The organism is Lysinibacillus sp. NPDC096212, assembly GCF_044763105.1.
Taxonomy (GTDB): Bacteria; Bacillota; Bacilli; order Bacillales_A; family Planococcaceae; genus Lysinibacillus.
In genome coordinates, this window is the sequence record NZ_JBIWFQ010000007.1 from 1 (window position 1) to 57,671 (window position 57,671).

50 protein-coding genes and 1 pseudogene (1 of these 51 running past the window's edge) are annotated in these 57,671 nt (G+C 37.2%); 36 read left to right on the top strand and 15 right to left on the bottom strand.

Annotated elements, in window-relative coordinates:
• Positions 1 to 581: 581 nt before the first annotated feature.
• From ACIQ7T_RS08930 to dnaA, 7 genes are all read right to left on the bottom strand, one after another.
• A complete protein-coding gene (locus ACIQ7T_RS08930; protein ID WP_402869868.1) occupies positions 582 to 1,664 on the bottom strand; it encodes an HD-GYP domain-containing protein in 1,083 nt (360 codons plus the stop codon).
• 146 nt (positions 1,665 to 1,810) lie between these two features.
• Entirely contained in the window at positions 1,811 to 4,324 is a 2,514-nt protein-coding gene (gene gyrA, locus ACIQ7T_RS08935) for a DNA gyrase subunit A (protein WP_402869870.1), read from the bottom strand.
• A gap of 25 nt (positions 4,325 to 4,349) precedes the next feature.
• Entirely contained in the window at positions 4,350 to 6,284 is a 1,935-nt protein-coding gene (gene gyrB / locus ACIQ7T_RS08940) for a DNA topoisomerase (ATP-hydrolyzing) subunit B (protein ID WP_370077959.1), read from the bottom strand.
• 91 nt (positions 6,285 to 6,375) lie between these two features.
• Entirely contained in the window at positions 6,376 to 7,491 is a 1,116-nt protein-coding gene (gene recF / locus ACIQ7T_RS08945; RefSeq protein WP_402869872.1) for a DNA replication/repair protein RecF, read from the bottom strand.
• A 3-nt stretch (positions 7,492 to 7,494) separates the two neighbouring features.
• A complete protein-coding gene (gene yaaA, locus ACIQ7T_RS08950) occupies positions 7,495 to 7,719 on the bottom strand; it encodes a S4 domain-containing protein YaaA (protein ID WP_370077955.1) in 225 nt (74 codons plus the stop codon).
• Positions 7,720 to 7,931: 212 nt separating this feature from the next.
• Entirely contained in the window at positions 7,932 to 9,068 is a 1,137-nt protein-coding gene (dnaN, locus tag ACIQ7T_RS08955; protein ID WP_370077953.1) for a DNA polymerase III subunit beta, read from the bottom strand.
• A gap of 169 nt (positions 9,069 to 9,237) precedes the next feature.
• Positions 9,238 to 10,587, bottom strand: coding sequence for a chromosomal replication initiator protein DnaA (gene dnaA / locus ACIQ7T_RS08960; protein ID WP_142510017.1), 1,350 nt, complete (start codon positions 10,585 to 10,587; stop codon positions 9,238 to 9,240).
• A 555-nt stretch (positions 10,588 to 11,142) separates the two neighbouring features.
• On the opposite strand from dnaA, the gene rpmH reads away from it, so the two are divergent.
• The 11 genes from rpmH to ACIQ7T_RS09015 all read left to right on the top strand — a co-directional run bounded on the left by rpmH (position 11,143) and on the right by ACIQ7T_RS09015 (position 23,056).
• Entirely contained in the window at positions 11,143 to 11,277 is a 135-nt protein-coding gene (gene rpmH / locus ACIQ7T_RS08965) for a 50S ribosomal protein L34 (protein ID WP_004233310.1), read from the top strand.
• A 101-nt stretch (positions 11,278 to 11,378) separates the two neighbouring features.
• Positions 11,379 to 11,723, top strand: a complete 345-nt coding sequence (gene rnpA, locus ACIQ7T_RS08970; protein WP_370077951.1) for a ribonuclease P protein component — start codon at positions 11,379 to 11,381, stop codon at positions 11,721 to 11,723.
• 295 nt (positions 11,724 to 12,018) lie between these two features.
• Positions 12,019 to 12,789 carry a membrane protein insertase YidC gene (gene yidC, locus ACIQ7T_RS08975; protein ID WP_402869875.1) on the top strand — a complete coding sequence of 257 codons (771 nt, stop codon included), beginning with the start codon at positions 12,019 to 12,021 and terminating at the stop codon, positions 12,787 to 12,789.
• A complete protein-coding gene (gene jag / locus ACIQ7T_RS08980) occupies positions 12,786 to 13,595 on the top strand; it encodes an RNA-binding cell elongation regulator Jag/EloR (RefSeq protein ID WP_402869877.1) in 810 nt (269 codons plus the stop codon). The genes yidC and jag overlap by 4 nt, the downstream gene beginning before the upstream one ends.
• A 796-nt stretch (positions 13,596 to 14,391) precedes the next feature.
• The gene (gene mnmE / locus ACIQ7T_RS08985; protein WP_370077945.1) at positions 14,392 to 15,777 is read left to right on the top strand and encodes a tRNA uridine-5-carboxymethylaminomethyl(34) synthesis GTPase MnmE; all 1,386 of its coding nucleotides are present in this window, start codon (positions 14,392 to 14,394) and stop codon (positions 15,775 to 15,777) included.
• A gap of 28 nt (positions 15,778 to 15,805) precedes the next feature.
• Positions 15,806 to 17,701 carry a tRNA uridine-5-carboxymethylaminomethyl(34) synthesis enzyme MnmG gene (gene mnmG, locus ACIQ7T_RS08990; protein WP_370077943.1) on the top strand — a complete coding sequence of 632 codons (1,896 nt, stop codon included), beginning with the start codon at positions 15,806 to 15,808 and terminating at the stop codon, positions 17,699 to 17,701.
• A gap of 166 nt (positions 17,702 to 17,867) precedes the next feature.
• Positions 17,868 to 18,584, top strand: coding sequence for a 16S rRNA (guanine(527)-N(7))-methyltransferase RsmG (rsmG, locus tag ACIQ7T_RS08995; protein ID WP_402869879.1), 717 nt, complete (start codon positions 17,868 to 17,870; stop codon positions 18,582 to 18,584).
• Positions 18,585 to 18,763: 179 nt separating this feature from the next.
• The gene (gene noc, locus ACIQ7T_RS09000; RefSeq protein ID WP_402869881.1) at positions 18,764 to 19,663 is read left to right on the top strand and encodes a nucleoid occlusion protein; all 900 of its coding nucleotides are present in this window, start codon (positions 18,764 to 18,766) and stop codon (positions 19,661 to 19,663) included.
• A gap of 989 nt (positions 19,664 to 20,652) precedes the next feature.
• Positions 20,653 to 21,414 carry a ParA family protein gene (locus ACIQ7T_RS09005; protein ID WP_142510024.1) on the top strand — a complete coding sequence of 254 codons (762 nt, stop codon included), beginning with the start codon at positions 20,653 to 20,655 and terminating at the stop codon, positions 21,412 to 21,414.
• A complete protein-coding gene (locus ACIQ7T_RS09010) occupies positions 21,407 to 22,261 on the top strand; it encodes a ParB/RepB/Spo0J family partition protein (RefSeq protein ID WP_402869883.1) in 855 nt (284 codons plus the stop codon). The genes ACIQ7T_RS09005 and ACIQ7T_RS09010 overlap by 8 nt, the downstream gene beginning before the upstream one ends.
• Positions 22,262 to 22,339: 78 nt before the next feature.
• The gene (locus ACIQ7T_RS09015; protein ID WP_402869885.1) at positions 22,340 to 23,056 is read left to right on the top strand and encodes a DUF554 domain-containing protein; all 717 of its coding nucleotides are present in this window, start codon (positions 22,340 to 22,342) and stop codon (positions 23,054 to 23,056) included.
• Here the strand turns inward: ACIQ7T_RS09015 and yyaC are convergent.
• Positions 22,973 to 23,605, bottom strand: a complete 633-nt coding sequence (yyaC, locus tag ACIQ7T_RS09020; RefSeq protein ID WP_370077931.1) for a spore protease YyaC — start codon at positions 23,603 to 23,605, stop codon at positions 22,973 to 22,975. The two genes, ACIQ7T_RS09015 and yyaC, sit on opposite strands and share 84 nt — an antisense overlap.
• A gap of 93 nt (positions 23,606 to 23,698) precedes the next feature.
• Between yyaC and ACIQ7T_RS09025 the strand changes: the two genes are divergently transcribed.
• The 4 genes from ACIQ7T_RS09025 to ACIQ7T_RS09040 all read left to right on the top strand — a co-directional run bounded on the left by ACIQ7T_RS09025 (position 23,699) and on the right by ACIQ7T_RS09040 (position 27,239).
• A complete protein-coding gene (locus tag ACIQ7T_RS09025) occupies positions 23,699 to 24,583 on the top strand; it encodes a mechanosensitive ion channel family protein (protein WP_370077929.1) in 885 nt (294 codons plus the stop codon).
• A gap of 1 nt (position 24,584) precedes the next feature.
• Positions 24,585 to 24,785 (top strand): DUF951 domain-containing protein, encoded by a 201-nt coding sequence (locus ACIQ7T_RS09030; RefSeq protein WP_370077973.1) that lies wholly within the window; start codon positions 24,585 to 24,587, stop codon positions 24,783 to 24,785.
• Positions 24,786 to 25,013: 228 nt separating this feature from the next.
• Positions 25,014 to 26,114, top strand: coding sequence for a redox-regulated ATPase YchF (gene ychF, locus ACIQ7T_RS09035; RefSeq protein WP_402869887.1), 1,101 nt, complete (start codon positions 25,014 to 25,016; stop codon positions 26,112 to 26,114).
• 84 nt (positions 26,115 to 26,198) lie between these two features.
• Positions 26,199 to 27,239 carry an acyl-CoA dehydrogenase family protein gene (locus ACIQ7T_RS09040; protein WP_402869888.1) on the top strand — a complete coding sequence of 347 codons (1,041 nt, stop codon included), beginning with the start codon at positions 26,199 to 26,201 and terminating at the stop codon, positions 27,237 to 27,239.
• Positions 27,240 to 27,304: 65 nt separating this feature from the next.
• On the opposite strand, the gene ACIQ7T_RS09045 is transcribed toward ACIQ7T_RS09040, so the two are convergent.
• Positions 27,305 to 27,865 carry a DUF3267 domain-containing protein gene (locus ACIQ7T_RS09045; RefSeq protein WP_402869890.1) on the bottom strand — a complete coding sequence of 187 codons (561 nt, stop codon included), beginning with the start codon at positions 27,863 to 27,865 and terminating at the stop codon, positions 27,305 to 27,307.
• 172 nt (positions 27,866 to 28,037) lie between these two features.
• On the opposite strand from ACIQ7T_RS09045, the gene rpsF reads away from it, so the two are divergent.
• The 9 genes from rpsF to ACIQ7T_RS09090 all read left to right on the top strand — a co-directional run bounded on the left by rpsF (position 28,038) and on the right by ACIQ7T_RS09090 (position 36,823).
• Positions 28,038 to 28,325: a 30S ribosomal protein S6 gene (gene rpsF / locus ACIQ7T_RS09050; protein WP_053482932.1), complete on the top strand. Its 288-nt coding sequence runs from the start codon at positions 28,038 to 28,040 to the stop codon at positions 28,323 to 28,325.
• A 40-nt stretch (positions 28,326 to 28,365) separates the two neighbouring features.
• The gene (gene ssb / locus ACIQ7T_RS09055; protein ID WP_079563368.1) at positions 28,366 to 28,938 is read left to right on the top strand and encodes a single-stranded DNA-binding protein; all 573 of its coding nucleotides are present in this window, start codon (positions 28,366 to 28,368) and stop codon (positions 28,936 to 28,938) included.
• Positions 28,939 to 28,976: 38 nt separating this feature from the next.
• Positions 28,977 to 29,213, top strand: coding sequence for a 30S ribosomal protein S18 (gene rpsR, locus ACIQ7T_RS09060; RefSeq protein WP_004233359.1), 237 nt, complete (start codon positions 28,977 to 28,979; stop codon positions 29,211 to 29,213).
• Between the two features lie 903 nt (positions 29,214 to 30,116).
• Positions 30,117 to 31,058, top strand: coding sequence for a YybS family protein (locus tag ACIQ7T_RS09065; RefSeq protein ID WP_370077920.1), 942 nt, complete (start codon positions 30,117 to 30,119; stop codon positions 31,056 to 31,058).
• Between the two features lie 12 nt (positions 31,059 to 31,070).
• Complete coding sequence (locus tag ACIQ7T_RS09070; RefSeq protein ID WP_402869893.1) at positions 31,071 to 33,044, top strand: DHH family phosphoesterase; 1,974 nt, start codon at positions 31,071 to 31,073, stop codon at positions 33,042 to 33,044.
• On the top strand, positions 33,041 to 33,487 hold the full coding sequence (gene rplI / locus ACIQ7T_RS09075) for a 50S ribosomal protein L9 (RefSeq protein WP_053482928.1): 447 nt from the start codon (positions 33,041 to 33,043) through the stop codon (positions 33,485 to 33,487). The genes ACIQ7T_RS09070 and rplI overlap by 4 nt, the downstream gene beginning before the upstream one ends.
• A gap of 13 nt (positions 33,488 to 33,500) precedes the next feature.
• The gene (gene dnaB / locus ACIQ7T_RS09080) at positions 33,501 to 34,862 is read left to right on the top strand and encodes a replicative DNA helicase (protein WP_370077916.1); all 1,362 of its coding nucleotides are present in this window, start codon (positions 33,501 to 33,503) and stop codon (positions 34,860 to 34,862) included.
• Positions 34,863 to 35,113: 251 nt separating this feature from the next.
• Positions 35,114 to 36,406: an adenylosuccinate synthase gene (locus tag ACIQ7T_RS09085; RefSeq protein WP_402869895.1), complete on the top strand. Its 1,293-nt coding sequence runs from the start codon at positions 35,114 to 35,116 to the stop codon at positions 36,404 to 36,406.
• A 222-nt stretch (positions 36,407 to 36,628) separates the two neighbouring features.
• Positions 36,629 to 36,823 carry a hypothetical protein gene (locus ACIQ7T_RS09090; RefSeq protein WP_402869897.1) on the top strand — a complete coding sequence of 65 codons (195 nt, stop codon included), beginning with the start codon at positions 36,629 to 36,631 and terminating at the stop codon, positions 36,821 to 36,823.
• A gap of 120 nt (positions 36,824 to 36,943) precedes the next feature.
• Here ACIQ7T_RS09090 and ACIQ7T_RS09095 read toward each other — a convergent pair whose 3' ends face one another.
• Positions 36,944 to 37,756, bottom strand: a complete 813-nt coding sequence (locus ACIQ7T_RS09095) for a YitT family protein (protein WP_483308138.1) — start codon at positions 37,754 to 37,756, stop codon at positions 36,944 to 36,946.
• A gap of 1,073 nt (positions 37,757 to 38,829) precedes the next feature.
• Here ACIQ7T_RS09095 and yycF point away from each other — a divergent pair.
• The 8 genes from yycF to rlmH all read left to right on the top strand — a co-directional run bounded on the left by yycF (position 38,830) and on the right by rlmH (position 47,144).
• Positions 38,830 to 39,543, top strand: a complete 714-nt coding sequence (yycF, locus tag ACIQ7T_RS09100; RefSeq protein WP_049662630.1) for a response regulator YycF — start codon at positions 38,830 to 38,832, stop codon at positions 39,541 to 39,543.
• A 6-nt stretch (positions 39,544 to 39,549) separates the two neighbouring features.
• The gene (walK, locus tag ACIQ7T_RS09105; protein WP_370077909.1) at positions 39,550 to 41,415 is read left to right on the top strand and encodes a cell wall metabolism sensor histidine kinase WalK; all 1,866 of its coding nucleotides are present in this window, start codon (positions 39,550 to 39,552) and stop codon (positions 41,413 to 41,415) included.
• Positions 41,412 to 42,731: a YycH family regulatory protein gene (locus ACIQ7T_RS09110; RefSeq protein ID WP_370077907.1), complete on the top strand. Its 1,320-nt coding sequence runs from the start codon at positions 41,412 to 41,414 to the stop codon at positions 42,729 to 42,731. The genes walK and ACIQ7T_RS09110 overlap by 4 nt, the downstream gene beginning before the upstream one ends.
• Positions 42,718 to 43,545: a two-component system regulatory protein YycI gene (locus ACIQ7T_RS09115; protein WP_370077905.1), complete on the top strand. Its 828-nt coding sequence runs from the start codon at positions 42,718 to 42,720 to the stop codon at positions 43,543 to 43,545. Before ACIQ7T_RS09110 ends, ACIQ7T_RS09115 begins: the two co-directional genes overlap by 14 nt.
• Complete coding sequence (locus ACIQ7T_RS09120; RefSeq protein WP_100542654.1) at positions 43,545 to 44,333, top strand: MBL fold metallo-hydrolase; 789 nt, start codon at positions 43,545 to 43,547, stop codon at positions 44,331 to 44,333. The genes ACIQ7T_RS09115 and ACIQ7T_RS09120 overlap by 1 nt, the downstream gene beginning before the upstream one ends.
• Before the next feature lie 177 nt (positions 44,334 to 44,510).
• Entirely contained in the window at positions 44,511 to 45,818 is a 1,308-nt protein-coding gene (locus ACIQ7T_RS09125; RefSeq protein ID WP_370077903.1) for a S1C family serine protease, read from the top strand.
• A gap of 591 nt (positions 45,819 to 46,409) precedes the next feature.
• Positions 46,410 to 46,574, top strand: a complete 165-nt coding sequence (locus tag ACIQ7T_RS09130; protein WP_049662644.1) for a CxxH/CxxC protein — start codon at positions 46,410 to 46,412, stop codon at positions 46,572 to 46,574.
• 90 nt (positions 46,575 to 46,664) lie between these two features.
• Positions 46,665 to 47,144: a 23S rRNA (pseudouridine(1915)-N(3))-methyltransferase RlmH gene (gene rlmH / locus ACIQ7T_RS09135; RefSeq protein ID WP_370077901.1), complete on the top strand. Its 480-nt coding sequence runs from the start codon at positions 46,665 to 46,667 to the stop codon at positions 47,142 to 47,144.
• Positions 47,145 to 47,263: 119 nt separating this feature from the next.
• On the opposite strand, the gene ACIQ7T_RS09140 is transcribed toward rlmH, so the two are convergent.
• On the bottom strand, positions 47,264 to 51,151 hold the full coding sequence (locus ACIQ7T_RS09140; RefSeq protein ID WP_402869900.1) for a S8 family serine peptidase: 3,888 nt from the start codon (positions 51,149 to 51,151) through the stop codon (positions 47,264 to 47,266).
• Between the two features lie 346 nt (positions 51,152 to 51,497).
• Positions 51,498 to 52,820, bottom strand: a complete 1,323-nt coding sequence (locus ACIQ7T_RS09145) for an amidase (protein ID WP_402869901.1) — start codon at positions 52,818 to 52,820, stop codon at positions 51,498 to 51,500.
• 279 nt (positions 52,821 to 53,099) lie between these two features.
• Between ACIQ7T_RS09145 and ACIQ7T_RS09150 the strand changes: the two genes are divergently transcribed.
• From ACIQ7T_RS09150 to ACIQ7T_RS09160, 3 genes and pseudogenes are all read left to right on the top strand, one after another.
• Positions 53,100 to 53,831 carry a response regulator transcription factor gene (locus ACIQ7T_RS09150; RefSeq protein WP_370077895.1) on the top strand — a complete coding sequence of 244 codons (732 nt, stop codon included), beginning with the start codon at positions 53,100 to 53,102 and terminating at the stop codon, positions 53,829 to 53,831.
• Between the two features lie 301 nt (positions 53,832 to 54,132).
• Positions 54,133 to 54,858: a Fic family protein gene (locus ACIQ7T_RS09155; protein ID WP_402869902.1), complete on the top strand. Its 726-nt coding sequence runs from the start codon at positions 54,133 to 54,135 to the stop codon at positions 54,856 to 54,858.
• A gap of 208 nt (positions 54,859 to 55,066) precedes the next feature.
• Positions 55,067 to 55,186 (top strand): annotated as a pseudogene (locus ACIQ7T_RS09160) (LysR family transcriptional regulator); the annotation flags it as partial.
• Between the two features lie 203 nt (positions 55,187 to 55,389).
• Here the strand turns inward: ACIQ7T_RS09160 and ACIQ7T_RS09165 are convergent.
• On the bottom strand, positions 55,390 to 55,812 hold the full coding sequence (locus ACIQ7T_RS09165) for an exosporium protein C (RefSeq protein ID WP_370077891.1): 423 nt from the start codon (positions 55,810 to 55,812) through the stop codon (positions 55,390 to 55,392).
• A gap of 308 nt (positions 55,813 to 56,120) precedes the next feature.
• Entirely contained in the window at positions 56,121 to 56,438 is a 318-nt protein-coding gene (locus tag ACIQ7T_RS09170) for a BRCT domain-containing protein (RefSeq protein WP_370077889.1), read from the bottom strand.
• Positions 56,439 to 57,041: 603 nt separating this feature from the next.
• Here ACIQ7T_RS09170 and ACIQ7T_RS09175 point away from each other — a divergent pair.
• Positions 57,042 to 57,311: a hypothetical protein gene (locus ACIQ7T_RS09175; protein WP_402869903.1), complete on the top strand. Its 270-nt coding sequence runs from the start codon at positions 57,042 to 57,044 to the stop codon at positions 57,309 to 57,311.
• Positions 57,312 to 57,565: 254 nt separating this feature from the next.
• Here the strand turns inward: ACIQ7T_RS09175 and ACIQ7T_RS09180 are convergent, their stop codons facing one another.
• A protein-coding gene (locus ACIQ7T_RS09180) for a hypothetical protein (protein WP_370077885.1) crosses the window boundary here: on the bottom strand, positions 57,566 to 57,671 show its final stretch. Its footprint extends 386 nt past the window's final position; 106 of the gene's 492 nt are visible here — the last part of the coding sequence; its start codon lies beyond the right edge, outside the window — the gene reads right to left on this strand; the stop codon is at positions 57,566 to 57,568.

The window sequence follows — 57,671 nt, forward strand, 5'->3', positions numbered from 1 at the left end:
AGGATCAAACTCTCCATAAAAAGAAATTTGATTAGCTCAAATTGTTTTGCTGGCATCATGTTTGATGTCCAAAATTTTGTTTCGTTCACCAACTCAAGGTTAGCTACTAAAAACTATATTGATTACGTTTTGCTTGTTCAGTTTTCAAGGTTCATTAATCTTTGTTTTAAGTGTCACCTCTTGGCGACTCACTAATAGTATCAAGAATCTAAAACTATGTCAACACTTTCTCGAAAAAAATTAAAAGTCTTTTAAAATCTATTATTCTTCTTCTAAACCACTTTGTTCAGAAGATTAGTTAGCCTTAAATCAGCATTCATCTCACCACCTATAGAGGTAGGAGACTTCTGTAGCTGACGCTTTGCTTTCGCTACAAAAGACACTTGTAGCTGCCGTTTCACTTACCTTACATAAAACATTTGCTGAAAGAAGTGAAATCATTTCAAAGATATCAATTTTCTCGTACTTAGCTAGAGGTTGAAATCTTTGTTGATACTTTGGTTTTATCACCTAAATAATTTATCAATCGAATTAAAAATAAAAAAGGCGAACACCAATGTTAATGGGTTGCCTTTCAACTATTATAAATTTGTTATAATACGTGAAATATAGAAGGTACGATTTTTTCCTAAATCAAATATCTCCCCTGTGTGGCTTAATTTGATAAGTGGTCGAGTTGGTGCAAATTTATTTACAAACATCACTTCGCCTTGTTCCAGATTAGATAGTTCAACTATTGTTCCTAGAGGAAGGTCGGCAACAATATCTATCAGTGCACGAACTACTTTAATATCAAACTTCCCAAATTCAGATTCATTAATCATCTCTATGACTTTAAAGGAAGATTGCTTAGCTCTATACACTCGCTCACAAGTCATTGCATGGAATACATCTGCAACCGCGATAATTTGAGCAAAAGTAGAAATATTAGCGATTTTTTCCCCTTTCGGATAGCCACTACCGTTTAAACGCTCGTGGTGCTGGAAAATAGCCTCTTTCATTGTATCCTTTAAGATTGTTAAATCTTTGACCATATCGTAGCTATAAGTTGGATGCTTATAAATTTCATCAAACTCCTGCTCTGTTAAGGTTGTTTTTTTATCACGGATACGTGGATGAATTTTTGCCATTCCACAATCAGCTAATAACCCTCCAATTGCAACTTGAATTGTAATTCCTTTGTCATAGCCTAATTTTTGTGCAATCACCGAAGAAATCAATGCTGTTGCTACACAATGATGGTACAAATAGTCTTTTGGATTTGAATACTCATTTAATTCAAAAATGATGGTACGATCTTCTAAAACCATTTCTAATAATGGCAAAATAATTTTACGTGCTTTCGTAATATCTACCTTTGCACCAGCTTCCCAATTTTTAAATTCCTTTTTGAATTGCTCAATAGAATTGTCATAAATCTTTTTAAATGTTGGAATAGCCTCTATCGGAACAACTAATTCTGTTTCTTTTATCTCCGATCGAGCCTCTATACCATCTTTATAAACTGGGACTCTCGAAATATTAAAAGCGAAAAAAACTGGTAAATGTTCATGGGAAATTATCGTGTTTTTAAAAATTATTGGATATTGTGTATTAGCAAAAATATCTTCAGAAATTACTTTTCCAACGCGTAACTCTGAAATAGGGATATGTATAGTTTCCACGCAATTAACTCCTCTTCACTATTTCACTTGCTTAAATATAAGGTTAATTTTATTTTATCATGGAATTCAAAATAATTACTTATTTTTCATGATTTATACTAAAAAACCGATGAACGGCAACATTAGCTGTCGTCATCGGTCTTTTATTATTCTTCTACTTGATCATTTTCTTCATTAGATTCTTCGTTAGATTCTTCATTAGATTCTTCATTAGATTCTTCGTTAGATTCTTCTTCTTTTTCAACCTTCGCTACAGTTGCAACAAGCTCTTCATCGCTTAAACGAATTAAACGAACTCCCTGTGTACTACGACCAATTAATGAGATATCATTCACATCCATACGGATTAGCATACCGTTAATTGTGATCAGCATTAAATCTTCCGAGCCATCAACAGTTTTTACAGCTACCATTGGACCGTTTTTATCAGTGATTTGAATTGTTTTTAATCCAACACCACCACGGCTCTGTAAACGATATTCCTCTTCAGAAGTACGTTTACCGTAACCTTTTGCTGTAACAACTAAAATTTCCTGCCCTGGTTCAACGATTTCCATACCAACTACTTCGTCACCATCACGTAGTTTAATACCTCGTACACCACCTGCAGTACGGCCCATTGAACGAATATCATCCTCTTGGAAACGTACAAGCATTCCATCACGAGTACCGATAATCACTTGTTTCTCGCCATCTGTTAAACGAACAGAAATAAGATCATCATCTTCTCGTAAACTTATAGCTATTAAGCCGTTTGTTCGGATATTAGCAAATTGAGATACTGGTGTACGCTTTGTAATACCTGTTTTAGTTGTGAAGATAAAGTATGCATCTTCATCAAATGAACCAACACGGATCATTGCTGTTACTTTCTCACCTTTATCAATATTGAGTAAGTTAACAATCGGTAATCCTTTCGCTGTACGGCCAAATTCCGGAATCTCATAACCTTTTGCTCTAAATACTTTCCCTTTAGAAGTGAAGAACAAAATTGTATCGTGTGTAGATGTATTCATAAGATGCTCTACAAAATCATCTTCATTTGTGCCCATACCTTGTACACCACGACCGCCACGTTTTTGACTGCGATATGTATTCGCAGCTAAACGTTTGACATAACCATTGTGCGTTAAAGTTACAACTGAATTTTCGACTGGGATTAAATCCTCGTCCTCAATCATTTCTAAACCGCCAGAAGTAATTTCAGTACGACGTTTATCGTTAAAGCGTTCTTTTAGTTCTACTATTTCAGTACGAATAATATCAACAATTTTAGCCTCATCCGCTAAAATTGCTTTTAATTCAGCAATTAAAATTTGAAGTTCTTGATATTCTGCTTCAATTTTTTCACGCTCTAATCCACTTAAACGAACTAAACGCATATCTAAAATTGCCTGCGCTTGACGTTCAGATAAATCAAATCGTTCCATTAATTGAGGTTTCGCTTCATCACCACTACGTGAACCACGAATAATAGCAATAATTTCATCGATATGATCAAGGGCAATACGTAAGCCCTCTAAAATATGTGCACGATCTTCCGCTTTTCTTAATTCAAATTCCGTACGACGACGAATAATAACCTTTTGGTGCTCTAAATAATGATACAGCATTTCTTTTAAGCCCATTACTTTAGGTTGACCATTTACTAATGACAGCATATTAATACCGAAGCTCGACTGCATGGCTGTTTGTTTATATAAATTATTTAAAACTACATTAGCATTTGCATCTTTACGAACTTCAATGACTACTCGCATACCACGTCGGTCAGATTCATCACGTAGGTTTGTAATACCATCAATTTTTTTATCGCGTACAAGCTCTGCTATTTTTTCAATAAGCTTAGCTTTATTTACTTGGTATGGTAATTCATGAATAAGAATTGTTTCTCTACCATTTGATTTTTGTTCAATCTCTACCTTTGCGCGAATAATGATCGAGCCACGACCTGTTTCGTAAGCACGGCGAATACCGCTACGACCTAAAATTAATCCACCAGTTGGGAAATCAGGTCCTGGGATGATTTCCATCAATTCTTCTGTTGTGATAGCTGGATTTTCTGAAAGTGCGATCACAGCATCTATCGTTTCACCAAGTTGATGTGGCGGAATATTTGTCGCCATACCAACCGCAATTCCTGCCGCTCCATTTACTAATAAGTTTGGATAGCGACTCGGAAGGACAATAGGTTCCTTTTCTGAACCATCATAGTTATCTGTATAGTCAATTGTGTCTTTATTAATATCACGAAGCATTTCCATCGCTATACGAGACATACGTGATTCCGTATAACGCATCGCTGCCGCTCCGTCGCCATCGACAGATCCGAAGTTACCATGACCATCGACTAGCATGTAACGATAGCTGAAATTTTGCGCCATTCGTACCATTGCATCATAGATGGATGAGTCACCATGTGGGTGGTATTTACCCATTACGTCCCCAACGATACGTGCTGATTTTTTGTACGCTTTATCTGCTGTATTCCCTAGCTCTTGCATGCCATATAAAATACGGCGATGTACAGGCTTTAATCCATCTCGTACGTCTGGTAATGCACGAGAAACGATTACACTCATCGCATAATCGAGGAAGGATGTTTCAATTTCTTTTGTTATATTAACTCCTTTAACACCGGAGCGTTCTTGTTCTGACAAAGTGTAGACCTCCTCTCAAGAAAAATTAAATATCTAAATTAGCGTATACTGCATTTTCTTCGATAAATTGACGACGAGGTTCAACTTCATCGCCCATCAAACGCTCAAATGCTTGGTTTGCTTTAATTGCATCATCTAATTCTACTTGTAACAATGTGCGGTGCTCAGGATCCATTGTAGTTTCCCAAAGCTGCTCTGCATTCATTTCCCCAAGACCTTTGTAGCGTTGCACATTTGGTTTTGGCATTTTTGGTAATCGTTCTAAAATTTCTTTTAATGTTTCTTCATCATAGCAATATTCAACATGCTTACCTTGCTTTACTTGATAAAGAGGTGGCTGTGCAATATAAATATAACCTGCCTCTACGAGTGGTCGAAGGAAACGGAAGAAGAATGTTAGTAGTAATGTGCGAATGTGGGCACCATCGACATCGGCATCTGTCATAATAACAATTTTATGATAACGAGCCTTTTCTAAAGTAAACTCTTCACCAATACCTGTGCCGAATGCTGTAATCATCGCACGAATTTCTGCGTTCGATAAAATTTTATCTAAACGCGCTTTTTCGACGTTTAGTATTTTACCACGTAATGGTAAAATCGCTTGGAAGTGTCGATCACGTCCAGATTTCGCAGATCCTCCGGCAGAGTCACCCTCAACGATATAAATTTCACATTCAGCTGGATTTGTTGATGAACAGTCAGCTAATTTACCTGGTAAACTTGATACTTCAAGTGCACTTTTACGACGTGTAAATTCACGTGCTTTTTTAGCAGCGACACGTGCACGAGCAGCCATTAAACCTTTTTCAACAACTTTACGAGCGACAGTTGGATTTTCTAACATAAATCGTTCAAAACCATCTGAGAATAAGGAGTTAGTAATTTGGCTAACTTCAGAGTTACCAAGCTTTGTTTTTGTTTGTCCTTCAAATTGTGGATCAGGGTGCTTAACTGAAACAATAGCTGTTAACCCTTCACGAACATCCTCACCAGTAAGGTTTGTATCTGATTCTTTTAATAGGCCATTTTTTCGTGCGTAATCATTAATAACACGTGTCAGAGCTGTTTTAAAACCAGACTCATGTGTACCGCCTTCATACGTATTAATGTTATTAGCAAATGAAAAGATATTTGAAGAGAATCCAGCATTATATTGCATAGCAATTTCAACTGAAATACCATCTTTTTCTCCAAGAACATCTATTGGATCATGGATTGGTTCTTTAGATTGATTCAAATGCTCAACATAAGAACGAATACCACCTTCATAATGATACGTAGTAGAACGTTCCTCGCCTTCGCGTTCATCAGCAATTGTAATCTTGATACCACGATTTAAATAAGCTAATTCACGAATACGATGTGCTAAAATATCATATTCATAAACAGTCGTTTCTTTAAATATTTCAGGGTCTGCTTTAAAACGTGTAGTTGTTCCATTATGATCTGAATCACCGATAACCGTTAGCTCTTGCGCAGTTCTCCCACGTTCAAATTTAATTTCATGAATATGACCCTCACGATGAACTTGAACGATCGTCTCAACTGATAGAGCATTTACAACAGATGCACCTACACCATGAAGACCGCCTGATACTTTGTATCCTCCACCGCCGAATTTACCGCCAGCATGGAGCACTGTCATAATAACCTCAACAGCAGGCTTACCCATTTTCTCTTGAATACTTACCGGAATACCACGACCATTGTCTTCTACACGAATCCAATTGTCTTTTTCTATTGTTACTTTTATATCTGTACAAAATCCTGCAAGAGCTTCATCAATACTATTATCAACAATTTCCCATACTAAATGGTGAAGCCCTTTAGAGCTTGTTGAACCGATATACATCCCTGGTCTTTTACGTACAGCTTCTAAACCTTCTAATACCTGTATCTGATCGGCTTCATAAGCTTGATTTTGTAAACCTTCATTCTCTATAGCCACGGCTTTCATCTACTCCTTCATAACATCATTGTGTGTAAATGAATGAACAGTCAACCGAGCTGACTATTACCATTCTTTTGTAATCTAAAAAACTCCCGGGCTAACTTTCTTCAATCGCTCCTTGTTTCACGTGAAACAGCTGTGCATGCTCCATCGTTTCATGGTGAATTCCATCAACACTTGTAGTCGTAACAAAGGTTTGAACTTCACCTTGAATGGTATTTAATAAATGCGATTGGCGATAATCGTCGAGTTCCGACAATACATCATCTAAAAGTAGTATGGGTGTTTCATTTGTTTCTTGTTTAATTAATTCGATTTCAGCAAGTTTTAATGAAAGAGCGGTTGTACGTTGCTGTCCTTGTGAACCATATGTCTGAACATCATAGTCATTTACTAAAAACTGCAAATCATCTCGATGTGGACCAACTAGTGTTACACCTCGATCAAATTCACGCGGCTTAGCTTCTATTAGCTTTTTATGCAAGAAGTTTTCAATTTCACTGGAAGTATGCTCTTTTTCAATACCAGCTACTGTGCGGTATTTAATAGCTAACGTTTCCTTCCCTTGTGAAATACCTGCGTGAATTGGCTCTGCCCACTCCTGCAATAAATCCATAAATTGAAATCTTTTTCGAATAATTTGGGTAGCTGCGTGAATATATTGTTCATTATAAACCTCGTACATCACGTCATCTGGCATAGCTTTACCTTGATTCATCTTTAAAAAGTGGTTACGTTGCTTTAAAACTTTTTGAAAGGTTAATAAATCATGTAAATAGACAGGCGAAATCTGCCCAATCTCCATATCAATAAAACGTCGTCGTATTTGCGGACTTCCCTTTACGACATTTAAATCTTCGGGTGCAAACATCACGACATTCATTTGGCCAATATAATGACTTAGGCGACTTTGTTCTATGTGATTTATCTTACCTTTTTTGCCTTTTTTCGTAATCGTAAGTTCAATTGGTAAAATACCATGCCTTTTTTGAATGGCCCCTTCTATTTTACCATAGTCTGAATCCCAACGTATTAATTCTTTATCGTTCGTTGTGCGGTGGGATTTAGCCATCGCCAATACGTAAATAGATTCCATAACATTAGTTTTCCCTTGAGCATTTTCACCAATGAAAACATTAATTTTTGGAGAGAAGTTTAAAGCTAAGGCATCATAGTTACGATAATTTGTAAGTTTTAATTGCTCTATATGCATAATCTACTGTCCAGCGGCACCAACGATACGAAATCGACCACATCCAGGAATATTTACAATGTCACCGTCACGTAATTTACGACCGCGGCGATCATCTATTTCTCCATTTACATATACATCATTTTCGTGTAAAAACCACTTGGCCATGCCACCAGAGCTAATGGCATCGGTTATTTTTAAAAGTTGTCCTAATGTGACAAACTCTACATCAATTTCAATGTCCTTCATAGCTGAGTTCCCCTCCAAATACAGATCGTCTATCTCTCTATCATACCTAAAAATTCGTCATAAGTAAAAAAAGATAGCCGCAATTAGCGACTATCAGTACATTTTTCAAAGTCCTTTGAGTTTGAAATTATGGAGTTTATTCTCTCCAACAAAAATTGTTTACTTCTTTCAACTGATTCCGGGCACAATTTGCCTTCGGTTTAATTGATTTTTTAATACGTACGTACAGGTAAAATCAATTGTAAAATAGCATCGTCATGAACAGAACGTAAAATAAATGGTCTCATTGCCCCTGTGAATTGAACGACTACCTCTTGACCATCAATTGCTTTTAATGCTTCCATCATGTATTTCGCACTGAAAGAAATTTTTAAGTTCTCCCCTTCTAATGACTCAACAGGAATTTCCTCTTGTACTTTACCGATTTCCGGAGAATTGGAAGAAACTTCAACAGCTTGATTATCTAAAATCTCAAAACGTACAACATTGTTACGATCGCCACGAGCAACAAGAGATGCACGATCGATTGCTTGTAATAATGATTTACCATTAATCGTTAGATTTGTTTGGTACTCTTCTGGAATTAAACGTGATGTATCTGGGTAGTTACCTTCAAGTAAACGAGAGAAGAATAAAACCTCTCCAGTTTTAAACAACACTTGCTGACTTGTTATAACAATTTGTACAAGATTTGTAGAATCCTCTAAAACTTTATTTAACTCATTTAAGCTTTTACCAGGAATTACAACACTATGTTCAACCTCAGGTAAATTTTCCAGTTGAACTTTACGTCTTGCCAAACGGTGGCTATCTGTTGCAACACAGATTAATGTTTCATTTTTTATCTGCCAGTTTACACCTGTCAACACTGGTCTACTTTCTGAAGTGGCAACAGCGAATACTGTTTCACGGATAATTGACTTTAATAGATCTGCAGGAATAGTAAATTTTTGATCCTCTGTTAATTCGGGTAGTAAAGGATATTCAGCAGCATCTGAGCCAATTAAGTGGAATTCAGATTTACCTGAACGAATATGAGTTTGGAAACCAATTGTTACTTGAATTTCAACCTCATTTGTTGGTAACTTACGTACAATTTCATTGAACATACGTGCTTGTACAACTATTGATCCTGTTTCTGTAATATGAATTATTTGTTGGCCATCTTCTTCAACTGGAATAAATGTTTGAATTGTAATATCAGCATCACTACCTGTTAAGCGAATACCCTCATCTGTTACATCAATTTTTATTCCCGTTAAAATCGGAATAGTCGTTTTTGAACTTACGGCTTTCATGACATCATTTAAACCCTCTAATAAACGGTCACGTAAAATATCAAATTTCATTCGTTTTCCCTCACATATTTATATTATTTATTTATATAAAATAAAAAAGATATAGTAATAGGCCCTGTGGATTTGTGGATAAGTACTTTCAAGTGAATAAAATCAGTCTATCCACATGTAGATAGACTGTGTATAAGTTTGTGTTTAAATGTTTGTGTTGTCCACAGCATTATTTTCCTAGCATGCTTCGAATTTGTTTAATATCTTGCTGTAGCTGAACGTCATTTTTCAACATAGAAGATATTTTTTCGTGCGCATGGATAACAGTAGTATGGTCACGTCCACCAAATTCTTCGCCAATTTTCGGCAGCGAAAAATCTGTTAATTCGCGAGATAAAAACATGGCGACTTGACGTGGGAAGGCAATTAACTTTGTACGTTTTTTAGCGACAAAATCCTCTAAACGAATGTTAAAATGCTCTCCTACTGCATTTTGAATGTCTAATATCGTGACAGTCCGTGGCTTTGAATTAGGGATAATATCCTTTAATGCTTCAGCAGCCAAAGTTGCATTAATATCCTTGTTAACAAGTGATGAATAGGCAACGACGCGAATAAGCGCACCTTCAAGCTCCCGAATATTGGAGTCAATCTGGTTCGCAATATAGAGCATGACTTCATTTGGCACTTCTAGGCCATCAGCCTTTGCTTTTTTTCGAAGAATGGCGATACGAGTTTCCAAATCAGGGGGCGCAATATCTGTAATTAGTCCCCATTCGAATCGAGAACGTAAACGATCTTCCAATGTCGGTATTTCCTTAGGAGGACGGTCACTGGAAATAACAATTTGTTTCGATTCTTCATGCAATGTATTAAAAGTATGGAAAAATTCTTCTTGAGTTGATTCTTTTCCAGCTAGAAATTGAATATCATCAATTAGCAGTACATCTACATTGCGATATTTATTGCGGAAATCAAGTGCCTTATTATCTCGAATTGAGTTAATAAATTCATTTGTAAATTTTTCAGATGATAAATATACCACCTTTGCATTTGGATTATGTTCAAGTACATAATGACCAATCGCATGCATTAAGTGTGTTTTGCCAAGCCCTACTCCCCCATAGATAAAAAATGGGTTATAAGCCTTCGCAGGCGCTTCTGCGACAGCTAGCGAGGCAGCATGTGCAAAGCGGTTACCAGAGCCAATAACAAACGTATCAAAAGTATATTTCGGGTTTAACATACCTGGTGAAATATCATGATGATCGTCATTTTTTGCTTGGATAATCGGCGCTGGTAAATCGAAATCGTCCGAATCCTGGTTTTTTTGAACAACAAACTTAATAAGCAAGTCTTCGCCTGTAAGCTCCGTTAATATACCTGTAATCAAATGAATATAATGATTTTCAAGCCAGTCTCGAGCAAACGAATTTGGCGCAGCAATTGTCACAGTAGAACCACTACCATTGTAGGAAAGTAGTTTAGTAGACTTTAGCCACGTTTCGAAGCTTGGTTTAGAAATTTTTTGTTCAACTTGAGCCAGGACATTATTCCATAGTTCTTCTAAATGTTCCAAGCTGCTAATCTCCTTTTCAGTTCAATACAATTAAAAGCGCATTTATAGAAACGGTAAATACGTTCATTTTACAACTAGTCCACAAACTCACAAGTTGTGGATAAAAGTTAACCAAAGGCTGTGATAAAAATTATCCACAGCATATCAACAGTTGTGGATAAAATAAAAGTTCATTTCAGTTTTCAACAAAGTGAAGCACAGATATCGTATCAGAAAAACAAAGCTATTTCAATAGTTTGCGAAACTTATCCACATACCTTCTATTTATGCACTACCTAGTTGTCCACAAGGTCTGCTTATGTGAAAAAGCTGTAGATAAATGTTGTGGATAAAAAAATATGCAAAAAATACTATACACAACTCTGTGTAAAAAAAACAAGTATTCTGTGGATAATTTATTTTTATTCAGTAGAAGATGATCGAAGTGAAATATAGACATAGATTTGCGTAAATATAGAAATTTATAAAATTCATTGACAAAATAACTAGTTACTTTATATAATATTCAAGTCTGTATGTTGAAAAATTCAACTCATCCAGGAGGTGTCTATATAAATGAAACGTACTTACCAACCAAAAAAACGTAAGCACAGCAAAGTTCACGGTTTCCGCGCACGTATGAGCACGAAAAACGGTCGCAAAGTTCTTGCTGCTCGCCGTCGTAAAGGAAGAAAAGTATTATCAGCATAAAATAAGTCCACTGAGACACATCAGTGGTCTTTTTTTTCTTTATTTTTGGTAAACCTAAAAATGAGGATCAAAGGATAATTATCGAGTAGCAGGTGAAAGTAATGAAAAAACGCCAACGAGTGAAGAAAAACGATGATTTTCAAAAGGTGTTTAAAAAGGGTAAATCTTTCGCTAATCGTCAGTTTGTCGTATATTTTTTAGAAAAAGAGGGACAAACGGAATTTCGTATAGGATTATCGGTTAGTAAAAAGCTTGGGAATGCAGTAACACGCAACCAGATCAAACGCTATATTCGACAAAGTATTCATGAATTAAAGGATGAACTAAAGCCGAATATGGACTATGTTATTATCGCCAGACAGCCGGCGGCCACAATGGATTTTCATGAAGTAAAACAAAGTTTGCAGCATGTACTACGAATCGCAAAAGTATTGAAGAAAGCCTAATATGGATGGCAACCAAAGTGGTGAAATAGAATAGTTTAGTTTCTGCGCGAAAGTGAATTCATTGAAAATACGCTTAGGGGTATTTTAGAAATGGATTTTCACTGCAATATATGAATTATTAGTAACATTACTTAGCAAATATGTGCCCATTGTTAGAATATTTAGTAGAGTGAAACGATATATGCATGATAAAATAACTGATAACTTTATTCAGTTGCAGGAAACTGTAAATGTATAAAGAAGAGAATGCATATAGTTTTAGAAAAAGTGAATAGTATTTGTAGGGGGAAAAAGGTTGAAGAAACAACTTTGGGTAATTTTGTCGCTAGCATCAGTAGCATTACTACTATCTGGTTGTACAGAATTTAAAGAACCAATCTCCAAAGAAAGCACAGGCTTCTGGAATGAATTCATTGTTTGGCCTTTAGTGTCAGCGATAAAATACTTTGCTGATTTGCTCGGTTCATATGCATGGGGGATCATTGTTGTAACGATTATTATTCGTTTAGCCGTTCTTCCATTGATGATTAAACAAACAAAGAGCTCTAAAAAAATGCAAGAAATTCAGCCGAAATTGAAGGAATTGCAAAAGAAGTATGCTTCTAAGGATGCACAGACACAGCAACAGTATCAAAAAGAGATGATGCAGCTTATGAGTGAGTCTGGTGTCAATCCAGTTGCTGGATGTTTACCTGTATTCATTCAAATGCCAATTTTAATTGGTTTCTACCATGCGATTAGTCGTATGAATGCTACACCTGCTTTTGATTTAGGGAATTTCTTTATTTTCCCATTAGCAGAAACAGCACCGGCATTAGCAATTACTGCTGGTTTAATGCAATTCCTAGTTTTACGTACGGGCCCAGCGATGGATAACCCTCAAATGAAAATAATGATGTACATTATGCCATTTATGATTATTGCTTTCGGTATGGCATTACCAGCAGCATTATCATTATACTGGGTAGTCGGTAACATTATTTCGATTGCTCAAAACCTGTTTATTTACAAACCTTGGGAGAAAAATAAAACACAACCTGCTCAAAATGGAGGGGCTAAAAAGTGAAACAACTTACGCAAATAGGCGCAACAACACAAAAAGCGATCTCATTGGCGTTACAGAAACTTGGCAAAACCCGTGAACAAGTAGATGTTGAAGTTTTACAAGAAGGTAGAAAAGGATTTTTAGGTTTTGGGGCACGATCTGCAGAAGTTCGTGTAACAGTAAAGGAAGTACAGGTTCGACCGATAATTGAAGATGAAAAAGCTGAACAGCAAAATACGACTCAATTTGTCGAACCAACAGTAATAGATGATGTTGAAACAATAAGTTCACAAGTTTCTGAACAACTAAGTGATATCGAAGCTGTTCAACAAGTCGTAGAGGTACAAAAAGAGGAAGAAGAATCCTCGGTAAACCCAATTGAAGATGCAAAGACTTATTTAGTAAATATTGCTGAACAATTGGATATTCATGATCTTGAAATTGAAACGACACGTGAAGGGAAATATGTCATATTTCAACTGAAAAGCGAGAAAGCTGCACTGCTTATAGGAAAACGTGGTCAAACATTAAATTCTTTGCAGCAATTAATACAACTTGTATTAAATAAAAGTGCCAAGCAGTTCTTAATGGTGAAATTAGACGTAGAAAACTATCGTGAACGTCGTCAAGTAGCTTTGGAGTTACTAGCAGATCGTATGGCGGATAAAGCACTTCGCTTAAATCAGCGTGTGACATTTGAGCCAATGCAGTCGTACGAGAGAAAAATTATTCATAATCAATTGGCAAATCGCCTTGATATTGAAACATACTCAGAAGGAACGGAGCCTAATCGTTATTTAGTCATTGAACCTGTAAAGAACGGCTAAACTTCGTAAAAAACATACAGACAAAAATAAAAAGTCATTTTATCTTCATGATAAAATGACTTTTTTATGTTGTTGAAATAATAAGATGGTCAAGGGAATCATTGTGAATGTTGTGGTTACTTCAGATGAGGGTGATTTCCGTTCCAGGCTACTCGCTTCCTCCGCTGGCGTTGCTGTCGCTTCGCTTTCGCACGGAAAACATCCGCTACATGCAGGGTCTCGCCTGTCTCGCTTTCCCACGGGAGTCGAATAGCCTTCCACTCCAATCAGCGATAGTGTAGAACTTTTATAAGTATCATTCAATTCAAAAGTGAACACTTACCATAAATAGAAAAGAAAAGACTTATAACAGTGACACAATTGTACACCAGTTATTGCTACCACTTCGCTTTCGCACAGACAAAAATAGCTGAAGTTTTTGTTTTATCACTATAAATTTTGAGTGACATGCCAGAAGATATATGCCAAGTAGTTGATTGGAGTGGAGACTGAGCGACTCCTTGGGGCTCATCGGACGCCCCCAGGAAAGCGCTCAGTCGGAACGGAAATCAACCCCCCGTTTGCCGAAGAGCATACTTTATTCATTGGCAAAATAGTTTTTTTATGATCTAGAAAGAACGTTCTAGCATTCGCAGTTTTTGTCGAAATACGTGCTATAATGTAGAGCTTTCTGATTATCCACAATTGGAAATTATCCTTACTTTAGATTTTGCAAAAAATATGTTAGTCTAAGGTGTTAGTAAGTATTGGTCGGTTTTATTTATCCACATGTGGATAACGTTAAGGAGGTCATTAAATGGAGTTCGATACAATTGCTGCGATATCCACACCTATGGGTGAAGGAGCTATTGCTATTGTTCGTTTAAGTGGGGACGAAGCAGTCGCGATTGCAGATAAAATATTCAGATCGCCTGGTGGTAAAAGTTTAGCAACGAAGGCTTCACATACAATTCATTATGGACATTTGGTCGATCCAAAAACAAATGAGGTTGTAGAGGAAGTAATGCTGTCATTAATGCGCGGACCTAAAACATTCACTCGTGAGGATGTAATAGAAATTAACTGTCACGGGGGACTAGTTTCGGTGAACCGTGTATTAAAGCTAGCATTAACAAATGGAGCAAGACTCGCAGAGCCAGGTGAATTTACAAAACGCGCATTCTTAAATGGACGTATCGATTTATCACAGGCTGAGGCAGTCATGGATTTAATAAGAGCAAAAACTGATAGAGCGATGAATGTTGCGTTGGGACAAATGGATGGCAAATTATCGCGTTTAATTGGTGACTTACGCCAAGCATTACTAGAGACATTAGCACAAGTAGAGGTTAATATAGATTATCCGGAGTATGATGATGTAGAAGAGATGACAGTTCCCGTATTAGTAGAAAAATGTACATGGGTACGAAATGAAATTATTAAACTTTTGCAAACATCTTCTCAAGGGAAAATATTACGAGAGGGTCTATCAACTGTTATTTTAGGCCGCCCAAACGTTGGGAAATCTTCTCTTTTAAATAGCTTAGTACAGGAGAATAAGGCTATTGTGACAGATATAGCAGGTACAACTCGTGATATTATAGAAGAGTATGTGAATGTACGTGGTGTTCCGCTTCGTTTAGTCGATACAGCTGGTATTCGAGAGACAGAGGATATCGTCGAACGAATTGGTGTTGAACGTTCACGTGAGGCGTTACGTGGCGCAGATTTAATTTTATTTGTTTTAAACTACGCAGAGGAATTGACTGTCGAAGATGAGCGTCTATTCGAAACAATTCAAGCGATGGATTACATCGTTATTGTCAATAAAACAGATCTACCGCAAAAAATTGATGTAGCTCGTGTCAAAGAGCTAGCAGGCAATCATCGCGTTGTGACAACTTCTCTTTTACAGGAAGAGGGCATCGCAGAGCTAGAGGAAGCGATTGCTGCGCTATTCTTTGAAGGGCAAATTGAAGCGGGCGATTTAACATATGTTTCAAATGCAAGACATATTGCATTACTTCATCAAGCACAAGCAACGGTCGAGGATGCATTAGCTGGAGCACAAGCTGGTGTACCTGTTGATATGGTGCAAATAGATGTTACTAGAACTTGGGAAATACTTGGGGAAATTATTGGCGACACAGTACAAGAAAGCCTAATCAATCAGTTATTTTCACAGTTCTGTTTAGGAAAATAATTTTACTAAAGAAAGGAAGATACGAGCTATGCCAACAAATTATGAGGCAGGCACGTTTGATGTTATCGTAATTGGCGCAGGTCACGCAGGTTCTGAAGCTGCACACGCTGCTGCCAAAATGGGTGCTAACACACTGATGTTAACAATCAATTTAGATATGATTGCATTTATGCCATGCAATCCTTCCATTGGTGGTCCTGCCAAAGGAATTGTAGTACGAGAAATTGACGCATTAGGTGGCGTCATGGGGAAAGTTATTGATAAAACGCATATTCAAATGCGGATGTTAAATACAGGGAAAGGTCCTGCTGTGCGTGCATTACGTGCACAAGCGGACAAAGTTTTATACCAACAAGAAATGAAACGTGTGTTGGAGGAAACTGAGAATTTGACAATTCAGCAAGGAATGGTGGAAGAGCTAATAATTGAAGACGGGGAAGTACAAGGTGTTATTACACAAATTGGTGCTATTTACCGCGCTAAAACAGTTGTTATCACAACAGGTACATTCCTTCGTGGTGAAATCATTATTGGTGACGTAAAATATTCAAGTGGTCCTAATAACCAACAACCGTCAATTCGTTTAGCTGATAACTTAAAAGAGCTTGGTTTTGACCTTGTGCGTTTTAAAACAGGTACACCACCACGAGTGAATAACCGTACGATTGATTATGATAAAACAGAGATTCAACCAGGAGATGATGTTCCACGTGCATTCAGCTTTGAAACAACTGAATTCATCACGGATCAGCTTCCTTGTTGGTTAACTTATACAAGCCTAGAAACACATGAAATTATCGAGGCAAACTTACATCTTTCACCGATGTACTCAGGGATGATTAAAGGTACGGGTCCACGTTATTGCCCTTCTATTGAAGACAAGGTTGTGCGATTTAACGATAAACCGCGCCACCAAATTTTCTTAGAGCCAGAAGGTCGCAATACACGTGAAGTATATGTACAAGGTTTATCGACTAGCTTACCAGAGCATGTACAAACACGTTTACTAAAATCAATTCCAGGCTTAGAAAAAGCAGAAATGATGCGTGCTGGCTATGCTATTGAATACGATGCAATCGTGCCAACACAATTGTGGCCAACTTTAGAAACAAAACGTATTAAAGGGTTGTATACTGCTGGTCAAATCAACGGAACATCAGGTTACGAGGAAGCGGCTGCTCAAGGCTTAATGGCTGGGATAAATGCGGCTGCTAATGTGCTTGAAAAACAAGAATTAATTTTAAGTCGTTCAGATGCTTATATTGGCGTATTAATTGATGATTTAGTAACAAAAGGAACAAATGAACCGTATCGCTTACTAACATCTCGTGCAGAATATCGTTTACTACTTCGTCATGATAACGCTGACTTACGTTTGGTAGAGCTAGGTTATAATATGGGAATGATTACTGAAGAAAGATATGCAACATTCAATGAGAAAAAAGAGCTGATTGAAAACGAAATTGCACGTCTCCGTGAAGTGATTATTAAACCAAATGAAGCAACACAAGCTACTATTCGCTCTGTAGGTGGTAGTGAGCTAAAAGATGGTATCCGTGGAGCAGATTTATTAAAACGTACAGAAATGCATTATGAGTTAGTTTCTTCGTTAATTCCAGCAGACATAGAGTTTTCGGATGAAGTGAAGGAACAAATTGAAATTCAGCTTAAGTATGAAGGTTATATTGAAAAAGCATTGCAACAAGTTGAGAAGCTTCATAAAATGGAAAATAAAAAAATTCCTGAAAATATCGATTATGACGCTATTTCAGGTCTAGCAACAGAAGCTCGACAAAAATTAAAACAAGTTACACCACTTTCCATCGCCCAAGCATCGCGAATCTCTGGTGTAAACCCAGCAGATATTTCAATATTACTTGTTTATATTGAGCAAGGTAAAATTGCCCGCGTCAGCGGCGAATAATGAACAACAGTAAAGTGAATAAGAGGCGGGCATACCTTTGTGCCCGCTTCCTATTTTTAAGGCTAATCTTATTTTTATATAGTAGTTGATTTGTAAATGTGAACGAATACATGCTTACAAATCAATAATAGGGATAGTAAAGCCAGTTAGAAAAAGGAGACTTTACATGAACGAACAACAATTTATCGAGGCTCTGAAGAAAAAGGGCATTGAACTTTCTGAAAAGCAGATTGCTCAATTTAAAAAATACTTTGAGTTACTTGTTGAGTGGAATGAAAAGATGAACTTAACTGCTATTACGGATTTAGAAGGTGTTTATTTAAAGCATTTTTATGATTCGATTAGTGCCTCTTTCTATTTTGATTTTTCAAAAGTGACGACAGTTTGTGATGTTGGAGCAGGTGCTGGTTTTCCAAGTATTCCAATTAAAATCTGTTTCCCACATTTACATGTAACAATTGTCGATTCTTTAAATAAAAGAATTACATTTTTAAATCATTTAAGTGATGAGTTACAATTAGATAATATGAATTTCGTACATGCCCGTGCAGAGGAATTTGCACAAAATGCGAAATATCGTGAACAGTTTGATGTTGTAACAGCTCGTGCAGTAGCCCGATTATCGGTCTTATCGGAGTTATGTGTACCACTAGCAAAGCAAGGTGGCTATTTTGTTGCTTTAAAAGCAGCAGCTGGTGCGGAAGAATTAAAAGATGCAAAAAAAGCATTGGCCACATTAGGGGTTACGCTAAAAGAAGAATTTTCTTTCCTACTACCTGTTGAAGAAAGTGACCGCATGTTATATATCTTTGATAAAATAAAAGGAACACCGAAAAAATACCCGCGTAAACCAGGTGTACCAAATAAAACACCAATTCAATAATTAGTGTTTCATGTGAAACTTCTCAAAGTAGAAAATATTTTTTCTATTTTGAGCATACATACTAGTTATGGATGGTTCACGCAAATGACATCTACGAACTATATACATTTTAAGAAATATAATAAATAATAATAGAATGAAACAGAGCAAGATAGTTACTTAAAGGTGGTGCCACTTGGATGAAAAGTCCTTTTTCACGTTTTTTTGGAGGCGGAAATAAAACTGAGCCTATTGTGAAAAATGAAGTAGAACAAGCAGAGACGGTTCATGCAGCAGAAGAAGTTATAAAGCTGCCTATTGATCAAATTGTGCCTAACCGTTTTCAGCCACGTACTATTTTTGATGATGAAAAAATTGAAGAATTATCAAGAACCATTCATACACATGGTGTAATTCAGCCAATTGTTGTACGTAAAACAGCAGAAAATCAATATGAAATCATTGCTGGTGAGCGTCGCTATCGAGCAATGAAAAAGCTACAATGGACAGAAGTCCCGGCAATTATAAGAAATTTATCTGATAAGGAAACAGCCTCTATCGCGTTAATCGAGAACCTACAGCGTGAGGAGTTAACAGCAATTGAAGAAGCTGTTGCCTATCAAAAATTATTAGAGCTTCATGAGCTGACACAAGAAGCTCTTGCCCAACGACTTGGAAAAGGACAATCCACGGTAGCCAATAAATTACGTTTACTAAAGCTGCCTGAAGAAGTGCAGCAAGCTATTTTGAAGCGTGAAATCTCTGAACGACATGCACGTGCATTAATTGCAATTAAAGATCGGTCGTTACAGCTAGAAGTTTTACAACAAACGATTGGAAATGATTGGAATGTTCGTCAGTTAGAAGAACAAATTTATTCTTTATTACATCCGGAGGCAGAAGTTCAAGAAGAAGCGGAGCCAAAGAAAGTAAAGCCGAAACGTAAGGCCATTAGTAAAGACGTACGCATTGCCTTAAATACGATTAAACAATCGTTATCTATGGTAACAAAGAGCGGTATAACAGTTAAGACTGAAGAAGAAGACACAGAGGAATATTATCAAATTACAGTGAAAATACCTAAAAAGAAAAAGTCTTAAGTCGTAATTGAAATTATATTAGAAAAATAAAGAATTGACTTTCATAACATCATCAAAGTTGAGGATGACATTTGTATAACGTATACCAGGTATATAAGTTGATAGGAGCGGGAGTTGGAAGGCCCAGGAAGCTTTGCTCTACGCGAAAGCAAAGCGACAGCAACAAATGTTTACTGTGCGAAAGCAAAGCGACAGCAACAAATGTTTACTGTGCGAAAGCGAAGCGACAGCAACAAAGCGCCCAGCCGGAACGGAAATCAACGTTACGTTATGATGATGAGCCACTTTTATAGCTCTTTACTATGGAGGCATCTCAGTAATATTTCTGAGATGTCTCCTTTTTTGCATATATTCTTAATATTTTATACAACTATTTTCTGTTTTTTTGATAGAATGAAAGTAAGATAGAGATATTTAACTTCTTTCAGTAAGTGTTTTTTGTAACGAAAGTGAAACGGCAGTTACAAGTGTTTTTTGTACCGAAAGCGTAGCGACAGGTACAGTAGTCTCTCACCTCTATAAGTGGTAATATGAATGCGGGTTTAAGTTACTTTTCAGCGGGTGTCCAAACATCCGCTGAAATAGGGGAACTCAGTCTAAGAACGCCACGTCCTGTGGCAATTTATCTGTGCGAAAGCGAAGCGACAGCAACACGGTTTTATCTGTGCGAAAGCGAAGCGACAGCAACAACACACGACTGAGTAACCAACTTCGTGCTGCTGACGCTACGTTAGCACTACGCTTTCGCGCAAAAAACATCTGTTGGCCTAAAGCCTCCGGCGGCGGATGTCACGGATTCGGAAAGGAGTGCTTAGAGGATGTTAGCCTAAAACCATCGCATCCATGCGATAACGGCTAACTGACCTGCATCGTGCAGGCCTAAGCACAAAGCCGAATCCGGACACAATTATGCCGAGGCATAATTGATCAGTGATTTTACAAATGATTTATCAAAGTGAACTTTGATAGATGAAAGCAGGTGCTTTTAAATGGGTAGAATTATAGCAATCGCCAATCAAAAGGGTGGCGTAGGAAAAACAACGACATCGGTCAATTTGAGCGCTTGTCTAGCATACTTAGGGAAGAAAGTGCTCTTAATCGATACTGATCCACAAGGAAATACAACAAGTGGACTTGGTGTTAATAAAGGAGAACTTCAAGGCTGCATTTATGATGTATTAATTGATGATGAAAACGTTGAAAATGTCATTCAACAAACAAATGTCGAAAACTTAGCAATCGTTCCAGCAACCATTTCACTAGCAGGAGCAGAAATTGAATTAGTTTCAACAATTTCCAGAGAAGTACGTTTAAAGCACGCACTTCAAGATGTAAAAGAAAACTATGATTATATTATTATTGATTGCCCGCCCTCGTTAGGGCTACTAACAATTAATGCTTTAACTGCTTCGGATGCGCTTATTATTCCTGTACAATGCGAATATTACGCATTAGAGGGGTTAAGTCAGTTGTTATCAACTGTCCGTTTAGTGCAAAAACATTTAAATCAGCAATTATACATTGACGGAGTATTGTTGACGATGCTTGATGCTAGAACAAACCTAGGCTTACAAGTTATTGATGAAGTGAAAAAGTATTTCCAGGATAAAGTATACAAAACAATTATTCCTCGTAATGTGCGATTAAGTGAGGCTCCAAGTCATGGGCAGCCGATTATCATTTATGATGCAAAATCAAGAGGTGCAGAAGTGTATTTAGAGATGGCGAGGGAAGTGATTAAAAATGGCTAAAGGTTTAGGAAGAGGCATAGGTGCATTATTTCCTGGAGAGTCTATAGAACAAAGTGGGCAAGTGGAAGAAATACAATTAGAGCTTATCGCCGCGAACCCATTTCAGCCTCGTAAAATTTTTGATGAAGAAACTTTACAAGAATTAGCTGACTCTATACAGGAACATGGTATTTTACAGCCGATTGCTGTACGTAAAAAAGGACGTAAATATGAAATCGTTGCTGGAGAACGCCGTTATAGAGCGACTCAATTAGCAGGTTTAGAGGTTATTCCAGCTATTATAAAAGAGCTATCAGATGCGCAAATGATGGAACTAGCTATTTTAGAAAATTTACAGCGTGAAGATTTGACAGTTATTGAAGAGGCTGAAGCATATCAAAGCTTAATGGAAAGCTTACATTTAACACAAGAGGAGCTATCCAAAAGATTAGGGAAAAGTAGACCGCATATTGCCAATCATGTTCGTTTACTTGCATTACCAGAGGATGTTCGTGAGTTTATGAATGATGGAACACTATCGATGGGGCAAGGACGAGCGTTACTTGGATTGAAAAATAAAAGAAGAATATCAGAAGTGGCAAATAAGGTCATTAAACAAGGGTTAAACGTACGTCAAGTTGAAATGTTAGTACACAATTTGAATGAAGAAGTTTCACGTGAAACAACTCAAATAAAGAAAAAAGATATATTCGTGGCAGCAAAGGAATCACAGTTACGTGATTACTTTGGAACAAATGTACAAATTAGGAAAGCTAATAATAAAGGGAAAATTGAAATTGAATTTTACTCTGAAGATGATTTAGAACGTATTTTAGAAATATTAAATTTACAGGAAGAGGAAGAATAAGAGAAATATCGATAACGTGATCAGAGCGCCGAACTACAAGGCGCTCTCTATTTTTCTAGAGAGAAGGAAGGTTGGGACGTGGTATTACTAGGGGCATTAATTAACGCTTTGCTTATTATGGTAGGTGCATTAGTAGGACGTATCTTCAAAAATATTCCTGAATCGATGAAATCTACTGTATTATCGATTATTGGTTTAGCAGTTGCACTTTTAGGGATTAAAATGGGCTTTGAAAGTGATAATTTTATTATTTTAATGATTAGTTTAGTGGTAGGTACAGTAATTGGTGAGTGGTTAGATTTAGATAAGCAAATGAATAGACTTGGAAAATGGGTAGAATCTTTATTTAGTAAAAATCGCACTGATAATAATCAAATTGGCATAGCAGAAGGTTTTGTAACGGCATCTTTAATATTTGTAGTTGGCTCCATGGGCGTCATTGGTGCACTCGATAGTGGTCTGCGTAGCGATCATAATATACTTATTACGAAAGGATTAATCGATGGATTTATATCGATAATCTTAACATCTACATTAGGTATTGGAGTGCTATTATCTGCAGTACCTGTATTCGTCTATCAAGGATTAATTGCACTTTTTGCAGGTGTTATCAGCTCTTTTATACCAGATGCAGCACTACAAATGTTTATTCAAGAAATGACTGCTGTAGGTGGTGTTATGATTTTTGCCATTGGTTTAAATATAGCAGGCTTAACTAAGATCAAGGCTGCTAACTTGTTGCCAGGTCTCATCATTGTCGGCATTGTGGTTGCTATCTTCTATATTTTTCAGTGAGTAACGATGTGCAGCGAGCAACAGAGCTCTTGAAAGTTTTTCCGCCATTGCATAAGAAATATGAAGTCTTGTATTTTGTAAAACAAGCATTTCCATAAAGCCTCCAACATTGACTATTCCTTTAATGGAAATATCGCCGATGGGAGGTAATTCTTTTTTTACAGCTTTTCCCGGAAAAATAGGTCCATTCTGTACAGAAATATGTCCAACGTTTTGTTCACTTCCAAGACATGCATCAATCGCAATAATGAATGGTTTTATAGTATGATTGTGTAGCTGTTGCATAGTAGTGTCTAAATTAAGAGCATGCAAAGGATTGTCTAAAGAGCCTACAATTTCATATGGAAAACTAACAGACTTTTTTAAGAAGCTACCTGTTAATGGCCCAAGTGTATCACCTGTACAACGGTCACTTCCAATACAACAGAAAATAAGGCGTTCATGATGAAAGGGTATATGTTCTAAAAATAATGTACTCAACTGCCAAACGATATTTTTACTTTCATGATGAAGAGAATAAGGGAGTAACAATTTTGGTATAGTATTCATAAAAAAACTCACTTTCCTTTTTATTTGTAAGAAGTGCTCGATTTTTATGCAGTATACGCAAATTTTTAGCAAGTTATTCAAGAGGTGGTAATAATGGATTGGTTTAACGAAAGGGTAATAAAAAACGGTTGGGACAAGCTGATGTCAGAGGATCTTTGGATAAATATAACAAAAGTTTCGGTTAAGATTACTATTATCTTGATTGCATCGTGGCTAGCTGTACGATTAGGAAAAAAGTTTATTAAAAAAGTGTTTTTAATGCGTATGCGTTCACCTTTAGACCATTCAGAACGTCGACAAACAACAATTTCAAGATTATTACAAAGTGTCATTTCCTATGTTGTTTATTTTTCAGCAATCGTTGCTATTCTCTCTATCTTGGAGATTAAGATAGCGGGGTTATTGGCTGGAGCAGGGATTGTCGGTTTAGCCATTGGTTTTGGTGCGCAAAGTTTAGTGAAGGATGTCATTACTGGATTCTTTATTATTTTTGAAGACCAATTTGGTGTTGGTGATTATATAAAAATAAATTCAGCTGAAGGAACTGTTGTAGAAATCGGTTTACGTACGACAAAGGTTAATGGTTCTACAGGGGAGCAGTTTATTATTCCGAATGGTTCGATTGGTGATGTTGTCAATTACTCTGTCAACAACTCTAAAATTTATATAGATTTACAAATGACGACCGATGCCAAGTTTGAAAAAGCTGAGGCTATTATTAAAAAGTATTTAGATACTTTACCTGAAATTCATAAGGAACTTGTAGCAGTACCTGTCTTTTTAGGTGTACAAAATGTTAAGGGTACAGAGGTAACGATTCGTATAGCCGCAGAAACATTACCACAACAACAATACGGGGTGGCTCGTACTATTCGTCGCGATGTTACAAAACTCTTTGAAGAAAATAATATACCAATGGCTCATCCGAAAATGATGTTCTATGGTGTAAATGGAAATGAAGAGGGGAGAAATGAGTAATATGGAAGCGAAGAAATTTGGTTTAAACGATATTGTTGAAATGAAAAAGCAGCATCCATGTGGCACTAATATGTGGAAAATTATTCGGATGGGTGCGGATGTCCGCATTAAATGTGAAGGCTGTCAGCATAGTGTCATGATTCCGCGCCGCGAATTTGAGAAAAAAATGAAAAAGGTTTTAATTTCCGCTAGTGAAGAATAGTTTGTATCTTTAATCAGTATGTGTTTTGACACCCACTGATTGAAGATAAAACCTATGCAATTACGCCAATGCGAAATTGATGTATATTAGACTTTTTATGAGTGAATCAATATAATAGATAGGGTTATACAGTGATTAATCAGTGAGGACTTCTGTAACCTCACAGTATCCGTTAGTACGGGAGATAAGAGCAAATTTGAACAGATCATAGAAAGGTTGTGTCCATACATGGCATTAACAGCTGGAATCGTTGGTTTACCTAACGTTGGAAAATCAACATTATTTAACGCAATTACAAAAGCGGGCGCATTGGCTGCAAACTATCCATTCGCAACAATCGATCCAAACGTCGGTATTGTTGAAGTACCAGATGCACGTTTAGATAAATTAACAGAATTAGTAATACCTAAAAAAACAGTACCAACAGCATTTGAGTTCACAGATATTGCTGGGATCGTAAAAGGTGCTTCAAAGGGTGAAGGTTTAGGGAACAAATTCCTTGCTCATATTCGTGAAGTAGATGCAATTTGCCAGGTAGTACGTTGCTTTGTAGATGAAAATATTACACACGTATCAGGTGCAGTTGATCCGATTGACGATATTGAAGTTATTAATTTAGAGCTTGCACTTGCAGATTTAGAATCTGTTGATAAGCGATTACAACGTGTTAGCAAAATGGCAAAGCAAAAAGACAAAGAAGCAATGATTGAAGAACCAGTTCTTATGAAAATTAAAGAACAATTAGAAAACGGCCGACCAGCGCGCGCTGCAGAGCTTTCAGAAGACGAGTTAAAGGTTATTAAAGGGCTTCATCTTTTAACAATTAAACCTATGCTTTATGTGGCGAATGTTTCAGAAGATGAAGTAGCTGACGCAGATAATAATGAATACGTGCAAAAGGTACGTGAGTATGCAGCTGCTGAAGGTGCTCAAGTTATCACAATTTGTGCAAAAATCGAGGAAGAAATTTCTGAGCTTGATGATGAAGAAAAAGCAATGTTCTTAGAAGAACTAGGCATTAAAGAATCTGGTTTAGACCAATTAATCCGTACTTCATATGATTTACTAGGACTAGCAACTTATTTCACTGCTGGTGTACAAGAGGTACGTGCATGGACGTTCCGTAAAGGTATGAAGGCACCACAATGTGCAGGAGTCATTCATACAGACTTTGAACGTGGATTTATTCGTGCAGAAACAGTTGCTTTCGATGATTTAGTAGAAGCTGGTTCTCAACCTGCTGCTAAAGAAGCTGGTAAAGTACGTCTTGAAGGTAAAGAATATGTAGTACAAGACGGCGATATTATGTTATTCCGTTTCAATGTGTAAAATACAAACAGGGGCAATCTTTCAATGGATTGCCTTTTTTGTTTATATACTTATCTGAATTTTCAATCCTATGGGAGGTTAGGTATGGACATATTACAAATAAAAGAACGTGGTTTAGAAATTGAACAGCTAGGAAGATTACCAGAAGATATACTAGAGCTTATTTATGAGCATCAATTGTTTAAGCTATTCACTGTAAAGGAATTAGGCGGTAAAGATTTAGATCTACTAGAGGGCATTAAAGTATTCCAGCAGATGTCTACACTTGATGGCAACTTTGGCTGGCTTGTCACAATAGGGACAGGGGGTAACGCGTTTATTCCAGCATTAAATAAAGAAGTTTGTGAAAAAATATTTTCACCAAGAAATGGAGTCGTAGCAGGTAGTGGCTATCCTACGGGTACAGCAGTAAAAATAGATGATGGTTATAGAGTAACAGGTCAATGGAAGTATTGTAGTGGAGCAGATTATGCTACAACTTTTACGATGAATTGCTTTGTCGAGAATGAGGGTATTAGAACAGATGAAATAATTAGTTGTTCAATAAATAGTGATCATGTAGAGGTTCTTGATGATTGGCGAGCAATGGGCTTAAAAGCGACAGCTAGTCATACGATTCGTGTGCAAAATGTTTGGGTACCACAAGAGGAAACATTCCAATTAGGCACAATTAAAAACAAGTATGGAAGTGCGGTACATAGTTTTCCGTTTGGTGCATTTGCAGAAGCCTCTTTTATAAGCGTTTGTCTTGGGATAACAGAAAATTTCTTAGAAGAGGCGTCTATTTTAGTAAAGCAAAGAAAGCATGATCCAAGCGGTACTGAACGTATGGGCGCAATACAATTTCTATTGATGCAGCAACAGAAGAACTTTAGACAGCTTGAAGAGAAATTTTACTCAAGGTTGAATGAACACTGGCAAAAACATAAAGAAGGTCATAAGTTGACTGAAGAAGAACTACAACAATTTTCACGAATAAGTAAAGATACTGCAGCGGCTTGTATAGACATTGCCAATAGCTTAATACGCAGGCTTGGTATGGATGCAATTACGGAGACATCTTCAATTAATCGTATTTGGAGAAATTTATATACAGCTGCCCAGCATGGTTTTTTAACACAATAGCAGTCACAAATAGAATCTACTTATAGCCAAGCAGATTCTATTTGTAACGTGACTTGCATGAAAGTTTATTTCTTTTCCTCAGGCATATATACGTAAAGCTTTGGTAAGTGAGGATCATCCTCTATTAATGCATTTTTTGGATATTTGCGCAGTTCTTTATACATGGAAAAATCACCTACTGCCCCAGCTATTAAAAAAGCTCCGACTAATACTAAAACAGTACTGTTAAAATAAAAACCAGCAATTGTCGGGAGGACGCCAGTTGTCCAAAATGGAAGTAATAAAGCTTTTTTCATTGCATGATTCGGTAACGGTTGTTCAGTTGTTGCGTACGCTACGCCCAGCTCTAAATTCAGGCCATATTTTAATGATTTAAAGGGTACGCCTCCAAAGACCATAAAGCCAATTAAATGAAAGGCTTCATGTAAGACAATGAAAACAATATACAGAATAACGAAAAGGATAGATCCAATCATCATAGTCCAAAATGAAAAATCAAAATCTTTAAAGCAAATATATTGAATAGCTACAAACAATATGACGAGACCACTTGTGACAACAATATTGTCCATCATTAGTTTTTTTATATCCAACTCTATTACGATAGGTTCTTTATCTGGTTGCATGAAGATCCTCCGTTCATTCATGAATTAAGTTCATTATATAGAAAGAATTGTTTGGTTGCGACTTGAAAGACATGTATATATATGTTACAATTCATTGATGTGAGTAATAATTATTACTTGCTCCTTGCTCCCTTTTATAGGAGAGCCTAAGTCCATAAGGAGGTGTAAACAGATGAGAAAATACGAATTAATGTACATCGTACGTCCGAACATTGAAGACGAAGCGAAGAAAGCTTTAGTTGAACGTTTCAACGAAATCTTAACTTCTAACGGTGCAGAAGTCATCGAATCAAAAGAGTGGGGCAAACGCCGCTTAGCTTATGAAATTCAAGACTTCCGCGAAGGTTTCTACCAAATCGTGAAAGTAAACGCTACTTCAGAAGCAATTAACGAATACACACGTCTTGCTAACATTAGCGAAGATATCATTCGTCACATTGCGGTTCGCCAAGAAGCATAATCATTTAACAAAATGCTGAAAAAAGGAGGTTGCATTTCTGATGATAAACCGTGTCGTATTAGTTGGAAGACTAACAAAAGATCCTGAGCTACGCTATACGCCTAATGGTGTTGCGTCTACAAGATTTACAGTTGCTGTAAATCGAACATTCTCAAACCAACAAGGTGACCGCGAAGCTGATTTCATTAGCTGTGTTGCTTGGCGCAAACAGGCCGAAAACCTAGCGAACTTCATGCGAAAAGGAAGTTTAATTGGAGTGGAAGGTCGCATTCAAACAGGCAGTTACGAAGGACAAGATGGTAAGCGAGTATACACAACAGATGTAGTGGCCGATAGCGTACAGTTTTTAGAACCTCGTAATGGTGGTGGTGCTCCTGCATCTCCTCAATACGGTGGTGGACAGACTTACGGTAATAACCAACCGTCATATGGCGGTGGTCAACCACAACAACAGTTTGGTGGTGCTATGCCAGGGCAGGGTTCATTTGGCGGCGATGCTTATCAGCAAAATCAACCACCTGTGAATCAGCCGAATTATACACGTGTAGATGAGGATCCATTTGCTAATAGCAAAGGACCGATAGAAGTATCTGAGGATGACTTACCGTTCTAATACTTCTAAAATAAAAAATGATAAGGAGGAGACATACTATGGCACCACGTCGCGGAGGCCGCAAACGCCGTAAAGTTTGCTACTTCACTTCAAACAATATTACGCACATCGACTACAAAGATGTAGATTTATTAAAAAAATTCATCTCTGAGCGCGGTAAAATTTTACCACGTCGCGTAACTGGCACAAGTGCAAAGTACCAACGTAAATTAACTTCAGCTATCAAAGTATCTCGTATCATGGGATTACTTCCATTCGTAGCAGAAGATAAATAAGATATAAATAAAGGCACAACAAGGTTTAATCGCTTTGATTGTGCTTTTTTTATTTGTGAAAATGGAGTTGCTAATCTTGTAACCGCCAGTATAGAAATTTTAGAAGGTTAACATGTGAATAATCACATAGGGTAGGGAAATCGAGAATGAATATCCCGATTCTGGTAATATCGTTTATTTTATAGCACATCACCAAAAGATGAGGATGGTTAAAATGTATGTCATGTTGATTGGAGTGGAGACCGGGCGACTCCTTGGGGATCAGCGATAGAGGAACGAAGGCTAAAACCATCACATCCTGTGATAACGCCTTCGTGACCAACATCGTGTTGGCCCGAGACCCTGCAGCGAAGCGAAGCGGCTCATCGGACGCCCCCAGGAAGCTTTGCTCTGTGCGAAAGCGTAGCGACAGTAACAACAAAGCGCCCGGTCGGAACGGAAATCAACTCCCACGCTATGGCGACGATCTTAGTTGATCTCAGTAATTGCTCTATATATTACCATTTGCTATTATCATAAGAATTTATTACACTCTTAGTAGACATGAATAAAGAAAAGATGAAATTTTAGAGATTGAGAAACAATCGACTAAGTAACATTTTTTAAAACAAAACGGCTTATAATCATTTCGATTAAAAGCCTTTTTTCATGTATTAGTAACTGTCGTAAGTTGCTTTTTTTATTGTTGAAAAAATTTGAGAAACACATATATATAATCAATGAATGAATTTGTTCTTTTTCGGTAAAAAATCTTCTATATAGCTATGTATTTCACGCTTTAGTCATTGGTTCTACAAAATTAATGGCAAAGCAATCAGTTGTTCTTAGCGTTTTTTGTTCAATAACCTGAAAAAATGGTACAATAAAGGTCAGTAAGTTTAGCTGAAAAAAGGAAGGTTTTCAATGCCGAATAATCAAACGAAGGCGCTTGTACAAGGTGCTGCAATGGTGGCAATTTTCACCTTGATGATGATACTATCTGCGTATATTCCATTTGCTCTCATGTTAGTATTTTTATTTGCACCGCTACCGTTTTCTTGGTATAGCGCAAAATATAAGCGTTCCACATCAATATTTATAGCAATTGTCGGTTGTATCCTAACGTTTTTAACAAGTGGATTAATCATGCTTCCATTCGCGTTTATTTTCGCGATTGTCGGAATAATTATAGGCGATGCAATACGCCGACAAAAAAGTAAATTATATTTATTTATGTCATCAGGACTTGCCATATTGTTATCAACTGCAGTTGTATTTTTAGCATATGTGCGTTTAGCAGGCATTAATATGATTGAGATTGGTATAGAAGAAGCAAGAAAAAATTATGAACAAACTACAGCACTATCTCAAAATATTCCTGGACAATCAGCTGTGACTCCTGAACAGATAGAAGCAGTAACAAAGATGATGGAATCTACTGTTCCATCAACAGTAACTTTGGGCGCATTTTTAGTTGCATTTGTATTAGTGACAGTGAATTTATCTGTATTAAAGAGATTAGGTTTGAATGTACCAAAATTTGCACCGTTCCAACATATGCGTCTACCACGATCTATTTTATGGTATTACATGATTATTTTATGCATTAATTTATTTATGCGTCCAGAATCTGGATCTACATTAGATATTATTATTTTAAATTTTTCTTATATATTATGGGTGTTATTACTCCTGCAGGGGATTTCCTTTATACATTATTTTATTTCTAAAAAGGGAATGCCGAATGTTGTAAAATGGATAGCAACTTTGTTAGCCTTACCACTAGCATCCTTTATGATATTGCTAGGCATCGTAGATTTAGGTTTCGACGTACGTTCACTTGTGAAAGGGAAAACTAAAGAATAAGGGGCTGATGTAATGGGGACTTTTAGAAAACGACCAATCCGCTATCCGCTTTTTGTTCTTTCCATTTTTGGCATTGTGACGTTCATGCTTCTATGTATTTGGAATATCGGGATAGGTATCGGTTATGGAGTAGGTTTTGTTCTATTAATGGCTTATACGTGGAAGGTAGAAAAGATTACCTTTGATGAAACAGAAAAGCATATTGAATCTATCTCTTTCCGCATGAAAAAAGTTGGGGAAGAGGCATTGCTTGAAATGCCAATCGGGATTTTACTTGTCAATGATCAATATGAAATAGAATGGTCGAATCCATATATGCAAGGCGTTTTAAATATGGAGAATTTAGTAGGTGAAGGTATCGTTAATATATCTGACGATATTTACGTGCTAATGAAGAGCGAAGAGACAAACGAAGATACGATTACGCTCCGTGATCGTAAATATCGAGTTTATTATAAAAAAGAAGAGAATTTACTATATTTCTTTGATATCACTGAGCAGATAGCTATTGAAAAGCAATACTATGCAGATCGTACAGTTATTGCGATTTTATTTGTTGATAACTATGACGAAATTACGCAAGCAATGGATGACCAACCACGTAGTTTAACGAATACGATGGTGACATCCATTGTTAATGATTGGGCGGCTGAACAAGGGATATTTGTCAAAAGAATATCATCCGATCGTTTTTTAGCTGTATTAAACGAATCCATTTTAATGGAGCTTGAGAAGAAAAAATTTGCCATTCTAGATACAATTCGAGAAAAAACAGCGCAAAAAAATATGTCATTAACATTAAGTATTGGGGTTGGTGCAGGATCATCTTCATTAGTAGAGCTTGGTGAACTAGCACAATCAAGTTTAGATCTTGTTTTAGGCCGTGGTGGTGATCAGGTTGCTATCAAGCAACCTACAGGAAAACTAAAATTCTATGGCGGGAAAACGAACCCTGTTGAGAAACGTACGCGCGTTAGAGCACGTGTTATTTCCCATGCACTACGTGATTTAATTCAGGATAGTGACCAAGTATTTGTTATGGGACATAAAAACCCTGATATGGACTCTATTGGTGCCTCTGTTGGTGTACGTAAAATGGCACAAATGAATGATGTGAAGGGCTATGTGATCGTAAATTTTGAGGAATTAAACGGAAGTGTAACACGTTTAATGAATGAAATAGAGAGTAAATCGGATTTCTATGAAAGTTTCCTAACGCCAGAGGAAGCTGCATCAAGAATGACAGAGAAATCTTTGCTCGTTATAGTCGATACGCATAAACCGGATTTAGTCATCGAATCACAGCTATTGAAGCTGGCTGAAAAAGTTGTGGTGATTGATCATCATCGTCGAAGTGAGGATTTTATAGAAAATCCAACGCTTGTTTATATGGAGCCATATGCATCATCTACAGCAGAGCTTATAACAGAGTTACTCGAGTATCAACCAAAACGTGCAAAGATTAATATGTTAGAGGCTACGGCATTGCTGGCGGGAATTATTGTTGATACGAAGAGTTTTACATTGCGTACAGGAGCCCGTACGTTCGAAGCGGCTTCTTATTTACGGACAAATGGTGCCGATACAGTGCTAGTACAGCGATTATTAAAAGAAGACGTCGATACGTATATCGAGCGTTCTAAAATAGTGCAAACAGTTAAGTTCGTGAAGCCGGGTATTGCTATTGCTGTAGGTGAGGAAGCGAAAGTGTATGATTCTGTACTAATTGCGCAAACAGCAGACATTTTACTAACAATGAAGGATGTTGGTGCTTCCTTTGTCATTGCGCATCGTTCAGATGGCAAAATCGGCATAAGTGCAAGATCACTTGGTGAGGTAAACGTACAGCTTGTTATGGAAAAGCTAGGCGGCGGCGGACATTTAACAAATGCAGCTTGCCAAGTCGAAGCAAATTCCATTGCTGGAGTAAGAAAATATTTAGAAGAGGCCATAAATGAGGTACTCGAAGGGAGTTCGGAATCATGAAAGTAGTATTTTTAAAAGACGTTAAAGGAAAAGGGAAAAAAGGGGAAGTTAAAAATGTAGCAGACGGCTACGCACAAAACTTCTTAATTAAAAATGGCTATGCTGCTGAAGCAAATGCACAAGCATTAAGCCAATTAGAAGGTCAAAAGAATTTAGAAGCTAAAAATGCTGCTGCAGAATTAGCTGAAGCGAAAGCATTAAAAGAAAAATTAGAAGCTTTAACAGTAGAATTAAAAGCAAAATCAGGTGAAGGAGGTCGCCTATTTGGCTCAGTATCTACAAAGCAAATTGCTGATGCGCTTCAAAAAACGCATGGCATAAAAATTGATAAACGTAAAATGACTTTAAGCGATGGAATTCGTGCGCTAGGCTTTACAAATGTACCTGTAAAACTACATCATGAAGTATCTGCAGCATTAAAAGTTCATGTAACGGAAGAATAAGGGGCGACGATCCATGAACGAACCGATGATGGATCGCGTTCCACCGCATAACCGGGAAGCAGAGCAATCGGTTATCGGTGCAATTTTCCTCGATCCTCAATCGTTAATCACTGCATCTGAAATTTTGCTAGCAGATGATTTTTATCATAATGCACATAAGACAATTTTTGAAACGATGCTACGTTTAAGTGATCAAGGAAAAGCGATAGATGTTGTAACAGTTACAGAAGAATTATCAGCTAAAAAAGAAATTGAGGATGTTGGCGGGCTATCGTATTTACTAGAGCTCGCCAATGCTGTCCCTACGGCTGCTAACGTCGCACACTATGCGAAAATTGTCGAAGAAAAGGCTCTATTACGTCGTTTAATTCGTGTAGCTACTAAAATAGTAGAAGATGGCTATACTCGTGAGGATGAGGTAGAGGCATTACTAGGCGAAGCAGAGAAGAAAATGATGGAGGTAGCCAATCGTAAAAATGCGGGTGACTTTAAGCATGTTAAAGACGTATTGGTGGAAACCTTTGATAACATCGAAAAGATGCAATCACAAAAAGGTGATGTTACAGGTATCCCGACAGGCTTCCGTGATTTAGACCATATAACAGCTGGCTTCCAGCGCAACGATTTAATTATTGTAGCGGCACGTCCTTCTGTAGGTAAAACAGCCTTTGCATTGAATGTTGCGCAAAGTGTTGCCGTTCAAGCACGTGAAAATGTTGCAATTTTCTCCTTAGAGATGGGTGCTGAGCAGCTAGTTATGCGTATGCTTTGTGCGGAGGGAAATATAGATGCACAAGTTTTACGTACAGGTGCTTTAACAACGGAAGATTGGGGTAAACTAACTATGGCAATGGGGAGTTTATCGAATTCTGGAATTTTTATTGATGATACACCAGGTGTACGTATCAATGAAATTCGAGCAAAATGTCGACGTTTAGCACAGGAGCATGGTCTCGGTATGATTTTGATCGATTATTTACAGCTCATTCAAGGTAGTGGTAAGCCAGGGGAGAACCGTCAGCAAGAGGTATCTGAGATTTCGCGTTCTTTAAAAGGTCTAGCGCGTGAATTAAAGGTTCCGGTCATTGCATTATCACAGCTATCTCGTGGCGTTGAGCAACGTCAAGATAAACGACCTATGATGAGTGACTTACGTGAATCGGGAAGTATTGAGCAAGATGCTGATATTGTTGCCTTCTTATATCGTGATGATTATTACGATAAAGAGTCTGAGAGTAAAAATATGATTGAAATTATTATTGCTAAACAGCGTAACGGTCCAACGGGTACAGTTACACTCGCTTTTAAAAAGGAATTCAATAAATTCATTAATGTGGATTGGTCGCAAATGCCGCCACCACCTCCACGTGATTAAAAATTTATCTTCATTCATAAGATCCTTCTTTTAGAAGAACTCAACGTTGGAGATTACGCAAATACGGAATTAATCTGAATGTTAGATAATATTCATATCATTCTGTTATTAAACACGAACGTTGAATCATATTTTTTGATTTTACGTTCGTGTTTTTAAGTATTTTTGTTGACTAGGCGTTTCTATCATTGTTACAATAATTAACGGCTTAAAAATTGAGATACAAATCGTATCTAACGGAGGTGCTGACTATGACATCAGTTGTAGTTGTAGGAACACAGTGGGGAGACGAAGGAAAAGGTAAAATTACGGATTTCCTTTCACAAAAAGCCGATGCAATCGCTCGTTTTGCAGGCGGTGATAATGCAGGACATACTATTAAATTTGATGGTGAAACTTATAAGTTACATTTAATTCCATCAGGGATTTTCTATAAAGAAAAAACTTCAGTAATCGGAAATGGTCTGGTTGTTAATCCAAAGTCATTAGTTACTGAGCTTAGAGGCTTACAAGAGCGTGGCGTTGATACAGATAATTTACGAATTTCTAATCGTGCGCATGTTATTTTGCCATATCATATAAAGCAAGATATCGCTGATGAGGAAAGCCGTGGCGATAATAAAATTGGTACGACTTGTAAAGGGATTGGACCATGTTATCAGGATAAAGTAGCACGTATCGGTATCCGTATGGCTGATTTACTAGACAAGGATGTATTTGAAGAAAAACTACGTCAAAATTTAGCAATTAAGAATAAGTTATTTGAGAAATTTTACGAAGTTGAAGGCGTAACATTCGAAGGAATCTTCGAGGAATATTACAACTATGGACAAGAAATCGCAAAATATGTAACAGACACATCGAAAATCTTAAATGATGTACTAGATGAAGGCGGCAAAGTGTTATTTGAAGGAGCACAAGGTATTTTACTTGATGTCGATCAAGGTACGTACCCATTTGTAACATCTTCAAATCCTGTTGCAGGCGGAGTAGCAATCGGTGCTGGCGTTGGTCCATCACGAGTTACAAGTGTTATTGGTGTATCTAAAGCCTATACATCTCGTGTTGGCGATGGACCGTTCCCAACTGAATTATTTGATGAAGTAGGTCAACAAATTCGTGAAGTTGGTCGTGAATACGGTACAACAACTGGCCGCCCACGTCGTGTAGGCTGGTTCGATACGGTAGTTGTACGCCACTCACGCCGAGTAAGTGGTATTACGCATCTTGCGCTTAACTCAATCGATGTTTTATCTGGTTTAGAAACAGTTAAAATTTGTACTGCGTATAAATATATAGATGAAACGATTACTGAGTATCCAGCAAATCTTCATATTATTGAACAATGTGAACCAATTTATGAAGAGCTTCCAGGCTGGTCAGAAGATGTTACAGGCTGCAAAACATTAGAAGAGCTACCTGAGAATGCACGACGCTATGTAGAACGCGTGAGTGAATTAACTGGTATTGAAATTGCTACTTTCTCTGTTGGTCCTGCACGTGAACAAACGAACGTTTTAGTGGACGTTTGGGAAGCAAAATAATTATAAATCATAAAAGGGCGTACCATATGCGGTACGTCCTTTTTTATACCTCTTTACTTACACTGATTTGAGATGAGGTGAGAATTATTGTCCGTTAATGTAGGATATATCAAAAATAAGTATGACTCTTCTGCAAAACGAGGGGTTGATTTCCGTTCCGCCTGAGCGCTTTGTTGCTGACGCTTCGCTTTCGCACAGAGCAAAGCTTCCTGGGGGCGTCCGATGAGCCGCTTCACTCGCGCTGCTCGCTCCAGGGTCTCGGGCCAACACGAGGTTGGTCACGAAGGCGTTATCACAGGATGTGATGGTTTTAGCCTTCGTTCCTCTATCGCTGATCCCCAAGGAGTCGCTCAGTCTCCACTCCAATCAACCAATTCACATAGCATGTATCTTCTGGCATATTACTCTAATTTATAGTGATGATATGCGAAAATATAGTGGCAGCAACATATGCTTATTGCAAAGTGTTCACTTCCATAGATGTTTTTCAAACAATATTAAAAAGGACGTACCATATACGGTACGTCCTTTTTGCTATTAGTGAATATCTCTCTTCTTGAAACGGCCACCTCTAACCTCTGCAATATTACCAATTGCTAGGAATGCATTATCATCAATTTCAGAGACGATTGATTTAAGCTTGGATTCCTCTAATCGGGTAATGACGGTAAAAATAACTTTTTTATCGTTACCTGTATAAGCCCCCTCACCATGAAGGAAGGTTACACCTCGACCTAGTCGGTCCATAATCGTCTGCCCTATTTCATCAATGTCGTCACTTATGATATAAACAGATTTTGATTCCTCCATCCCTTGAATGACGATGTCGATCATTTTATAGGCGATATAGTATGCCAGGATAGAGTACATGGCTTGTTCCCATGTGAACACAAATCCCGCTACCGCAAAGATGAGTAAATTGCAGAACATAATAATTTCACCAACGGAGAACGGTGTTTTACTATTAAATAAAATAGCTAAAATTTCTGTCCCATCTAATGAACCACCATAACGAATGACGATGCCGACACCAATACCTAAAATCATACCTCCAAAAACTGTGGCCAATAGCGTATCTTGAGTAAACGGGTTTAGATTATGTAAGAAGAGTGTTGTTAATGAGAGTACAGTAATTCCGAGCCCTGTGGAAAGTGCAAAGGTTTTACCGATTTGTTTATAGCCTAAAAAGATGAAAGGTAAGTTTAAAATGAAGATGAAAATACCAAGAGGTAAATTTAATAAATGAGAAGTGATAATGGAAACACCTACGATTCCACCATCCATAATGTGGTTTGGTACTAAAAATAGCTCAAGCCCCAGTGCCATAATGAATGCACCTAATGCCACCATAATGGTCCTAATTATAAGTTTACGAACGGGATTCTTACTTTGGGGCTTCCTTACTTTAGGGGTTATTCCAGAGGTTTGTAAAACATTCAAATTAATCGCTCCATTCAACTAGTGTATCTTATTGCTATTTTATCAGAATATTTAAAAAGCAAAAAGGGGGTAAGTCTAAAATTATACTAAAAATAAATGGAATACTACCGCTGTATTTAAAGAACTTAACCAATCGCTTGGAGTAGAGGTTGAGCGGCTTAGGGTCTAGATACATCATGGAAAGCACTATACTGGAATAAAAATCCATTTTTAAAATATATTTATTAATAGTTATAAAAATAGGAATGATGTAACAATTAGTAGAGAATTAATACATTTACATTACAAAAAGATGAAAACAGTTAAACTGTATTTTCTTTATGGTACAGTATATTGGTGCAAAAATTATTTGTGGGTAATTAATACTGCTATAGAAAAGTTAGAAGGTGCTTTACGGACACCTATCATCAATAAAAGTGCAAGTTAGGACAAGTAAGTAGTAGGAAAAAGTTCTGTTATGGGAAATATAGGATCTGCTAGAAACCCAACAGGTATATATCTACACATCTACACTTTTGAAGTTAAGAAAAAGGGTTTGTTAGAAAACCCATTATCATATGTAGGGCGTTAATCAATTCGAATAGGAGGCAGTCCAAAATAGGGCTGTCTTTTTATATACCTTGTATATAAATCTATGTTATTTCCCGAGAAATATTTGTCGAAATGTAGTTTAAAATAATATCGTAAAGTGTCTTAGGATTTAGTATAATGCATAGAAGCTAAAAGCATGGTAGAGTTAGAGTAGTGACTTTAACTTCTTTCAGCAAAAGTCTCCCATCCTTTTAGGTGGTGAGTTAATGCGAGTTGAAGTTATTTTTCAGTGGATGTCCGCTGAAATAAGTTAAAGCCTCCGGCGGATGTCATGGATTCGGAAAGGAGTGCTTTGTGCAAGCACAAAGCCGAATCCAGACGCAATTATACCGAGGCATAATTGATAAATACAATCGTTTAAAAATAGATAAATAGCGAAAGGGAGAAAAAATATGGACAAGACCATTTTAGTTGTTGACGATGAAAAACCAATCGCAGATATTTTACAGTTTAATTTAATAAAAGAAGGCTACAAAGTTATTTGTGCTTATGATGGAGATGAAGCACTAGAGAAGGTTGAGGAAGAGCAACCAGATTTAATGCTTTTAGATATAATGTTACCTAAGCGTGATGGAATGGAAGTTTGTCGAGAAGTACGAAAAAAATATGATTTCCCTATCATTATGCTAACTGCAAAAGGGTCAGAGATTGATAAAGTATTAGGACTAGAAATGGGCGCAGATGATTATGTGACAAAGCCATTTAGTACACGTGAGCTTATTGCGCGTGTAAAGGCAAATATGCGTCGTTTACAGGTAGTAGCCCCTACTGCCGAAGAGGTTGAAGAAGAATCCAATGAAATTGTAGTAGGCTCTCTTGTTATTCAGCCAGATGCTTACTTAGTATTGAAACGTGATGAGGCAATTGAACTAACACACAGAGAGTTTGAACTATTACATTACTTAGGGAAGCATATCGGTCAAGTAATGACGCGTGAACATTTGCTACAAACCGTGTGGGGCTATGACTATTTCGGTGATGTACGAACAGTAGACGTAACAATTCGTCGTTTACGAGAAAAAATAGAGGACAATCCTAGTCATCCAGCATGGATTGTAACACGCCGTGGTGTAGGTTATTATCTACGAAATCCTGAACAGGAGTAAAAAGGAATGCAGAAAGTAAGCTTCTTTAAATCAATTCATGTCAAACTGGTATTAATTTACATTTTGTTGATACTTCTTGCTTTGCAAATAATAGGAATTTATTTTGCGCGTGAATTAGAGCAAAATTTAAAAGAAAATTTCCGACAATCTATTTTTCAACGTGTTGATTTGATGCAATATAGCATTCGTGAAGAAATGTTAAAAGAACGCGATGAGAGTATGCCATCTCTTGAAGAAGGCTTGGAAACGATTGTAATGGAGTTTTCCACGGGGCTGAAAGAAGTTTCTAATGGAGATATTTTAGAAATCCGTGTCATCGATAATAGACAGCGTATTCGTGCCACATCTGAGGTAGACAATCAAAGTTTGATAGGACAGCGTTCGAATAATGATCTCGTACGCCGTGCTATCTCTGCAGAAACATTATTTGAAAACATTAAACTTGATAATAAAACAAGAAATCGAGTGTGGGTGTTAGCTTCGCCAATTCGAGATGGTGTAGGTCCTGATGATGAAATCGTAGGGGTACTCTACATTGAAGCTAATATTGAATCTGTTTTTGAACAAGTGAATGACATTAACCGTATTTTCCTTGGTGGTACAGCAGTGTCCTTAGTGATTACTATCTTTTTAGGAATCTTAGTGGCACGAACAATTACACAGCCGATTTCAGATATGCGTAAGCAAGCACAGGCGATGGCAAAGGGGAACTATTCTCGAAAAGTACGGGTTTATGGTACAGATGAGATAGGGCAGCTGGCTATAACCTTTAATCATTTAACAAATCGCTTGCAGGAGGCGCAATCTACTACTGAGGCAGAGCGGCGAAAGCTCGATTCGGTCCTTAGTAATATGACGGATGGTGTTATTGCAACAGATCGAAAAGGACGCATCATTCTTATTAATGACCCCGCACTAGAGCTGCTGCATATTTCAAGAGATATTACATTAGGCCGTCCGATTGCATCTGTTTTAGGTATTGATCAAGAGTATAGTTTTGAGGATTTAATTCACATGAATGATGCGGTGAATTTAAATTTCAGTACAGCAGACGCACCGTATATTTTACGTGCGAATTTCTCTGTTATTCAAAAAGAAACGGGCTTTATTAATGGTCTAATTACCGTACTGCACGATATTACGGAACAGGAAAAAATAGAGATGGATCGCAGGGAATTTGTATCAAATGTGTCACATGAATTAAGGACACCATTAACGACGATGCGGAGTTATTTAGAGGCGTTAGCAGATGGTGCATGGAAAGATGAAAATATTGCTCCAACATTTTTGAATGTCACACAAACAGAGACAGAGCGTATGATCCGCTTAGTGAATGACTTATTGCAGTTATCACGAATGGATAGTTCAGATTATGAATTGAATCAAGACATTGTTCTATTTAATTCATTCTTTAACCGTATTATCGATCGTTTTGAAATGTCTAAGTCAGATAAAGTGATGTTTGAACGTTTATTCCCAGAGGCATCTTATTATGTAGAAATCGATACGGATAAGGTGACACAAGTTATCGATAATATCATTTCTAATGCTATTAAGTATTCACCCGATGGAGGTAATATTCGCTTTGGCTTTACAGCACAAGGAGATATGCTAAAGGTTATGATTTCCGATGATGGTATGGGAATTCCTAAGGAAAATGTAGGACGTATTTTTGAGCGTTTCTATCGAGTAGATCGGGCTCGAGCTCGTTCTATGGGAGGCACTGGTCTAGGGCTAGCTATTGCGAGGGAAATGATTGAAGCTCATGGCGGTAAAATATGGGCTGAAAGTGAAGAAGGGCATGGAACAACGGTTTTCTTCACTTTACCACTTAATTTAGATGATTTTGATGAGGCAGGTGAGTGGGAATGAAATATATAGAACCAGTTAAATCAGTTGTTCTATTCCTACTCGTTATGCTAAGTGTAGTTTTAACCTTTATGATTTGGACATACACGCCAGATTATAAAGTTATTGAACAGACTGAAGGAAAAGAAATTCTAATCGGACCACAAAAAAAAATGGATGATGTAATTCGTCCTTATAAAGCTATTTACCGTTTTGATAAGGAATTTACCGGAACAGTATCTAATGGTGCAATGATAGATATTATGGACGCATTTCGGGGATGGAATGTCCTAGATTTAACGCCCATTGACAATAATCTTAAGGCGGACTCTGTAAACGACATGATTCGTTCTAACAATTATATGACCGTCTTTTTTCCTGGTGAGATTCCTTACTCTGCCTTTAACACGATTTTTCAGTTCGCTGATAAGGATCTACCTGAAACAACCTTCAATCGTATGATTATAGATTGGGGCAATTATAATAACAAAGTGTTACAGGTATTTTTCATTAGTGGCAACAATGAATTATTGATGGGTTCACGTGTAAGTCTAGAAAATGCTAATCAATTTGTAAGAAATATTATTGAACCAGCGAAAACATACGGCACTTTTAAAGAAGTGGAGCGAGATGGCTTTACCTCACTATATATTGCAAATGATAAAATTGAATCTGCAAAATATACGTATTTAATCGAAGAGAAACCTGAATTATTTAAAAATGTGGTATTTACAAATCTAAACAATGTCGTGCGCACTGATGAAAGTGCAACTACTGAAAAATATCACGATGGAATGTCACGGATGGTGATTGATTCGAAAGTGAAATCATTAACCTATGTATATCCAGCTGCAGAAAGTAGTGTAAGAATAGAGCCTTCCAAGCTCTTTACGGATAGCTTTGAATTTATCAATGAACACGGCGGTTTTACAGATGATTATCGCTTAGCCTCAACAAGTACAAGCAATAATCAATTAGATTATCAGCTTTATTTACATGGACTACCGATTTATAGTGATCAGGCTATAAACCGAATTACAACCGTTTGGGGAGATAATCGTATTTTCCGCTACAAACGTCCATACTTTTCTTTTGAGAAAGATATTCCATCCGAAAAAGAGATGAAGGAACTTCCGTCAGGATCTGAAATCGTTGAAAAGATTAAAAAGCTAAATAACATTGCTTTATCAGATATAGATGATATTGTTGTGGGTTTCTATTTAACCTATGACCAAAGTACAATAGTGACATTAGAGCCATGCTGGTTTGTTATTCGTAACGGTATATCGACGAAACTGACGCCTGACATATTAGGGGGTGTCATAAATGGATTGGAATAGAACAAAATCTATTTTTATATTCGTTTTTTTAATCTTAAATATCTTCTTGTATTGGTTGTATTTAAATCGCTATAATGAAGCGCAGAGCGTTGAAATACTAGGTGAAAAAACAATAGAAGCCCGTTTAAAAGATGATAATATAACGTATGGACCACTGCCGAATAGTAATGAATCTGCTACTTACATTACAGGCAAAGTGCATAATTTTAAAAATATTGTTAACGATGACAATCAGCGAGTAAGTTTCACTGATGAGACACATGCACATATACGTGTTAATTTTATTAACCCTGTGAAATTACGAAATATTAGCGATGATACAAGCTTTACTGATTTTGTCCATACAAACGTTAAAGATGGAGATTCTTATGCACTATGGAAGGTAGATCATGAGGAAAGAGTCGCAGTCTTCTTCCAGAAGAAAAATAATCGAATGTTCTATTACAATGATAGTGCCGTATTAAAAGTACAGTGGAATTTAGATAACGAAGTGGTAATGTATGAGCAGACAATGATTGATAATATCGAAGAGATGGAGGAACAAGAAACGGTCATACCACCACTTCAAATTTTCCAGACACTTTATAATAAAGGGCTATTAAAATCAGAATCGCGTATTAAGCAAGTGAAGCTAGGTTACTCAACATTTAGTAATTTAACACAAACGCAAGTGTTGATACCAACATGGGAAGTACAAGTGGAATTACCGGACGGAGAAATAGATGAGTACTTCGTTGATGCTATTGATGGGAAAATTATTGAAATCCAAGGAGACAAGCAAAAGGCTGAAGAGGAAGACTGGGGAGTTGAATAATGCGATTTAGTGTTTTAGCAAGTGGTAGTACAGGAAATTCGATTTATGTAGAGAATGATGATCATGCATTTATTGTCGATGCGGGTCTTAGTGGCAAAAAGATGGAGCAACTATTTACAAAAGTCGACCGCAATATGAAACAGCTAAGTGGCATTTTTGTTACACATGAGCATAGTGATCATATTAAAGGAATAGGTGTATTGGCACGAAAATATAATGTACCTGTTTATGCTAACGCCAAAACGTGGCAGGCGATGGACGGGCTAGTCGGTGATATACCTTTAGAGCAACGTTTTGAATTTGAAATGGATACTGTAAAGCATTTTGGTTCATTGGCTGTTGAATCTTTTGCTGTATCCCATGATGCAGCAGATCCAATGTTTTATAGCTTTCATGAAGATGGGCGCAAGCTTGTTGTTATTACGGATACAGGTTATGTCAGTGACCGTATGAAAGGGATTATTCGTGGTGCTGATTCCTTTGTATTTGAAAGTAACCACGATGTGAATATGCTGCAAATGGGGCGTTATCCATGGTCTATAAAACGTCGTATTTTAAGTGATGTAGGGCACGTTTCAAATGAGGATGCAGCTATCGCAATGAGTGACGTAGTATTTGAAAAACCAACAAATATATATTTATCACATTTAAGTAAAGATAATAATATGAAAGAGCTTGCACGCATGAGTGTTACACAAACGTTGCAATCTTGCGGCATTATTGTCGGGGAGTATTTAAATTTACTTGATACAGATGCAGAAGAGCCGACGAAATTAGTAACCGTTTAATGATTAGTAAACAATAAAAAAGAAGATTTAATGAGGCTGTTCAATCACATTTTATAGAAAATGTATTGAACAGCCATTTTTATGTCCATTTTATTTATTTTTCATCTGATTTTAATGTTTGAATTGTAATATTAGGGTAACAACTAGCAAATACTAATAAGGGAAAGGATGAGGAAAATGGGCTATTTTCAAGATGATGATAAAAATAATGATTTATTAAAAAATGATGAAATACAGAAGTCACCTCTTCAGGAGCGACTCGAACAAGAGGAGCGAGAAACGCAAGAGAAACGTCATAAAAAGAAAGGCGGTGGCGGAGGTAAAGGTGGTTATTTATTTACCGGTTTTATCGGCGTCATCATTGGGGCTTTACTCGTTTGGCTCATGATGCCTGGACTTGTTAATCAAATGCCTGGTACAACAACAAGTAGCGCAGGTAATGGTAATAAAAATGAAACAACCATTAATCAAGTTGCAACAGAAGTGACAACTGATGTTACGAAAGCAGTTGATAAGGCTTCAGGGGCCGTTGTAGGGATTACAAATATTCAAGAAGTGAAAAGTGGAGGATTCTGGAACCCGACAACCACGTCAGAAGAGGCTGCAGGGAGTGGTTCAGGTGTTATTTACAAAGTTCAAGGCGATAAAGCATTTATCGTGACAAATAACCATGTTATTGAAGGTGCAAAGCAGTTAGAAGTAACAATGCCAGATGGTTCGAAAGAAGTGGCACAATTAGTTGGTCGCGATGTTTGGACAGACTTAGCAGTCATTTCAATCAGCTCTAAAGATGTTAAGACAGTAGCGACATTTGGTAACTCTGATGTATTAAAACAAGGTGAAACAGTAATTGCGATTGGTAACCCACTGGGCTTAGAATTCTATGGTTCTGTTACTACAGGTGTTGTTTCTGGTAAGGATCGTTCTGTACCAGTTGACATAAACAATGATGGCACTATAGATTGGCAACAAGAAGTATTACAAACAGACGCAGCAATCAATCCTGGTAATAGTGGTGGTGCACTTGTAAACATTGCTGGTGAATTAGTCGGCATTAACTCCATGAAAATTGCACAATCCTCTGTTGAGGGTTTAGGCTTCTCCATTCCGATTAACTCAGCAATTCCTATTATCGAGGAATTAGAGAAAAATGGTGAAATGAAACGTCCAACAATGGGTATTAAAATATTAGCAGACTTAACGGATATTCCGTCATTCTATCAACAAAATTTAAAATTGCCAAATGATGTTACAAAAGGTGTTGTTATTGATAATGTTGTGCCTAACTCTCCAGCTGCAAAAGCAGGCATTCAACAATACGATGTAATAGTTGAAATGGATGGCGAAAAAATCGAAACATCAATCGATTTGCGCAAGCATTTATATATTAACAAAAAAATTGGTGATAAATTGACGATGAAAGTATACCGCCAAGGTAAATTAGTGGATCTATCACTAACATTAACAAATAGCGATTCATTGTAAATTAGAAATCAGTGGAGATTATAAGATCTCCACTGATTTTTTTTTGTGAATTTAAAGATATTATTTATCATCAAAAGTTGATACTAATATTTGTTATCATGTATGCCATTTTTATAAGTTGATTGGAGTGGAGGCTGGGTGACTCCTTGGGGATCAGCAATAGAGGAACGAAGGCTAAAGCCATCACGTCCTGTGATAACGCCTTCGTGACCAACCTAGGTGCTGTCGCTTCGTTGCACTACGCTTTCGCGCAAAAAACATCTGTTGGCCCGAGGCCCTGGAGCGAGCATCGCGAGTGAAGCAGCTCATAGGACGCCCGTAGGAAAGCACCCATCCGGAACGGGAAATCAACCCCACATTATTAATGATGCGTTAAAAATATTCGAAGGCATCGAATGAATTATTAAGGATGATTTAGAAAATATTGTGGATAACTAGAAAATTGTGAATAATAACATATACACTGCGAGTGGCGGTAGAAAGCCTATTCTTCCATACTCGCCTGACCTTTGTTACAATAGATTGTGGATAACATAGACTGAATTGTGAATAAGTTTGTGGAAATTTCGGAAAATAAGAAGAGGTGCAAAAATGGAAAAATACAGCTGTGAAAACCATATAGAACACGCTTTAGACATGTTTGTGGCTGAGCAAAAAGAGTTCCCAATTATGGATAAAATCGAAGAGGATAAAAAGTTATCCACAAAATGTAGCTACTGTGAACGACCTGCAGAATATCTTGTATCAAGTAAATAACTTTACACAAGATATAGGAATCACTTGTGGATATGTTGATAACTTTTGTGGATAATTTGTTTGTAAATGAAATGTAAAGGTGGATAACGTGTGAATATAACGATTGTATCAGTCGGAAAACTAAAAGAAAAGTACTTAAAAATGGGAATAGATGAATACGTAAAACGTCTCGGTGGCTACGCAAAAATGGATTTAATTGAAGTACCAGATGAAAAAGCACCCGAGCAGCTAAGCGAAGCAGAGATGGAAATTGTAAAGAAAAAAGAGGGTGAACGTATTCTATCTAAAATCAGCCCAGATACATACGTTATCGCCCTAGCCATTAACGGCAAAATGAAAACCTCTGAACAAATGTCGGCAGATCTCGAATCCCTCATGACCTACGGCAAAAGTAAAATCGCGTTCGTCATTGGCGGCTCCCTTGGTTTACATGATGATGTGTTGAAACGTGCTGATGAACAACAATCCTTTGGAAAAATGACATTACCGCATCAGCTAATGAAGCTTGTTTTGGTGGAGCAGATTTATAGAAGTTTTAGGATTATGAAGGGAGAACCGTATCATAAGTAAGTGCGGTTTTATTATGCATCTAGTAGGAGATAATCTTTTTAAAGGGATTGCTTTATAATAAATACCAAAAAGAGAAATTGCGCTGTGCAATTTCTCTTTTTGCTTGAACTGAAATTAAATTATAACTCGGTAATTTCATTATGACCGTTGCCGTTGCCATTGCCATTGCCATTGCCATTGCCATTGCCGTTGCCATTGCCATTGCCATTACCATTGCCATTACCATTACCATTACCATTACCATTACCATTACCATTACCATTACCATTGCCATTGCCATTGCCATTGCCATTGCCATTGCCATTGCCATTGCCATTGCCGTTGCCATTACCATTGCCATTGCCGTTGCCATTGCCATTGCCATTGCCGTTGCCGTTGCCATTGCCATTGTCATTCCCTGGCTTTACAACCAACACATCAAATGTTAGTGTATGCTCACCATACGTTACCGTAATCGTCGTTTTACCTTGACCTTTTCCTTTTACAGCCCCTGCTTTTACAGTAGCTATTTTATCATTCGCTACTTCGTAGGTTGCAAGCTTTGTAACATCTTTTTCTGTTGTTTTACCATCAAAAGTAGTTACTTCAGTAATCTTAACTGTAACTTCTTTACCTATTCTAGTTTCAACCTGAGCTTGGTCAATTTCTAGTGTTACTATTGGTTCTTTTACAACAGATGCTTTAACTGTCACATTTACAGTAACTTTATTATCACCGTATGAAATAGTAATTGTAGTCGTGCCCTCACCTACTGCAGTTACTAAGCCATCTACTATTGTTGCAATATTTTCATCTCCAACAACATAAGTAGCTTTTGAAGTTACGTCTTCCTCTGTTGCCTCACCTACTGCAGGCGTTGACGTTTCTGTTACCGTAAGTTGTGCAGTTTCTCCAGCTGTTAGGTCTAGCTTAGTTGGATTTACAGAAAGTGCTACTACTGGTTCTACTACTTCTTTTTCATATATCAATGCTTCACCAACATTCCCGGCAGCGTCATTAATTATTACTGATACAGCATTAGTTTCTGCTGTTACTGGGAATGTGAAGCTACCGTCTTGATTTAATTTAAAAGCAACTGGCGCTTGTACTTCGCCATTTACCGTCGAAATATAGGAAGCTTTTAATTTATCATTTAAATTGTAATTTAAACCGTATAAATATAACTCTTCATTGTAGTCGATATACTTATCTGTTACCTGTCCTGTAGCGACACCTTTAGCTACTGAACCAGTAATTTCTGGTTTAGTCGTTTTCACGAAAATTGGTCCAACATAACCGGAAACTACTCCTGATGCTGCAAGACCGGTGAAGTCAATTGTATACAGGCCATCTGGAATCGTTGTGGCAGGTTCTGATCCCCATGGTTTGTACTGCCCACCAACATTCAGCGTATAAGAGCCTTTTCCTAGCGCAGTACCTGCATGTAGATAACCAATGTAGCCGTCTCCGTATTCGCCACCTTCAGGATTCATAATATCCCAAAGCTCGATATAGTTAGTTGTTACATCTCCAGTTAATGTGAATGAAAGTACAGCTGAGTCTTTCACTCCATCTCCGTTAAAGGATAGGTCTGTTTCTGTAATCTTAAAATCTTTAAGTTCAGTTACTGCTGCGCCACCAAAGTCAGCTGCAAATGGCAATGAGATTTCTGTATCTCCACCGCTGATGTAAATATACCCTAGTATTTCAGAGCCTTTTGGTGCCGTAGCTTGTGAAGCAGTTAATGTAATATTTAAAACTTGCTCACCAACTAGATTAAATGTCGGCTGATCTACTGTAACAGTTGCATCACCAAATGTTTTTGTCACATCAATTGATACGTTATAATTGCCGCCGTTCCCTTTAATATCTTTTACTAAAACTTGTTTCGTTACAGAAATATCCCGGTCTTTAAGTGATTGTGGACCGAAAGTAACTGTACCTTTCAAGTTTTCTGTAACTGCACCAGTTCCATCTAAAATTGCGCTATCAAGTGCATAGGCAAGAATTTCCGGATGAACTGCTGCATAAGCATTTACACGCCCTGCCCCCTGAGAAAACACATCGTATGTTGTTTTATCTAAAACCTTTGCGGTGTTAGAAAGCGCCACTTTTACATCGAACGTGTTCCAATCAGGGTTTGCTTGTTTAATTAATGCAGCAATACCTGTAATATGTGGTGTTGCCATAGAAGTTCCTGTTTTACGATCATATGCTTCCCCATAATCTGCATCAGGGAAATCTTTTTTATACATTGGAATCGTTGACATAATGTTTGTTCCAGGTGCACTTACATCTGGTTTAATATCAAAGTTTGGTGTAGATGGTCCACGTGAACTTGAAGAGTTTACATCATCTCCTAGTGTCTTTGTGGAAGCAAATTTACTAAAGCTTACTTTTCCGATTCCGCCTGCTAATGCAGCGCGAATTGCATCGCCATCTGTTTGGGACATATCAAATGTTGGCAGAAAATCAAATGAATCACCAAGGAATGTGCCTGAAATGTTCGGTGCATTCGTTCCACCAGCAAAGTTATGAATAATTGTTGCGACTGCTCCATTTGCCTTTGCATTCGCAATTTTATCAACGAATGCGATACTGCCACGAGAAATCAATGCCACTTTACCTTTTACATCAATTCCTTCAAAGTCTTTTATTTCCCCGTTTCCAGGAACAGCAACTAGGTCAAATTCTCCTTGAAGCTGTGTTGCTAAATTTTTCGCAAAAGTGGTTCCCATTAATGGAAGCTGTTTTGTTAAGTTGTAGTTGCCAACTGTAACATTCACTTCCCCGTTATACATTGTTTCAGGATTTGATGTGTTACCAACAGCAATTCCTAAACGAGCGGTTGCAGGCGTGCCCATTGTTCCGCGATTTGGACCATCGTTCCCTGTTGCAATTACTCCGATTGTTCCAGCCATCATTGCATTATTAATAGCAAATGAACCAGCATCCGTTTCAGAGTTAGCTCCCCCGCCAAGTGAAAGGTTGATAACGTCCATTTTTTCTATTACAGCAGTTTCAATTGCTTTAACAATACCAGATGTAGCTCCACTTCCGTACGCCCCAAGAACACGGTAAGCATAAAGGTCTACTTTTGGAGCTATTCCTTTAATACCGAATTCGTTAGCTCCGATTGCTGCAATTATTCCAGCAACATGTGTACCGTGAGAAGTATAGAACGAGCTTCCCTTTTCATTAAATTCAGGTGTCCCCACTGGACGCTCCGAGGGCAATGTTTCCGATGCATCGTTATCTGCCCGAGGCTTCGTGTAAGTTGCTGAATATGGAATGAAGTTTTTCCCACCCTTGTAAACCCCAGCAAACTCAGGGTGATCTGCATCAATACCAGTATCTAATACTGCTACTTTTATTCCTTGTCCTTCAATTCCTTCCTTCCAAAGCTGTTCGATGCCAAGGAAAGAATTACTTGTATTCATTTGAGCTTCTAATTGATCTTCCTTAATAAGTTCCGATGATTTCATCTTATTATCTTCTGATGCATAAACAATTGCATCAGGTTCGATTAATGTAATTCCTTCTACTGTAAGCAGTTTCGGGAGATCACTTGCTTTCATAGTTGCCGCAAAACCGTTTAAAACAGTATCAAATGTGTATCCTTGAGTCATCTGAACTTTTTTAGTAGCTAACTCTTTTTTAACTTTTGCTTGTTGTGCTTTTACATTTGAACGAACTTCATTTGCTCGGGCATTAGAGAATTTTTGGCCTTTGACTTGGCTCATTCCTTGCTCTAGTGCCACAGGCTTTTCAGATAAATGAATGATGACTGCAACATCTTGATTGCCTGATACATTTTGTAAGCTTTCGTGTAGAGTTGGACCATCTTTAGACAAGCTTAGCTGTTCAGCGATAGCAGCCTTTAGTTGAATTATACTTTCACTTTGACTATCCTGCTTGAATGGTTTCGATTCTTCAGCACTAGCACTCGACAATGGAACCAATAGAGAAAGCACCATAACGAAAGTTAGAATACTACTTAAGAACTTCGTAAACTTAAACTTTTTCAAATCTCATTTCCCCCTCTGCTTTTAGTTGTCACACTTTGCGATTTAGTGTGATATTTCCAATTTATCACAAGGGGACCAATCCGAATATCCTAATATTTAAATATTCTGAATTATTGATAATTAGTATCAGATTATCAAAGATAGATTAAATCTATCTTCCTAGTAATTTAATAAAAAAGTAGAACTTTCAAATGAGAAATGACTACAGTAATTCATTATTTTTTTCAATTAATCCTATCAAGGCAACAGTTGTAGGCATAGTCGGTGGTGTAGTTGCTTATAGAAAATTCATGTCCGTAAACTAGCAAAAAAGAAGGTACAAGAAAAAATCTTGTACCTTCTTTTTTTATGTTGTCGCGATTTCCGCAATTTCTGCACCTACATGTACGGGTGGTTTACGATCTTTCCATGGAGCAGATTCTTCTAATTGTTTCCCAAGCTGTAGAAGGGTTAACTCATCTGCGAAGCGTCCTGTAAATTGTAGCCCGATAGGTAAGCCAGACGCACTCATCGCAAGTGGCAACGATAACGATGGTTGACCTGTTGCGTTAAACAAATTGGTAAACGGCGCGTATGTGAATAGTTGCTCTGTCCATTCAATCGCCGAGATGTTTGGATTATCCGCATTTAGCTCACCAATTTTCGCTGGTAATGTGCCGATTGTTGGACTTAAAAGCACATCATAATCTGCAAAGAATGTCGCTACTTGACGTGATACAAGTGCATTCGTATTAATGGCTTCTAAAAGTGCGCTAGCTTTTAAGTCTTTGCCATATTCATAGCATTGCCAAATGGCTGCTTCGATATTATCGCGTGAAGGTGTTTTACCTGTTAATTCCGCTGCCCCCACAATCATTTTATAAATATTCGCTGTCCAAATATCTACCGTTGCACGTGAAAATGGTGCTTGGTCGTAAACTGGTCGAGCTTCGACTACTTCATGCCCTAATTCTTCTAATAATTTTACGGCCTTATGTACGGCCTCGATACATTCCGGATCAACGAATGCACCAGAATTTGTTTCTGTTGTCCAGGCGATCTTCAGTGGAAGTACCTTTTGCTGAATGGCTTTACTGTACGGCATTTTTGGACTTTGAATAATCGAGTAGCATCCTAAGTCTGGTCCAGCTACTTGGTCCAGTAATGTAGCGGTATCACGAATGGTTTTTGTCAACGCAAATTCAATGGCTAGTCCATTTAATGCCTCACTATTATAAGGCCCCATTGGCACGCGACCACGTGAAGGCTTTAAGCCAACGACACCACTGCATGATGCAGGAATTCGAATGGATCCGCCTCCATCATTACCATGTGCGATTGGGACGATACCACTTGCGACAGAAGCACCTGCACCGCCACTTGAACCACCAGGGCTATGGTTTAGATTCCATGGGTTACGTGTTGGACCATAAATGACAGCTTCCGTTGCTGCATTATAGCCGAACTCTGGTGTTGTGGTAGTACCGCTTAACACAAAACCAGCGTTTTTAAAACGTTTCATTAATTCACTATCGACAGACATTACAGCATTTTCTGCAACACGACTGCCCATACTATGTGGCACACCTTCTGCATGGAGTACAACTTCTTTAATTAAAAATGGGACACCTGCAAATGGTTGATTATCATTTAAAGTTGAAATTTCTTTTTCAGCTTGTTCCTCTAACACGCTAACAACGGCATTAATCGAAGGGTTAACCTTATCAATACCCTTGTAGCGCTAATTTTGTAAGTTCTTGTGGTGTCACTTGCTTTGTTTTTACTAACTCCGCTAATCCAAGACCGTCATATGAAGCATATTCTTGTAATTCCATCTGATCACCTCATTATAGTTTTGACTTACAAATTCATTTTAAATTGAGATGAAAAGAATTGATATTACCCGAAAGGATAATTTGTTTTTAACGAGAATATATGGATTTAAAATAGGGAATTGGGGGGATTGATATTGTGTGAGCAAAAAGAGGTGAAGTATTTATTAGAAGCAACGTTTAAGATTTCGAATATGAATATGCAACAAACAAGTGAAGACTTTAAATTGAATATGTTGCAAGTATTGAGTGAATGTTTTCAATATGAGCATACGGTATTTTGGGAAGTTACGGATGGGGAGTTAAATGAACAGCCTATCTGTTTCAATGTAGAAACAGATACGGTACAAAATTATCTACATGAATATAAATATTATGATCCTTTACACCCAGTGAATATGCGAAACCAACCCGATATTCAATTAATGCAACGAAATGAAGTAATATCGATGAAGAAAAAGCGGTATTATGTTGAACGCTTTTTACAATTAAATGATTTTATAGATGAAATGGTTATGTATCTGTACAATCAGCAAAAGCCAACAGCGGCTATTGGCTTTTTGCGAAAAAAAGGGGAAACACCATTTACAGAGCAGGATAGTCAAAAGCTATTGTATGTAAAACGGACAATTGAAAATGTATATTTATTACATCAATATGTTCAGCCAGACGAGTCATTGCAAACTACACAACGTGAAAAAGAGTTGTTAATGTATTTATGTAAAGGATTTAAAAATGCAGAAATCGCCAATTATTTATATGTCAGCGAAAATACAGTAAAGAAGCATTTGCAAAATTTGTATCGAAAATTTCAAGTAACTTCCCGAACGCAGCTTGCATTAAAATACACAGAAAGCTTTCGAGCATAAAAATAAGATGTTGCCAATCGATAAAAACCAAGTGCTATTTTAACCCGAACAATCCACCACTTTATTTAGCAGATTTTTCGCATCCTATGTTAGAAAAATTTAAAATGATTATTTATAGCCCTATCCTGATATACTATCGAATTACACGAAAGATTGTTCAGCCCGTTCAATTTATTTATCTCCTTTAACGTCATTTAACCGACCGTTTACTTAAAAGAAGTGAAACTGTAAATAGGGTTTAAACTATAATAAATTTAACGTTTCAAGTAAGATTTAATTAACAAGAAAAGGTGGTGAGCTTGTGTTTGAAAGAATAGATGAAAAGAAGGCGGCATTGGATGCTAAGCGACCATTACCGAAATATACGGTGCAAAGTTTGCGTGAAAAGTTGTTTTTAGAATGGACGTATAACTCGAATGCAATCGAGGGTAATACGCTAACGATAAACGAAACTAAGGTAGTGCTTGAGGGAATTACTGTCGGAGGCAAAACGATGCGAGAGCATTTAGAAGTAATTAACCATCGAGATGCAATATCGTATGTTGAGGATATTGTGCGAAAAGAAGAGCCATTTTCAGAGTGGCAAATAAAAAATTTACATCGATTAGTGTTAAAGAGAATTGATGATGAGTATGCGGGCGTGTACCGAAATCAGCAAGTATTTATTTCGGGGGCAGTCCATACACCACCAGAGGCGATTAAGATTCAAGAACAGATGGATCAATTAATGAAATGGTATGAAGGGGATGCGCAAAGTTTACATCCAATAGAACGTGGTGCGATGCTGCATGCGATTTTTGTCGGTATCCATCCATTTATTGATGGTAACGGTCGAACTTCTAGATTGTTGTTAAACCTAGAGTTAATGAAATCAGGATATCCGCCAATTATTATTAAAGTAGAAAACCGACTAGCTTATTATAATGCTTTAGATAAAGCACATACGACTAAAGATTATCGTGATTTTATTGAACTAGTAGCTACGGAAGTAGAATCTTCATTAAACCTATATCTAAGCGCAGTATAAAAATAGAGCACTTTCATTTTATAGAGTAGACGATGTTATACAAAAAAACACGGAAATAAGAAAGGAGTCTTTCTAAAAAGTATGTACTTATTAGACAGATGGATCTTTATGCTGGATATGACTTGAAATCCAGCCGACGATGAGAGCGAGTAAAAGGTAAATGAGTAAAAACAATCCTTGTGCGGCTAAGTTTGACCAGCCCCCAAGGGAACCAGCTTGTCAACGAACTATTGGGTTAACCTGGTCCGAAAAACGCTACTTTACACCAATTGCTAAGCAGTTTCGCCAATTTGTTGTAGAATACTTTTTAACAATTTCTCAAAATTGATGAAATGACCTCTAATATAAAAGAAAAAATAAGCTGTATAGAAAGTTTGATTTTTAATAACTTCTATACAGCTTATTTTTTTAAATCTTTATATAAAACATGCATCTCATTCATCGATCAACACGCTAAAAAAATGATCGTGTATGCCACAAACTTGTACTGGGCATAAACATAATCAAGATGCATGGTAAGAGCTATTATCGTTAACTTTTTATTGCTAAGCCACTAAAAGAAATCGGTCCAACAATATTTGCTTGTGTGTTAGGTGTAATGTTCTCAACAAAAACCTGATAGAAGCTAGTGCCAGCTGGTAAGTTGGAATCAATAGCTTGGAATGTAAAGATATAGTTTTGTTCTGAACCAGCTGATTCTGCGCCATTTTGAGTATTATAGATTTCTTTCCCGTTACGGAAGATTCTAAATACAAGTTGAGAAATATTTGTAACTCCCGTCACACCAACGCTTGCAAGTAGCTCAACGTTATTATTTCTTGAAGCGGTGCCTGGGATGTTTATTTGAATCGAAGCTAAAAGAACTCTAAATGGAGCCTGTGGAATTGGAAAAGCAGTTTCTGGGTTAAACGTACTTAGAGGTTCAGTTGCTTGGTAATCAAGAACTTGCGCCATTTTATCACCTCCTTTTGCTAGGATACTATAAGATATGTTCTATATTAGAGCTCCGATTGTGTAGTAAACTAAGCCGTGCTATTTTTTTAAACTTTGTTTAGTTAATCCGTTTTAGCCCTACTGAAATATGTTGTGTGTAAGCTCTCAAATTAAACTCATGTAGATTTATTAGGGAGAAGTTTTTCATAAGTTTGAGGAATAAAATATGTGAAAAGGTATGTGAACATAGTTGTTTTGCATACCTTTTTAGATGAGATGAATTTATATTTGAGGCAAATCTTCTTTGAAAGATGTGGTAGATATTCTTTTTACATTGAAATGAGCCAAATAAAATCATCCTCAATAATAATCTGAATGTCTAGACCAAGGCTAATCAATTTCTCAGCTTTTAATTGTTTCGTACTTATACCGCGACGTTTGTCCCCAAGAATAAGGAAATCTGTATCTTGCGTAACTGCCCCTTGCATAATCCCTCCATAAGCTCGTACTTTTTTCGCAGCTTCTGAACGTGTCATAGTGGAAAGGGCACCAGTAAAGACGATTTGTTTATTATAAAACGGATGCATCAAGCATTCGGATGGGTCAGAAAGTAAGATGACTTCTGTGTTGTCCTTATTGTTGTTCATGTTTACTCTCCTTAATTGAAATGAAAGATTTTTACCTGAATTCTAGGTGAGATTGATTGATAGGATGTAGGTAACAAAGGAATGTCTCTCTACATTTAAACTATTCATGAAGAATAGTATCATATAGATCCGTTCTTCATGAATATTTGTACCAATAGATAAAAAAGGTATGTGAATTTAAATTGATTTCGCACACTTTTTTTCCAAAAGAAGGATTTTATAAATATTGCCCGTACTAAGGAATAGAGAGAGAAAAAAAGTTCTTGTCCAAAAAGCTAGCCTATTAGCAAAGGAAAAATAAGGGCAAAAGGATAGAAAGCAATCATACTGCCAATAAAAAGATGGCTAAAGAAAATTTGTAGTCGATACGCTTTAGAGGAAATGTACTTGAAGGACCGTATCGAGTGCGATTAATTCTAGAAAGTGAAGTAAAAAGCTTTGCTAAAGGAAACCGATCATTTTAGACGGTCTCCTTTTTCTTAAACTTGTTCTTCACTCATTAATGCATAGATATTCACTAACTTTTCCGTACATATTTTCTGCACATTTTCCAATACTATATCTAGATTATTTATCAAATTTGCACGAAGGGAAGAGGCAAAATTGGCTAAGCACTCAGATATGAGCTGGAAACAGGATCATCCAAGCACTTTGTTTGGGAACTCTGTCCAAAAGGCAGAGCGTTTGTTGAAGCATGCAAAGTCACATCCGGAGGAGATAGCGCTTGAGCATGCTTTCAATCAAATCGAACATGCAGAAAATGCATTCATGAATGCAAAGCAATTTGGTGAGCATTTGGATACAGTCCAACAAAATAAAGAATACTTAGAGCAAATTAAGCAGCAATTACACGAAATGCAAGGCAAACAGTAGATAGAAGAAATAAAAATAATGCTTTAAGCGGTTTAAGCCCTATAATCTAAAGGACTTAAGCCGCTTATTTTTATTCATTTTGTTTGCTTGTATATAATGCGCTGTTGGTCTTTATGTGAAATGTTGTACAGATGAGGAAACATAATGTTTTGAGTAACAGAATGTAATCCGTCGATTTGAAAAAGTATAGTTAGTAGAGAGCGTAACGCGGAAGATCGAACTCTTTCCTGGGAAATATTTTCTTTTGTTTTTAGTTAACACCAAACAATTATTGTATATGGTGTAGTTTGTGCAGGAATACTTCTTGTAGTAGGACCATAAATAACAATTAAGTTTCGATTTGCGGGGCTTTTTGAAAAA

Bases quoted from the DNA above. Each gene is read 5' to 3' on its own strand.
- gyrB (WP_370077959.1), bottom strand. From the start codon at position 6,284: ATGAAAGCCGTGGCTATAGAGAATGAAGGTTTACAAAATCAAGCTTAT.
- recF (WP_402869872.1), bottom strand. From the start codon at position 7,491: ATGCATATAGAGCAATTAAAACTTACAAATTATCGTAACTATGATGCC.
- yaaA (WP_370077955.1), bottom strand. From the start codon at position 7,719: ATGAAGGACATTGAAATTGATGTAGAGTTTGTCACATTAGGACAACTT.
- dnaN (WP_370077953.1), bottom strand. From the start codon at position 9,068: ATGAAATTTGATATTTTACGTGACCGTTTATTAGAGGGTTTAAATGAT.
- rpmH (WP_004233310.1), top strand. From the start codon at position 11,143: ATGAAACGTACTTACCAACCAAAAAAACGTAAGCACAGCAAAGTTCAC.
- rnpA (WP_370077951.1), top strand. From the start codon at position 11,379: ATGAAAAAACGCCAACGAGTGAAGAAAAACGATGATTTTCAAAAGGTG.
- mnmE (WP_370077945.1), top strand. From the start codon at position 14,392: ATGGAGTTCGATACAATTGCTGCGATATCCACACCTATGGGTGAAGGA.
- mnmG (WP_370077943.1), top strand. From the start codon at position 15,806: ATGCCAACAAATTATGAGGCAGGCACGTTTGATGTTATCGTAATTGGC.
- rsmG (WP_402869879.1), top strand. From the start codon at position 17,868: ATGAACGAACAACAATTTATCGAGGCTCTGAAGAAAAAGGGCATTGAA.
- noc (WP_402869881.1), top strand. From the start codon at position 18,764: ATGAAAAGTCCTTTTTCACGTTTTTTTGGAGGCGGAAATAAAACTGAG.
- ACIQ7T_RS09005 (WP_142510024.1), top strand. From the start codon at position 20,653: ATGGGTAGAATTATAGCAATCGCCAATCAAAAGGGTGGCGTAGGAAAA.
- ACIQ7T_RS09010 (WP_402869883.1), top strand. From the start codon at position 21,407: ATGGCTAAAGGTTTAGGAAGAGGCATAGGTGCATTATTTCCTGGAGAG.
- yyaC (WP_370077931.1), bottom strand. From the start codon at position 23,605: ATGAATACTATACCAAAATTGTTACTCCCTTATTCTCTTCATCATGAA.
- ACIQ7T_RS09025 (WP_370077929.1), top strand. From the start codon at position 23,699: ATGGATTGGTTTAACGAAAGGGTAATAAAAAACGGTTGGGACAAGCTG.
- ACIQ7T_RS09030 (WP_370077973.1), top strand. From the start codon at position 24,585: ATGGAAGCGAAGAAATTTGGTTTAAACGATATTGTTGAAATGAAAAAG.
- ychF (WP_402869887.1), top strand. From the start codon at position 25,014: ATGGCATTAACAGCTGGAATCGTTGGTTTACCTAACGTTGGAAAATCA.
- ACIQ7T_RS09040 (WP_402869888.1), top strand. From the start codon at position 26,199: ATGGACATATTACAAATAAAAGAACGTGGTTTAGAAATTGAACAGCTA.
- ACIQ7T_RS09045 (WP_402869890.1), bottom strand. From the start codon at position 27,865: ATGCAACCAGATAAAGAACCTATCGTAATAGAGTTGGATATAAAAAAA.
- rpsF (WP_053482932.1), top strand. From the start codon at position 28,038: ATGAGAAAATACGAATTAATGTACATCGTACGTCCGAACATTGAAGAC.
- ssb (WP_079563368.1), top strand. From the start codon at position 28,366: ATGATAAACCGTGTCGTATTAGTTGGAAGACTAACAAAAGATCCTGAG.
- rpsR (WP_004233359.1), top strand. From the start codon at position 28,977: ATGGCACCACGTCGCGGAGGCCGCAAACGCCGTAAAGTTTGCTACTTC.
- ACIQ7T_RS09065 (WP_370077920.1), top strand. From the start codon at position 30,117: ATGCCGAATAATCAAACGAAGGCGCTTGTACAAGGTGCTGCAATGGTG.
- ACIQ7T_RS09070 (WP_402869893.1), top strand. From the start codon at position 31,071: ATGGGGACTTTTAGAAAACGACCAATCCGCTATCCGCTTTTTGTTCTT.
- rplI (WP_053482928.1), top strand. From the start codon at position 33,041: ATGAAAGTAGTATTTTTAAAAGACGTTAAAGGAAAAGGGAAAAAAGGG.
- dnaB (WP_370077916.1), top strand. From the start codon at position 33,501: ATGAACGAACCGATGATGGATCGCGTTCCACCGCATAACCGGGAAGCA.
- ACIQ7T_RS09085 (WP_402869895.1), top strand. From the start codon at position 35,114: ATGACATCAGTTGTAGTTGTAGGAACACAGTGGGGAGACGAAGGAAAA.
- ACIQ7T_RS09090 (WP_402869897.1), top strand. From the start codon at position 36,629: ATGAGCCGCTTCACTCGCGCTGCTCGCTCCAGGGTCTCGGGCCAACAC.
- ACIQ7T_RS09095 (WP_483308138.1), bottom strand. From the start codon at position 37,756: ATGGTGGCATTAGGTGCATTCATTATGGCACTGGGGCTTGAGCTATTT.
- yycF (WP_049662630.1), top strand. From the start codon at position 38,830: ATGGACAAGACCATTTTAGTTGTTGACGATGAAAAACCAATCGCAGAT.
- walK (WP_370077909.1), top strand. From the start codon at position 39,550: ATGCAGAAAGTAAGCTTCTTTAAATCAATTCATGTCAAACTGGTATTA.
- ACIQ7T_RS09110 (WP_370077907.1), top strand. From the start codon at position 41,412: ATGAAATATATAGAACCAGTTAAATCAGTTGTTCTATTCCTACTCGTT.
- ACIQ7T_RS09115 (WP_370077905.1), top strand. From the start codon at position 42,718: ATGGATTGGAATAGAACAAAATCTATTTTTATATTCGTTTTTTTAATC.
- ACIQ7T_RS09120 (WP_100542654.1), top strand. From the start codon at position 43,545: ATGCGATTTAGTGTTTTAGCAAGTGGTAGTACAGGAAATTCGATTTAT.
- ACIQ7T_RS09125 (WP_370077903.1), top strand. From the start codon at position 44,511: ATGGGCTATTTTCAAGATGATGATAAAAATAATGATTTATTAAAAAAT.
- ACIQ7T_RS09130 (WP_049662644.1), top strand. From the start codon at position 46,410: ATGGAAAAATACAGCTGTGAAAACCATATAGAACACGCTTTAGACATG.
- ACIQ7T_RS09165 (WP_370077891.1), bottom strand. From the start codon at position 55,812: ATGGCGCAAGTTCTTGATTACCAAGCAACTGAACCTCTAAGTACGTTT.
- ACIQ7T_RS09170 (WP_370077889.1), bottom strand. From the start codon at position 56,438: ATGAACAACAATAAGGACAACACAGAAGTCATCTTACTTTCTGACCCA.